Below are 43,540 nucleotides of genomic sequence, written 5' to 3' on the forward strand. Positions count from 1 at the left end.
TCCAGTGGTACCACGAAGCGCTGAACGCGTTCCTCAACACCTGCCCGACCGGCAATGCCTTGCAGCACCAGTTCGGCCCTCGCCTGCTGCCGCTGCTGGAAGAAGCCGACGACGGTGAGTGGCAAGCGCTGATCGACGAGGCCCGCACTGAGCGTGAGCGTCTGGAAGCTGAATTGCACACCGGCCGTGACCGCTTGCTGGAGCTCAACTCCGGTGGCGCTGGCGAAGGCGACGCGCTGGTCGAAGCCATTCTTGAACAGGACGACCAGTTCGCCCTGCCGATCTACATGGAAACCTTGTTCGACGCCTTTGGCATCGACAGCGAAGACCATTCGGAAAACGCGCTGATCCTCAAGCCGAGTGAAAAAATGCTCGACGCCAGCTTCCCGCTGGGCGACGACGAAGGCGTGACCATCACATACGACCGCAATCAGGCGTTGTCCCGCGAAGACATGCAGTTCATCACCTGGGAACACCCGATGGTCCAGGGTGGCATGGATCTGGTGCTGTCCGGCTCCATGGGCAACACCGCGGTGGCGCTGATCAAGAACAAGGCGCTCAAACCTGGCACGGTACTGCTGGAACTGCTCTACGTCAGCGAAGTGGTCGCCCCGCGCTCGTTGCAACTGGGCCGCTACCTGCCGCCCGCTGCACTGCGCTGCCTGCTCGATGCCAATGGCAACGACCTGTCGCCCCGGGTGTCGTTCGAGACCCTGAACGACCAACTCGAAAGCGTCCCGCGCGCCAGCGCCAACAAGTTCATCCAGGCCCAGCGCGATCAACTGACCCCGCGGATCAATGCCGGCGAAGACAAAATCTTCCCGCGTCATGCCGAGCGCGTGGCAGAGGCACAACGCCGCCTGGCCGCCGACACCGACGAAGAACTGGCACGCCTGACCGCGTTGCAAGCGGTCAACCCGACCGTGCGTGACAGCGAACTGGTTGCGTTGCGCAAACAACGCGAGCAAGGCCTGGCGATGCTCGACAAGGCGGCTCTGCGACTGGAAGCGATCCGGGTGTTGGTGGCGGGTTAAGTCCCCTGCTCCAACGCTGAAAAAAAAAGGCCCGCAATACTGCGTAAGCTGTTCACTTAAGAGAACGTTAGCATCCTGTGGCGAGGGAGCTTGCTCCCGCTGGGCTGCGCAGCAGCCCCCTTCAGGGCCGCTTCGCGCCCCAGCGGGAGCAAGCTCCCTCGCCACAAGTACAGTGGTCGTCCTTAAGTGAACAGCAATACTGCGGGCCTTCTTTTTTGGATCTTATGCCGTCGCCACAGCCCCCTCAGGCACAACCACCCCTCCCAATCCATCCTTCATCCGCTTGGCATCGCGCACAAAACACCGCGACGCCAACACCAGAAACACCATGGTGAAAAACAGCGCTACCGGAATCAGGTACATCGCGTCGTGCAGGCCGACGGCCTTGAACGCTTCGGTCATTTGCCCGGCGCCCGCGGCGAGCATCGCCGTGTGGGCGAAGTGGTCGGACAGTGCGCCGACAACCACCGGCCCCAACCCGCCGCCCAGCAGATACAACCCGGCAAAGAACAGCGCCATTGCCGTTGCCCGCAGACGCGGTTCGACCACGTCCTGAATCGCCGTGTACACGCAGGTATAGAAGTTGTAGGCAAACAACCAGCCCAGGCTGAATACCGCCACGAATACACCGATCTCGATCCGCCCCGAATGCAGCGCCCACGCCGTGCAGACCGTGGAGATGATCAGGCTGAACGCCGCAAACAGCAGGCGACCATTGGCGATTCGCTGATGAATCTTGTCGGCGACCCAGCCCCCCAGCGTCAGGCCGAACAAACCGGTCACGCCGACGATGACACCGGTCGCGACTGCGGCTTCCTGCAATGGCATCAGGAAGTAACGCTGCAGCATCGGCACCAGGAACGAGTTGCAGGCATAGGTGGCGAAGTTGAAGCACAGCCCGGCCATGACCAGCCAGAGGAAGGTGGGTACCGCCAGCACCCGACGGATTGGCCGATCAACCTTTTCCTGGGAAACCTGCACGGTTTCCGCGGCGCCGCGCTTGGGCTCCTTGATGAAAAACATGAAGACGGCGAGGATCAGTCCCGGTACGGCGGCAATGAAGAACGGTGCGCGCCAACTGTCGAAGGCCTTGACCATCGCACCGATGGTGAAGAACGCCAAGAGCAGGCCCAAGGGCAGGCCAAGCATGAAAATGCCCATGGCCCGTGCCCGACGGTGAGCCGGGAACAGATCGCCAATCAGCGAATTCGCCGCGGGCGCATAGCTGGCCTCGCCGATGCCGATGCCCATGCGCACGATCAGGAAACTCCAGAAACTTCCCACCATGCCGTTGACCGCCGTCAGCCCGCTCCAGGCTGCCAGCCCCCAACCCATCAGTTTTGCGCGCGAGCCGGTGTCGGCCATTCGCCCCAGAGGCAGGCCGGCAATGGCGTAGACGATTGTGAACGCGGTGCCGATGATCCCCAGTTGAAAGTCGCTGAGGTGCCATTCCATGCGGATCGGTTCGATGATGATGGCCGGAATGGTGCGATCGAAAAAGTTGAACAGGTTGGCCAGGAACAGCAGGAACAGAATGCGCCAGGCATTCGCCGCTTGGGTCGAGTTCTGCATGGGTCCGTCTCTTTTATTGTTATGGGGCTTCACTGCCAGTGCATCCGAGCCCGGAACCTGCAATCTAGTCAGGCGCCCCACCGCTGTCTGTAATTATTCGTAAAGCTGATACCCAGCCATCGTCTCCGGCGCGGCCTGTGCAACATTTTATTTCCAAACGATCTAGGGTTCATTCCAAAAGGATTGCAGGACAATGTGCCACTATCGCTTGCGTTCCGTATGTGACCTCTATACTCCATGACATTCGCTGGCGTTGATTGCGCCAGCCAGGAAGTAATCGATGGGGCATGCTATGGAGTGGCTTGGTCTGCATTTCATTACCGAGCTGCCAGAGAGTGGGCAGGTCATACTCAACTGCATACATGACCCTTTTCTGGTGCTTTTGGCTTATCTGGTTGCCTGTGCTGGCAGTTTTGCCACGCTGGACATGGCCGAGCGGGTGGCTCATGCAGAAAAGAAGGCGTCACAGCGACTCTGGCGCTGGGTCGGCGCCGGATGCCTCGCGGGCGGAATCTGGGCCATGCACTTCATCGGCATGCTGGCGTTCCAGGCACCGATAGATATCCACTACCAGTTGCCCATTACCCTCGCCTCTCTGCTGATCGCCCTGCTCGCTTCGTGGCTGGCGATGCACACCCTCAGCCTTGCGCAGTTGAGCTTCTGGCAATGTTTCAGGTCAGCCATCGGTGTCGGCCTGGGCATCGCCGCCATGCATTACGTGGGCATGTCTGCACTGAGTTCGCCGGCGCAGGCCTACTATCAACCGCTGTTGTTCGGCCTGTCGATCGTGATCGCTATCGGCGCCAGCATGGCGGCCCTGTTGCTGTCGAGTTACTTGCGCAACGAAACAGGGACGTTTCATCAACTGCTCAAGTACGGTGCCAGCCTGGTACTCGGGGCGGGGATCATCAGCATGCATTTCACCGGCATGGCTGCCTTCAATCTGGTGCTGCCCAGCGACAGCCTCCTGGCTCAGCCCGGAGAAAACAATCACTTTCAACTCGGCCTGACCGTAGCGATCATGACGCTGCTGATCATCGGTAGCAGTATCAGCGCGGCGCTGGCGGACAAAAAGTTGCAACACAAGGAACACGATTTGCAACGGGTCAACTCGTTGCTCAGCCAACTGGACCAGGCGCGCATGTCCCTGCAACAGGTGGCGCACTACGATCCATTGACCAACCTGATCAACCGTCGCGGTTTCAACCAGCTGTTCGCCGAGAAACTCAGCGAGAAAACCCACGAGGGCGGCAGGCTCGCGGTCCTGTTCCTCGATATCGACCACTTCAAGCGGATCAACGACAGCCTTGGCCACGATGCCGGCGATGAGTTGCTCAAGGTCATTGCCGGGCACATCAGAAGCTCCATACGCAGTCACGCCGATGTGGTTGCGCGCTTCGGTGGCGATGAGTTCTGCATCCTCATCGACCTGCATGATCGAGAAGAAGCGCGGCACATGGCCCAGCGCATCATGCAAAAAATGAAAGAGCCCATTGAACTTGCCGGACGGCGCATGGTGATGACCACCAGCATCGGCATCAGCGTGTTTCCGGAAGACGGCAAATCCTGCGAAGAGCTGTTGAAAAACGCCGACCTGGCGCTGTATCAGTCCAAGGGCAGCGGTCGCAACGGTCTGAATTTTTTCAGCGCCAACCTCAAGGCCCGCGCCACGCTGGAACTGCAACTGGAAGAAGAACTGCGTTACGCCCTGCGTGAAGACACCGGCCTGATGCTCTATTACCAACCGATCTACGACCTGAAAACCGGCCAGGTCAGCAAACTCGAAGCGTTGATTCGCTGGCAACACCCGACCCACGGCTTCCTCGCCCCGGACCGTTTCATCACCATTGCCGAAGCCAACGGCCTGATCACCGAACTGGACCATTGGGTATTGCGCAAGGCGTGTGAAGACCTGGGCGAGCTATCGCGGCAAGGCTGCGAGGTGCTGAGGATCGCCGTCAATTGTTCGCCCTTGAGCCTGGCCCGCGAAGAGTTGTCTGCTGAAATCGAACGGGCGCTGCGGGACGCCGGGGTCGCGCCGCAACGGCTGGAACTGGAAGTGACCGAGAACGCACTGATGGGCAACATCGCCGATACGCTGGTGCTGTTGCGGCAGATTCGCGCCCTCGGCGTGTCACTGTCGATCGATGATTTCGGCACCGGTTATTCGTCCCTGGCGTATCTCAAGCGCTTGCCGTTGAACACTCTGAAAATCGACCGTTCGTTCATCCAGGACATTCCCAACTCGACTCAGGACATGGAAATTGTCCAGGCGATCATCGCCATGGCCCACACCCTGCACCTGGAAGTGGTGACCGAGGGCGTGGAAACCTTCGAGCAGTACCAGTTTCTTGAAGGCGCCAGTTGCGATTACGTTCAGGGTTACCTGCTCAGCCGTCCGGTACCGCTCGCCGAATTGCTCCCGGTGCTGAATGAAATCAATCAGCGCAAACACTCCTACTCAGTCACGACACTGAGTCTGGTGCACGGTACATCTGCACTAATGTAGACGGGTCTTTTTCCAGATTCCCCTGGGCGCCGTGCAGGCGCATCAATTGCGCCGCCAGACCGCTGACCGGAGTTGCCGAGCCCTGTTCGCGGGAAAACTTCACCGCCGTGTCCAGGTCCTTGAGCAAGGTCCGCACGTGCCACTTCACCGGTTCGAAACGACTGTCGGCCATTTGAGGAGCCAGGATCTGCAGCGGCTTTGAATCGGCAAAGCCACCGGCCAGCGCTTCGGCGATCAAATTGGCATCGACACCCGAACGCTCTGCCAGGGCCACCACTTCGGCAATTACCAGCGCGTTGCAGGCAACGATCATCTGATTACAGGCCTTGGTCACTTGCCCGGCTCCGACCGCCCCCATGTGCGTCACGCGCTGGCCGAGGCTCAGCAAAACCGGTTTAACCCGCTCAAGCGCCGCCCCGTCGCCACCGACCATGATCGCCAGGCTGCCAGCCTGCGCCCCGACGACACCGCCAGACACAGGCGCATCGAGCCAGCCCATGCCGGTTTTGCTGACGAGCTCAGCTGCCATTTCACGCGTTGCCGTCGGTTCCAGGCTGGAAAAGTCCACCAGCAACTGGCCATTTTTCGCACCCTCGATCACTCCCGCGGTGCCGAATACCACCTCGCGCACCACCGCCGTGTCCGCCAGGCACAGCATCACCACGTCGGCGTGCTGACACAGTTCGGCCGGGGTCGCGACCTGACGTGCCCCGGCCTCGACCAGCGGCGCGCACTTGGCCGGATTGCGATTCCACACCGTCAGCGGGTAACCCGCCGCGAGCAATCGCTGGCACATCGGCAACCCCATCAAGCCAATTCCGGCAAAACCCAGCGAAGGTAGCATTGACATCATTTTGCCTCCTTTTGATTAAAGATCGCCAAATCTTGGCCGATTTATCATGACTTAGGAAAGGATTCCCCCGAGCGACGTTCAGGCCACGGCACTGACGCTTGGGCCAAATACGCGCTGATAAAAGACGCGAGATCTTATTCCGTGACGGTTTGACGACAGCCTGTCGCCCGACCAACCAGCCCAGGTACATGGCGAACAATGACTTCTAAAAATAACCCGGCCACCGCGATTTCCGACCTGACGCTGAGCCCGGCGGCGAACAGCCCCGCACCGTCGAAGCCATTGCCGCCATCGCGCCCGCTGGCGAGCCAGCAATACCTGTACTTCACCGAAACCAATACCGACCGTATCCTCGACAACCTCGACGGCCTGCGCGACATGGTGTTCCCGCGTCCGCCCCACCTGGAAGGCGACAACGAACAGTACAGCGATCAGGAATTCCCGTCGGTGTGCCTGATCGGCCTGGGCCGCTGCGGTTCGAACATTGCGCTGGATGTCGCGGAGCTGGTGTACAACGCCCGCAAGTTCTACCTCAACGAATTCAACAGCGAAGATCGCCTGTCGCCGGACAAACGTTTTGCCGAAAAGGGCTACAGTCCGGCCCAGTGGATCCGCAACAACCTGCGCCTGGGCCAGAACAAAAACACCAAGCCGGTATTTCTGGTCGAGCCACTGGTGATGCTCGGCGACCTGGACAAAGACATCGCCGGTCGCATCCGCTTCTCGCGCAAAGGCGAAAAAAGCGGCTTCCTGCGCGATTACAGCAAAATGAAAATCATGGACTTGTCGGAAGTCCATGCCGGTGGCGCCGGTAACGCGCCGATTCTCGGCCAGTACCTGGCCAAGATCATCCTGAACAAGGACACCCAGCGTTTCTCCAGCCCTGACTGGAAAATGATTCACTCGTACCTGATCGACAGCTGTGGCATCAAGGCCAACCAGTCGCGCCTGTATTTCTCGATCTTCAGTGCTGGCGGCGGTACCGGTTCGGGCATGGCCTCGGAATTCGGCCTGGCCCAGCAGCACTCGTACATGAACAAGACGTTCGACACCAAACCGATGGACGAGCACGACAGCAAGAGCGGCCACTCCTTCGTCTTCGAACCGATCTTCACCAGCGGCATCTGCGTACTGCCGAACATTTCCGATCATCGCAGCGAAATGTCCGAGGCGCTGCACATCAACGCCGGGCGCCTGCTGTGCAAATACCTGTCGGAAGAGTGGGACTTCTCCTACAACTTCGCCAACGAAGACAGCAGCGAAGCCAGCGTCATGGGCCGTATCCGCCCATGGAACGCAATGATGCTGATCTCCAACGACATCATGCGTTATGCCGAGGAAAACGATGACGGCAACATCCAGAACATTGATGTCAATGCGATGGAAAAGCACGCCAATCAATACATTTCGCAGCAGATCTTCAACATTCTGACAGCGCAGGCGGTTACGACTGACTACGATCAGAACTATTTCCGCCGCGCCGGCATCGACATCGGCGAAACCATCCGCCTGGACGCCAACGACCTGTTCATGAGCCTGGCCGGCCCCGTGGCGATTGCCTATGCCGAATCCGTGGTGCCGGAAACCCCGCCGCCAAGCAGCGACAAATTCAAGGTCTTCGAGAAAGAGCCGCAGCGCCTGAACATCGACGACCTGTTCTTCCGCTCGATCGACCTGCCGCACTTCAACAAAGTCACCCAGGCCATCGAAGGCATCAGTCTGTTGCCGATCGAGTCCAAGCGTTATCGCGCATCGCTGGAGCAGTACAAGAATTCGGGTTATGACGCGGCCGCGTTGCACGACCTGCACTTCTTCAAGAATTGCTCGTCGGTGGTGTCGATTGTTTCATTGCCCAAAGACTACAAGCTGTCCTACATGGACCTGAACCGGTTGAAGACCCACCTCAACAGCCTGTTCCCCAACACCACGCTCAAGCGTTACGCGCTGGTGATCGGCGCCTCGGCCAACCTGTCGCTGACCACCCTGATCGCCAAGAGCCCGTGCCTGTCGGACGACTTCCTCACACTGATCGTGGCGTTCATCAAGCGCTGCTTCGCGAAGAATCCGTACCGTTTCGACGAGACGCTGGATAACTCGATTCTCGACTTCATCATTCAGGAAGACTTCGACGAGGGGCGGATCGACGACCTGCTCAACGAATTTGAAAACCCGGCGAAGATCCTCGATACCAACTGGTACGCGATCAAACCGATGTACGAGAAGAAATACCGCGAGCTGATCAACGACAAGGACAAGTTCGTTTCGATCAACGATATCCGCCTGTCCCGGGATTGCGTGAAGAAGGCAATCAAGTACCTGCGCGAGATCTACCGTCATCGCATAGGCAAGACCAAGGTTATTTCGTTGAATAACCATACGGGTAAAACCGCCTACTAAGCGTCTCCAGATCGTTCCCATGCTCCGCGTGGGAATGCCTCATCGGACGCTCTGCGTCCGCTTGGGACGCGGAGCGTCCCTGGCTGCGTTCCCACGCAGAGCGTGGGAACGATCACAATTCACCACTTTCCAACATCCAGAAACAATTAAGCAGCCCTCAGGCTGCTCTCTCAACTGTTCCCGTTACGTTTACGTCACCGTGAGGCTGTGGCCTTTCTCTACGGCAACCTGCCATCACGCTACTCGGCTACACACTTTCGGGCGGTCACACCGCGCACCATAAAGGTGCGCACTATCAGGACTGCGCCCTTTCCTGAATCATAATCCACGGCGAAACCACCACCGCCCACAGCTGCGGATCACGTTCAAAAAGATCCAGCGCCCGCGTTTCAGACAGCTTGGCGAGCTGGTCTTCGGCCAGCCAGGCAGCCACTTTCTCGCCTTCATCACTCGCTACGGCCTCTGCCGCGGCGATCAGATCCAGGCTCGCGTCGACCCATAATAGGGCACCCTTGGCAAAGAACGGCTCCAGTTCCTTCCAGGTAATAGATGCGGTTTCACCAAGCAGTTTGGCATAGAGGGTGCTAGGTTCTTCAGTCATGGGTCCGGTCCGGAAAAGAAATCGACGCAATGATAACGTCGGTGGTCTGGCAGAAAAACCCAGATGCAATTTGTGTCACTGAACGAAAAGAGCAGGAAGGCCAAGGAATGCACGGAATCTGGCTATAAGCCTTTCAACGCCCCGCCGCAATTCTGTCTTTTTCTTTCAAAATGGCGACACCCCCAAGTTTTGCCCCCTGGCGCCAGCTTCCCAGGCTGACAATCGGCGCTCTACACTGTACCGGTACAGTTGCCGGAGGGCATTTCCGGGGGATGTCGTAGATATCTGACCCGGTTCTGCTGCCAACGGCGCCAGGACTATAAAAACTACAACAGTAAGAGTGGAGCACTATGACTAAGGCTACTAAGCAGATTTCCAAACTGTTTGCCGCTATGGTTCTGGCCGGGGTTGCCAGCCATTCGTTCGCAGCTGACACCATCAAGATCGGCATCGCCGGCCCCAAGACCGGCCCTGTAGCCCAATACGGCGACATGCAGTTCAGTGGCGCCAAAATGGCCATCGAACAGATCAACGCCAAAGGCGGCGTAGACGGCAAGAAACTCGAAGCCGTTGAATACGATGACGCCTGTGATCCAAAACAAGCCGTGGCCGTAGCGAACAAAGTCGTCAACGACGGCGTCAAGTTCGTGGTGGGTCACCTGTGCTCCAGCTCCACTCAACCGGCTTCGGACATCTACGAAGACGAAGGCGTGATCATGATCACCCCGGCTGCCACCAGCCCGGACATCACCGCCCGTGGTTACAAAATGGTCTTCCGTACCATCGGTCTGGACAGCGCCCAGGGCCCTGCCGCCGGTAACTACATCGCCGACTACGTCAAACCGAAGATCGTTGCTGTTTTGCACGACAAACAGCAATACGGTGAAGGCATCGCCACCGCCGTCAAAACCACTCTTGAGAAGAAAGGCGTGAAAGTCGCCGTGTTCGAAGGCGTCAACGCCGGCGACAAGGACTTCTCTTCGATGATCGCCAAGCTCAAGCAAGCCAACGTCGACTTCGTCTACTACGGCGGCTACCACCCGGAGCTGGGCCTGATCCTGCGTCAATCCCAGGAAAAAGGCCTGAAAGCCAAGTTCATGGGTCCGGAAGGCGTGGGTAACGACTCCATTTCGCAGATCGCCAAAGACGCTTCCGAAGGCCTGCTGGTGACCCTGCCGAAATCCTTCGACCAGGATCCGGCCAACGTTGCCCTGGCTGATGCGTTCAAAGCCAAGAAAGAAGACCCGAGCGGTCCATTCGTGTTCCCGGCCTACTCGGCTGTGACCGTGATTGCCGACGGTATCAAGGCTGCCAAGTCCGAAGACTCCGCCAAAGTGGCTGAAGCCATCCACAAAGGCACCTTCAAGACCCCTACCGGCGACCTGAGCTTCGACGAGAAAGGCGACCTGAAAGACTTCAAATTCGTGGTTTACGAGTGGCACTTCGGCAAACCAAAAACTGAAGCCAAGCCTCAGTAAGGCGCTGCCTGACTGACTGCCAACAAAGCCCACGGCGTGCCGTGGGCTTTGTTTTACGAATGTATCTGGGCCGCGCTGGCGTGATCCGCCAGTCTCCCCACCTGAAAATCTCAAAACCGTCATCAGCGGTTCGCTGGCAAACCCCGAATTCGAAGTGGATGCAGATCCACGGGGCTCGGGCGGGAAAATGACTCCACCAGTGAAATGCGTATCAGGTTTTTAGGAGCGCTGTAATGCCTGACATCTATCACTTCTTCCAACAGCTGGTTAATGGCCTGACCATTGGCAGCACGTATGCCCTGATCGCCATCGGCTATACGATGGTTTACGGCATCATTGGAATGATCAACTTCGCCCACGGCGAGGTGTACATGATCGGTTCCTACGTGGCGTTCATCGCCATCGCCGGGCTGGCCATGATGGGACTCGACAGTGTTCCGCTGTTGATGACCGCCGCTTTCATCGCCACCATCGTGGTGACCAGTGCCTACGGTTACAGCATCGAACGGATCGCCTACCGCCCCTTGCGCGGCAGCAACCGTCTGATCCCGCTGATCTCCGCCATCGGTATGTCGATCTTCCTGCAGAACACGGTTCTGCTGGCGCAAGACTCCAAGGACAAATCCATCCCCAACCTGATTCCGGGCAACTTTGCCTTCGGGCCAGGTGGCGCACATGAAGTGCTGATTTCCTACATGCAAATCGTGGTGTTCGTGGTGACCCTGGTCGCCATGCTCGGCCTGACCCTGTTCATCTCCCGCTCTCGCCTGGGCCGCGCCTGCCGCGCCTGCGCCGAAGACATCAAGATGGCCAACCTGCTGGGTATCAACACCAACAACATCATCGCCCTGACCTTCGTCATCGGTGCCGCGCTGGCGGCCATCGCCGCCGTGCTGCTGAGCATGCAATACGGCGTGATCAACCCGAACGCCGGTTTCCTGGTCGGCCTCAAGGCCTTTACCGCAGCGGTACTGGGCGGTATCGGCAGCATTCCGGGCGCCATGCTCGGCGGGCTCGTGTTGGGTGTGGCGGAAGCCTTTGGTGCCGATATCTTCGGCGACCAGTACAAGGACGTCGTGGCGTTCGGCCTGCTGGTTCTGGTGCTGTTGTTCCGGCCAACCGGCCTGCTGGGCCGTCCGGAGGTTGAGAAGGTATGACTAGGAATCTTAAACAGGCGCTGTTCAGCGCCTTGCTGGTGTGGGCCGTGGCCTATCCGGTACTCGGTCTGAAGCTGACCATCGTCGGCATCAACCTCGAAGTGCATGGCACCAGCACCGCTACCCTGATCACCATCGCCGTGTGTTCGGTGCTGATGTTCCTGCGTGTGCTGTTCGACCAGCAGATCAGTTCGGCCTGGCGTTCTTCGCCAAGCATGCCGCTGATTCCGGCCAAGGCCAGCAACTTCCTGACCCTGCCGACCACCCAGCGCTGGATCATCATTGCGTTGATCGCCGGTGCACTGGTCTGGCCGTTCTTCGGCTCCCGCGGTGCGGTGGATATCGCCACGCTGGTGTTGATCTACGTGATGCTCGGTCTCGGCCTGAACATCGTGGTCGGCCTGGCTGGCCTGCTCGACCTCGGATACGTCGGTTTCTATGCCGTCGGCGCCTACAGCTACGCGCTGCTGTCGCACTACTACGGTCTGAGTTTCTGGATCTGCCTGCCGATTGCCGGCCTGATGGCGGCCACCTTCGGCTTCCTGCTCGGTTTCCCGGTACTGCGCTTGCGCGGCGACTACCTGGCGATCGTGACTCTGGGCTTTGGTGAAATCATCCGTCTGTTCCTGCGTAACCTGACCGATATCACCGGCGGCCCGAACGGCATCAGCAACATCGAGAAGCCAACGTTCTTCGGCCTGACCTTCGAACGTAAAGCCGCGGAGGGTCTGCAAACCTTCCACGAGTACTTCGGTCTGGAATACAACTCGATCAATAAGGTGATTTTCCTCTACCTGGTCGCGCTGTTCCTGGCACTGGCTGCACTGTTCGTCATCAACCGCTTGCTGCGCATGCCTCTGGGCCGTGCCTGGGAAGCGTTGCGCGAAGACGAAATCGCCTGCCGTGCGCTCGGTCTGAACCCGACGGTGATCAAGCTTTCCGCGTTCACTCTCGGCGCAGCATTCGCCGGTTTTGCCGGCAGCTTCTTCGCTGCCCGTCAGGGCCTGGTAACGCCGGAATCCTTCACCTTCATCGAGTCGGCGATCATCCTCGCCATCGTGGTGCTCGGTGGCATGGGCTCGCAGCTGGGCGTCATCCTCGCTGCCGTGGTGATGATCCTGTTGCCGGAAATGATGCGTGAGTTCAGTGAATACCGCATGTTGATGTTCGGTGCCTTGATGGTACTGATGATGATCTGGCGCCCTCAGGGTCTGCTGCCCATGCAACGTCCTCACATGGAGCTGCGCAAATGAGCCGCGAGATCCTTAAAGTAGAAAACCTGAGCATGCGCTTCGGCGGCTTGCTGGCGGTCAATGGCGTGGCCTTGAGCGTGAAAGAGAAACAAGTGGTTGCCCTGATCGGCCCCAACGGCGCCGGCAAGACCACCGTGTTCAACTGCCTGACCGGCTTCTACAAGCCGAGCGGTGGCAGCATCCTGCTGGACGGCGAGCCGATCGAAGGCCTGCCGGGTCACAAGATCGCCCTCAAAGGCGTGGTGCGTACTTTCCAGAACGTGCGGTTGTTCAAGGACATGACCGCGGTCGAGAACCTCTTGATCGCCCAGCACCGTCACCTGAACACCAACTTCCTGTCGGGCCTGTTCAAGACCCCGTCGTTCCGCAAGAGCGAACGCGAGGCCATGGACTTCGCCGAGTACTGGCTGGAAAAGGTCAACCTGAAAGAGTTCGCCAACCGTCCGGCCGGCACCCTGGCCTACGGTCAGCAACGTCGCCTGGAAATCGCCCGCTGCATGATGACCCGCCCGCGGATCCTCATGCTCGACGAACCGGCCGCCGGCCTGAACCCAAAGGAAACCGAAGACCTGAAGGCGCTGATCAGCGTGTTGCGTGAAGAGCACAATGTCACCGTGCTGCTGATCGAACACGACATGAAACTGGTCATGAGCATTTCCGACCACATCGTCGTGATCAACCAGGGTACCCCTCTGGCCGACGGTACGCCGGAACAGATCCGCGACAATCCTGAAGTGATCAAAGCCTACCTGGGGGAAGCGTAAATGCTGCAGTTCGAAAACGTTTCCACCTTCTACGGCAAGATCCAGGCCCTGCACAGCGTCAACGTCGAAGTCCGCCAGGGCGAAATCGTGACCCTGATCGGCGCCAACGGTGCCGGCAAGTCCACGTTGCTGATGACCCTGTGCGGTTCACCGCGCGCCCACAGCGGCAGCATCCGCTACATGGGTGAAGAACTGGTCGGCCAGGACTCCTCGCAGATCATGCGCAAGAGCATTGCCGTGGTGCCGGAAGGTCGTCGGGTGTTTTCTCGTCTGACCGTCGAAGAGAACCTGTCCATGGGCGGGTTCTTCACCGCCAAGGGCGACTACCAGGAGCAAATGGACAAGGTCCTCGGACTTTTCCCACGCCTGAAAGAACGCTTCAGCCAGCGCGGCGGCACCATGTCCGGCGGCGAACAGCAAATGCTCGCCATCGGCCGTGCGCTGATGAGCAAGCCCAAGCTGCTGCTGCTCGACGAGCCATCGCTGGGCCTGGCCCCGATCATCATCCAGCAGATCTTCGACATCATCGAACAGCTGCGCAAGGACGGCGTGACGGTGTTTCTGGTCGAGCAAAACGCCAACCAGGCGCTGAAAATCGCTGACCGCGCCTACGTTCTCGAGAACGGCCGGGTAGTGATGCAAGGCACTGGTGAAGCGCTGCTGACTGACCCGAAAGTGCGCGAAGCGTACCTCGGCGGCTAACTTCAGCGGTAAACAGAAAACGGCCTTCGGGCCGTTTTTCTTATCCTGCCAAACTCCCTTTACCGATCGTTCCCACGCTCTGCGTGGGAATGCAGCCCGGGACGCTCCGCGTCCCAAGCGGACGCAGAGCGTCCGGCGAGGTATTCCCACGCAGAGCGTGGGAACGATCATCGACAGTCATCGACTAGCGAAGTCGATCCAGCGCTTCACCGCTGCGCTTGAACCAGCCAATCAAATAGTCCGCCAACACCTGCGTACGCTTTGGCAATCCGCCCTGATACGGATGCACCAGATACATCGGCATAATTCGTGTCTGATAATCACGCAAAAGCCAATGCAAACGGCCGTCAGCCAATTCCGCCGACAGCAAGTAGGACGGCAGGCGCGCAATGCCGGCGCCTGTGAGTACGGCTTTCTTCAACAGGCTGTAATGATTGCTGGCAAACGGCCCCGAAACCCGCACTCGCAACAGTTCGTGCTGTTGGTGATACAACCATTCTTCACGACCACTGTAATGGCTGTTGAGCAGGCAACGATGTTCGGCCAGTGCCTGGGGGGTCTGCGGTTCGCCGTATTGCTCCAGATAGGCCGGGCTGGCACAGGTCATTTCATGCCAGGCCAGCAGCGGACGTGCCACCAGCCGCTGGTCGATGGCCACGTCGGCGCGGATCGCCAGATCGAAGCCATCGCGAGACAAGTCACGGTAATTGTTGTTGAGCTCCAGTTCGATCTGCACTTCGGGGTATTTGGCCGAAAACTCCAACAGCAACCCATCAAAGAAGGTTTCCCCCAACGACACCGGCACCGTCATGCGCACCGGGCCGGCCATGTCGTCCTTCAACCGCGCCAGGGCCTGGCGTGCGCGCTCGACCTGGGTCACCAGTGCCTGCGCCTGCGGCAACAACGCCGCGCCGGCAGCTGTCAGGCTCAAGCGCCGCGTGGTGCGCTGCAACAAAACCACAGAGAACTGCGCCTCCAATTGACTGATGCGTTTGGACAATTGGCCCTTGCTGCAACCCAGTTGCTGCGCAGCCAAGGTAAAACTGCCCGCTTCTACCAATACCGCGAACGCCGCCAGATCATCCATCTCACTCATTGATTGTTTCCAATTGAAAACCAAAGGTTGCCTATTAGTGCGCTTATCCAGATAAAAAACCACTCTAGACTGAGCACTCATTCAATCCACTTGAGGATCAGTACCCATGAAAATTCTTTTGATCGGCGCAGGCGGCACCATTGGTTCGGCAGTCGACAAGGAGCTGTCCCAGCGCCACGAGATCGTGCGCATCGGCCGCAACAGCGGCGATTTTCAGGTGGATATCAGTGACGGTGCTTCGATTCGCAAACTGTTCGAGCAGACCGGAAAATTCGATGCGCTGATCTGCGCCGCCGGCAACGTGACCTTCGCACCACTGGCAGAAATGAGTGAGGAAAGTTTCGCCCTGGGCCTGAAAGACAAGTTGATGGGCCAGGTCAACCTGCTGCTGATCGGCCGCGAGTTCGCCAATGACGGCGCCTCGTTCACCTTCACCACGGGTGTGCTCAGCCACGATCCGATTCGCAGTGGTGCCTCGGCAGCGCTGGTCAACGGTGCGCTGGACAGCTTCGTCCGCGCCGCCGCTATCGAACTGCCACGTGGCCTGCGCGTGAACTCGATCAGTCCGAACGTGCTGGTCGAAGCCATGGGCAAATACGCCCCGTACTTCCGTGGCTTCAAACCGGTTCCGGCAGCGGATGTGGCATTGGCCTACGCCAAAAGCGTGGAAGGCCTGCAAACCGGCCAGACCTTTCACGTGGGCTGACCCGGTTCAAGCTCAATCGACCAATGTGGGCAAAAGGTCTTTGGCCACGGCTTTCGGGATGGAAACCCTGAACTGTGAGCCCAGGACCGTTTGCACTGTCGCGGTAGAGACCTTCCAGCCATTGATCGACAGCGTCAATTGTTGGCCCAGGGAAGCACGAGAAATGTTCTGCATTCTCTCGGTGGCTTCAGGACTGAGCGTGACATTCATTTCAAACGTCGATTGAAGTCTGTCGTCATCCTTCAACAGCACATCCATCCGGGTGAAATCGGTTGCCGAAGACAAATTGATCTCGGCAGCCTGACTGGCCGTGGCCGCCCCCATCATCACCGGCAACAACAACCCGATCTTCCAGCCCACTGCCTTCTTCACATCCGCCCCCTGCAAAAAAGTGACAGCTTACCGTTGGCATCCTGGTATTCGGCTTTGGATTTACCTCAAGTTGTTGCCGATAAATCGACCTCAGATTTGCCGCAGACAAATTCCAGTCTTGTGATGAACGGTCAGCCTGAGTAACGTGGCGGCACTTGTCAGGAGACCCCAAGATGCGTGCTGCCCGTTCCTTAGTTCTCGTTGCCCTGCTTCCTCTATTCGCCGCTTGCCAATTGTTCGATGGCCAGCGTGAGAGTGCTACCCACGTCGGCCAGACCCGCATGCAAGGCCAGTTGAGTGCAGCCGACGGCAAGCTGTTGTTCCAGCCGTGCGGTGAGCAGCGGCGTTATGTGGTCAACGACACGGGCGGCACCAGCGTATTGCAACAGGCCGCTACGCTGGCCGATGCCAAAGGCAAGCTGTTCGCCGATGTGCGGGGGCGGATCGTTGCGGGTGATGGCGATGGCCAGCTCGACCTGCAGCAGTTGTACCGCGTCGAGCGCTCGGGCAATGCATGCGAGGATGCCAATTTCAAATTGCTGATTCTGCGCGCCGCCGGTCACACCCCGGAGTGGAACGTGAAAGTCAGCGGCAAGGGCATGGTCATCGACCGCGCCGGCCAGCCGCCATTGGCAGTGCCTTACGTTGAAGAGCAATTGGGCGATGGCCGCTTCAACCTCAGCACCGAAGCCAATAACCAGCACATCGAATTGTGGGTCGCGCCGCAACGCTGCGTCGACAGCAGCACTGGCAGCATTCAACACATGAGCGCCGAACTGCGCGTCGATGGTCAGGTGCAGCGCGGTTGCGGGTATTTCGGCGGCTCGCGCGACGACTGATCGTTTAAGCCTCACGGGACCGGGCTTTTGGAGCTTATAATCGCCGGTTTCAAACGCCCTGGCGCAGTTGTGCGCCCCGCGAACCGGATCCCGCCATGTTACGAATCACCGAACTCAAGTTGCCGATCGACCATCCCGAAGAAGACCTGCGCCCTGCCATCGTGCAGCGCTTAGGCCTTGCCAGCGATGATTTGCTCGATTTCACCTTGTTCAAGCGCAGCTACGATGCGCGCAAAAAGTCCTCCGAATTGTGCTTCATCTACACCATCGACCTCAACGTTCGCGATGAGGCGGCGGTGCTGCACAAGTTCGCCGATGACCGTAACGTCAACGTGGCACCGGATGTCAGCTACAAAGAGGTTGGCCAGGCGCCGGCCGACCTGAGCGTGCGCCCGATCGTCGTCGGTTTCGGCCCGTGCGGGATTTTCGCCGGCCTGCTGCTTGCGCAAATGGGCTTCAAGCCGATCATTCTCGAACGCGGCACCGAAGTGCGCCAGCGCACCAAGGACACCTGGGGCCTGTGGCGCAAAAGCGTGCTCAACCCTGAGTCCAACGTGCAGTTCGGCGAAGGCGGCGCGGGGACGTTCTCCGACGGCAAGCTCTACAGCCAGATCAAGGACCCGAAATTCCTCGGTCGCAAAGTCCTGCACGAATTCGTCAAGGCCGGCGCGCCGGAAGAAATCCTTTACGTCAGCAAGCCGCACATCGGTACGTTCCGTCTGACCGGTGTCGTGGAAAACATGCGTGAGCAGATTCGTGCATTGGGCGGCGAAGTTCGATTCCAGCAGCGGGTTACCGACGTGCTGATCGAAGACGGCCAACTGGTCGGCGTAGAACTCGATGGCGGCGAACAGATTCATTCCAAACACGTGATCCTGGCCCTCGGCCACAGTGCCCGCGATACCTTCCGCATGCTCCACGATCGCGGCGTGTACATGGAAGCCAAACCGTTCTCGGTGGGTTTCCGTATTGAGCATCCGCAATCGCTGATCGACCGCGCGCGCCTGGGCAAGTACGCCGGCCACCCGAAGCTTGGCGCCGCCGACTACAAACTGGTGCACCACGCCAAGAATGGCCGTTCGGTCTACAGCTTCTGCATGTGCCCGGGCGGCACGGTGGTGGCGGCGACTTCCGAGCCGAACCGCGTGGTCACCAATGGCATGAGCCAGTACTCGCGCAACGAACGCAATGCCAACTCCGGGATCGTCGTCGGCATTACGCCGGAAGTCGATTACCCGGGCGGCCCGCTGGCCGGGATCGAGTTGCAGGAGCGTCTGGAATCCCACGCTTTTGTATTGGGCGGCAGCAATTACGAAGCGCCAGCGCAACTGGTCGGCGACTTTATTGCGGGCAAGCCGTCCACCGAACTGGGTAGCGTTGAACCGTCCTACAAACCGGGTGTTGCGTTGGGCGATCTGGCCCTGGCATTACCGGACTTCGCCATTGAGGCCATTCGCGAAGCACTGCCAGCGTTCGAGAAACAAATTCGCGGTTACTCGCTGCACGATGCCGTGTTGACCGGCATCGAGACCCGCACCTCGTCGCCGCTGCGTATTACCCGCAATGAGTCGATGCAGAGCCTGAACGTGAAAGGCCTGTTCCCGGCGGGCGAAGGCGCAGGTTATGCGGGCGGGATTCTGTCGGCCGGTGTGGACGGGATTCGCATTGCCGAGGCAGTGGCGCGGGATATCCTGGGCCTGGAGGCCTGATACGAAATCTTTGAAACAAACACTGTACCCGTGGCGAGGAAGCTTGTCGGATCGCCGCACCGTCCCGCCGGGCTGCGCAGCAGTCCTTTTTAGGGCCGCTTCGCGCCCCAGCGGGACGGTGCGGCGATCCGACAAGCTCCCTCGCCACGGGTACAGTGTTCTTCCCTTAAGTGAACAGCATTATCTGTAGGAGCGAGGCTAAATATTGGCGCGTAACACGCTCGCCGGCAGCGGTTCACCTCGCTCCGCACTGGCGGCAACCGCCGCCTTCAATCCGCTCAACTCATACCCTTGGTCCTTGAGCCATTTCTGATCGTAATAGGTGTCGGCATAACGCTCGCCACTGTCACACAGAATCGCCACCATCGACCCCGACTCCCCTGCCGCCTTCATATGCTGCGCAGCCATCAACGCGCCGATCAGGTTAGTGCCGCTCGACCCGCCGACATGCCGCCCCAACCGCTCGGCCAGGTAATGCATCGCCGCCAGCGACAGTGCATCCGGCACCTTGACCATTGCATCAATGACCTTGGGCAGGAACGATGCTTCTACCCGTGGCCGGCCAATACCTTCGATCCGCGAACCGTGGTCCAGGCGCAGGCTGGCATCGCCGGTCTGGTAGTAATCGAAAAATACCGAGCGCTCGGCATCGGCGCACAACACCCGGGTGCAATGCTGGCGATAGCGAACATAGCGGCCCAGGGTGGCAGTGGTTCCCCCGGTGCCAGGACTGGAAATCAGCCAGCTCGGTTCCGGGTGCTGCTCGAAGCGCATTTGTTGAAAAATCGATTCGGCAATGTTGTTGTTCGCCCGCCAGTCGGTCGCGCGCTCGGCGTAGGTGAACTGATCGAGGAAGTGCCCGTCGTGCTCGCGCGCCAGTCGCTCTGATTCGGCGTAGATCTGCGTCGGATCGTCAACCAGATGGCTTTGGCCACCATAGAAGGCGATCTGCGCGATCTTTTCCCTGGAAGTGGTCGCGGGCATTACTGCAATGAACGGCAAGCCCAGCATGCGCGCAAAGTACGCTTCGGAAATCGCCGTCGAACCGCTGGAGGCTTCGATGACCGGTGCCCCGGGCTTGAGCCAGCCGTTACACAGCGCATACAGGAACAGCGATCGCGCCAGCCGGTGCTTGAGGCTGCCGGTGGGATGACTGGATTCATCCTTGAAGTACAACTCGATGCCCGGAAAACCCGGCAGCGGCAAAGGGATCAGATGGGTATCGGCGCTGCGCTGAAAGTCGGCTTCAATGATCCGGATGGCTTCGCGGGCCCACTGTCGGTTGTCGCTCATGGTGGTTTTCTCGTTGTATCGGGCAGGAATTGGCCTTGCAACAGGGCTCAACCAGCAAGCTTAGGAAAAAACCTACATTCAGCACAGATACAGCTGCGCTCCAATACGTCGGGCAACTGCTAGGCTCAGTCCTCAGCACGGGAGTGCCTTGTAACGACATATAACAAAAAAGAATATAACTTTTGTTTTAACAACTAACGGGAATTGTTAGGGTGTAACACCTTTTGAATTCACAGATGGAGAGCAACCTTGCCTCTGCGTAGCACTTTCACGCGTTTCTTTCAGTTGGAAGCTGCCAGCGGTCTGTTATTGATCGCCGCTGCCGTTCTGGCTTTGATCATCAACAATTCGCCGCTGTCATGGCTTTACAACGGCCTGTTGGAAACCCCCGTGGTGGCCCAGATCGGCGCGCTGAAAATCGCCAAACCGTTGCTGCTGTGGATCAACGATGGCCTGATGGCGCTGTTCTTCCTGCTGATCGGCCTGGAAGTGAAGCGCGAAGTCCTCGACGGTCAACTGTCCAAGCCGTCACAGATCGTCCTGCCCGGCGCGGCAGCAATTGGCGGCATGGTCGTACCGGCGCTGATCTACTGGTTTCTCAACCGCGACAACCCGCCAGCCCTCAGCGGTTGGGCGATCCCGACCGCCACCGACATCGCCTTCGCCCTTGGCGTGCTGGCGCTGTTGGGCAAACGGGTTCCGGTGTCGCTGAAATTGTTCCTCATGACCCTGGCCATCATAGATGACCTCGGTGCAATCATCATCATTGCGATTTTCTACTCCGGCGCACTGTCGACCCTGTCGCTGGCACTGGCAGCGGCCTGCATCGCGGCGCTGATCGGCATGAACCGGCTCGGGGTGGTCAAGCTCGGGCCGTACATGATTATTGGTCTGATCCTCTGGGTCTGCGTACTCAAGAGCGGCGTGCACGCCACGCTGGCCGGTGTCACCCTGGCCTTCTGCATTCCGCTGCGCACAAAAAACGCCGAGCCTTCGCCACTGCTGACGCTCGAACACGCCCTGCACCCTTGGGTGGCCTACGGCATCCTGCCGTTGTTCGCCTTCGCCAATGCGGGGCTTTCCCTGAGCGGCGTTACCGCCGAAAACTTCACCCACGATGTGCCAATGGGCATCGCCATCGGCCTGCTGCTGGGCAAGACCGTCGGCGTGTTCGGCCTGACCTGGCTGGCGGTAAAAATCGGCATCGCCGCCCTGCCCCAAGGCGCCAATTGGGGCCAGGTGCTGGGTGTGGCGATTCTCTGCGGGATCGGTTTCACCATGAGCCTTTTCGTCGGTTCCCTGGCCTTCGAGCCGGGCGTCAGCGACTACGCCGGTATGGACCGCATGGGAATTTTGACCGGTTCGATTCTGGCGGCTCTGATCGGTTATGCGGTCACGGCAATGGCGAGTCGCAAGCGTGATCCTCAGAGCGCATAGCCCTGAGTGTTAAGGCACGTTCATAAAAAACCCCGACCAGTTACCTGATCGGGGTTTTCTTTTACCCGATTACGCTTAGTGCGTAACGCGGCTCGTGCCGTCAACTGTTGCGATTCGAACACGTTCACCCACGCGGAACACTTCGTTTTCCTGAACCTGTTGCACGTAGGCACGCATGCTGCCGTCGTCTTCGCGGACGGTGATTTCCACGCCTTGGGTGCGGGTCAGGCCTTCTTCGGCCGCCGAACCCACCAGGCCACCGGCAACTGCACCGATGACCGCTGCAACGATACTGCCGCGACCGCCACCGATGGCACTGCCACCAACACCGCCAACGGCTGCGCCGGCGAGGCCGCCGATCGGGGTTTTGGTGCCTTCGATTTTTACCGGGCGCAATGCTTCGATCGTACCCATGCGAACCGTCTGCACGCGACGCGCTTCGTCACGGGAGTAGGAGTCACCGGTCAGGCTCGATTGGCAACCAGTGAGCAACATCGCCATCGTGGAAAAGGAAGCAACCAGCAGAACAGACTTACGCATAGCATCAACTCCAAAGGACAGGTATTCATTAAACTCCGCAGCTTGGCGCCTGTCACGGCATCGCCCGGATAAAAATGATTTCATTCAGTTCCGGTACAGGGCCTGTGCGCGATTTTCATCACACAGTAGCGACCATTTCGGCAATCTGCGCCGCTGCCCGAGGATTTTCATGGATTACTTTATCATCGTCGTGACGACCGTTGCCGGTCTGTACTTCCACTATTGGCTGTACGTACGGATCAAACGCTGGATGGACCGCGACCTGGCACTGGCGTTAGCCGGGAATGACGAACGCAAAAAAGCGTTCATGCTCCAGCAACTGGCGAACGCTCAGGCGCAAAAGATCAAGCGTCGAGACTTGCCGCAATGGCTGGAGGCCGCTGCGGCGGGCTATCTCGAGCGGTAGACTGCTTAGGGTGCCAGGCGTTCAAGAATCCAGCCGGAGCCCTGCAAGCGATAGTTGAGACGGTCATGGAGACGGCTCGGACGGCCCTGCCAGAACTCGATGCGCTCCGGCAGCAGGCGATAACCACCCCAATGTTCAGGGCAGTGTGGCTGGCTATCGCTGAAACGCTGCTCGGTATCCTTCAGCAGTTTTTCCAGTTCAGCACGGTCGGCGATCACCCGGCTTTGCGGTGATGCCCACGCGCCAAGGCGGCTGCCCAAAGGTCGAACTTGGTAGTAGGCATCGGATTCTTGTGGCGTAACTTTCACCACCCGCCCTTCGATCCGAACCTGACGTTCCAGGGTCGGCCAGAAAAACGTCATGGCCCCGAACGGATTCGCCGCCAACTGTTGACCCTTGGCACTGTCGTAGTTGGTGAAGAAGGTGAAGCCCTTTTCGTCCAAACCCTTGAGCAGCAGGATGCGGCAATGCGGCCGACCGTCCGGGTCGACCGTGGCCAAGGTCATGGCGTTCGCTTCCACCGGTGCCTGTTCGGTTTTCACCGCGTCGGCGAACCACTGGTGGAACAGCGCAAACGGCTCGACCGGGGCTTGCGCCTCGGTCAGGCCATCACGGGTGTAATCGCGGCGCATATCAGCCAGGGCCTTGGTCATGGCGCATTCCTTTTGATTAACGAATCACTTCTTTGTGCTATCGGCCGCGGCGACTTTCTTGGTATCGGTAGCCGCTTTGGCCGGTGCAGTCTTTTTCGCCGGCGTTGCGGTTTTAGCCGGGGTCTTTTTGGCGGCCGCTTTCTTGGCCGGTGCTTTTTTCGTCGCAGGCACGGCGGCCTTCTTGGCGGCTGGGGCCGGGGTCACAGGCTTGGCCACCGGTTTGATGTCCTGCGCTGCCACCAGGGTGACCGGCGCCGGAGCCGGCATATTGTACTTGCTCAGCAAGGCAACCATGGTGTTTTGCGGGGTCACCAGCAATTCCACGCGACGGTTCAAGGCGCGTCCTTCAACGCTGTCGTTGGCGGCACGCGGGGCTTCGCCACCCATGCCGCGCAGCATCAGGCGATCACGTTGCAGACCACTGAGACGGAAAATCGCCGCAACAGCCTGGGCACGCTCCTGGCTCAACTTGACGTTGGCGGGCGCTGCACCCGAGGTGTCGCTGTGACCGAGTACCAACACGGCAGTCTTGGGATCGACTTCGAGAATTTTCGCGACCCGGGTGAACGGGCCGAGGGTCACCGGCAGCAACATGGCCGGGCGATCCGGGTTGAACGAGCCTTCGACAGGCGCCGTCACTACCAGCACGTTTTCACGGCGCTCGAGTTGCAGGTTGCTGTCCTTGATCGCGGTACGCAAACGCGGCTCGTACTCGTCGAGCCAGGCCTGGGTGACTTTCGGATCCGGCATTGGCACGACTTTGGCGGCGCTCTGCTCTTTGCCGCCGAACGGCCACCACCATTTGCCGCCTGCATCGGCATCGGCCTTGGCTACTGCGGCAGGTTTGGCTTCAGGCTTTGATTCCGGCTTGGCGGCAGACTTGCTCGCGTCGTCATCGGAACCGAACGGCCAGTACCAGGGGCTGGTGCTTTCAGTCTTGGCTACCGCCGCGCTGGCGGCAGGCTTCACGGGAGTTGGGGCAGGTTCTTTTGCGGCGACTTTGTCGGAAGATCCGAACGGCCACCAGCTGCCGCCATCCGCATCATTTTTAGGATTCTGTGCGCAACCGGTAATAGCGAAGCACAGTGCCAAAGCGAGGGTTGGTTTGGTTGACATTGGATATCCACAAAAATGAAGTCATAAAAAATCAGGCCGGATCGGCCCGCATAAACAGACGCTTTGAAACTGAAAAGGCTTTCGGGTTCCAGCTCCGGGAACCTTCAGCGGGTTTTACAGACAAGTGGCCAGTACCCGCACAAGCTTTTGTGCGCGCGGATCCATCAAGACGTACGGCCCCAGTGTATTTGTCACAAAACCGAAAGCCACATCGTGCTCCGGGTCAGCAAAACCAATGGAGCCACCTGCGCCCGGATGCCCGAACGCTCGTGGACCCAGACCGAATGTCGCGTTGGGCACATCCGGTTGATCGAGCATGCAACCCAGACCGAATCGGGTCCGGGTCAGTAGTGTCTTGTCCTCGCCGAGGCTGTGCTCGCGGGTCAACTCGTCGAGCATCTCGCCTTCGAGCAAGCTGCCGTCCAGCAAACCGGCGTAAAAACCGGCCAGGCTTCGGGCATTGCCGTGACCATTGGCTGCGGGTTGCTGCATGCGCCGCCATTCCGGTTTGTTGGTGCTGGTGAGGACCGACGGCGGGTTGGTGAACGCGCGCGTGGTCATGGCCGTGGGTTCGCGCATGGTCACTTGCAACAGGCGCTGGGCAGCGGCGTCGCCGACGTTGCCTTTGCCGCGAGCGATATGCGCCACGCGATGGAACTCTTCGTCCGCCAGACCGACGTGGAAATCCAGGCCCAATGGCTTGGCGACCCGCGCCACGATCGATTCACCTGGCCCACGACCATCGGCGCGTCGCAGCAATTCGCCGATCAGCCAGCCATAGGTGATTGCCGCATATCCGTGACCTTCACCCGGCGTCCACCACGGTGCTTCGGCGGCCAGGGCGCCGACCATGGTTGGCCAATCGTAAAGGGCTTCGGGCGCCAGCAACTCGCGCAATGCCGGCAAACCGGCCTGATGACAGAGCAGTTGGCGCAGGGTCACGGCTTCTTTGCCAGCCGCGGCAAATTCAGGCCAATAACGGGCAACGGGTGCGTCCAGTTGCAGCTTGCCTTCGGCGACCAGCTGCAACGCAGTGACGGCGGTGAAGGTTTTGGTGCAAGAAAACAGGTTGGCGATGGTGTCGCTGTGCCATGCCTCGGCGCCATCCTTGTCGGCGGTGCCGGACCAGAGGTCGAGCACGGTTTCGCCACCGATCTTGATGCACAACGCCGCGCCACGCTCCTGGGGATCGTCGAACAGTGCCGCGAATGCCTCACGCACTGCCTCGAACTTAAGCTCGTAATGACCCTGAATCTGCACCCGCAACTCCCCGGATAAACGCTCTACAAAGTGGCCCGCATTGTTCCAGCCCTTGACGGTTTTGGGAACAGGGTCGGGCCGGGCGGTCAATCACCCCTGGAAGTGATCGACAAATTGGCGTCGGCACTGATGCCTTCGCGGGCAAGCCTCGCTCCTGCGGTCATCGCGACCTTCACAAAACCTTTAGGCGCGAGGCTTGCCCGCGAAAAACGATAACGCGGTGCATCTGGACTCAATGCCCCTTGCCGGAATGCCCACCGGCGCCCTTCCCCGGGCCTTTGCCGGCGTTGGCCTCTCTTCCGCCCTCGGCATCATGACTGACCTTGTCCGCCTCGGCTGCGGCTTTCTCGGCCTCCTTGGCCAGCTGATCGACCGCCGCCAGATTGCTTTTGCGCACGCTATCGACAAAACCCTGGAATGGCAGATCAGTGATCCCTACCAGACCAAAATGGCCATTTTCGCCATCCAGCAGACGCCCGGTCACGGGTTGATCGAGGTATTGGAACCAGTGCACCCCAACGATAGACGGTTCGTTCAGAGCCTTTTTGAGGAAGTTCGCATAGGCCGGGCCGCGATCGTCTTCCTTCGCCAATTGCGTCACGCCGCCCCAGAATGGGCCGCGATCAGTCGAGCCGAAGTTGAATTCAGTGATTAACACCGGTTTGTCGAGGCTGCGCAGTTTGGTGAAGTCGTAACCGTCCTGCGGTTGCAAGGTGTACATGTTGAAGCTCAGGACGTCGCAATACTGGGCACAGGACTCAACGGCTTCCGGGGTGGTGATGGCAAATCGACCACCGAGCAACAGCTGGTTCGGCGCGTGCCACTTGAGCGAGTCGGAAATGGTCTTGAAGTAGGTATCGGCGAAGACTTTCTGGAAGTATTTGAAATCGGCCTCGATTTCCGGGTGCTCGGCGCTCGGCAGCGGTGGCACGAACCCAGGGTCTTCCATCAGCTCCCAGGCTGGCAGATCAATGCCCCAGGCTTTCGACAATCCGGCCTGATTGCGGTACTTGTCGCGCAGTTGCTTGAGAAACGCACGCTTGGCCGGCACGTCAGTGGTCATTTTCAAGGTGCCGTAAGCCAAGGCATATCGGGCTTTCGGGTCGTCGCCGGGACCGGCCCAGGCCAGTTCGTTGTCGGCGTAGTAACCGATCAGCCATGGATCGTCGCGATGATCACGGGTGGCAATCGCTACGGCGCGTTCGGTGGCCATGGCGAAGCGTGGATCGAACGGGTCAGGCATGCCGCCCCACCAGTCGCTACCGGTACTGATGCTGGCGTAATCACCGACGATCGACAGCGGTAAGGTGTATGGCACGCGGTCCGCGTTGGCCAGTGATGGCGCGCTCCAGTTGCCTACGGTGTTGAAGCCCCAGGCTTGCAGACGGTCGAGGGTATGGCCGGTCCAGCGTTTTTCGTCGAATGCCACTTTGCAGGGTTCGGCGGGTGCCAGCTCGGCTGTTTTAGCGGCGGTCGCGTCGACGGCATCAGTTTTGGCCGCTTCGGCAATACCGGATCCAGCACTTGAAGGCGCTACGGCTGGCTCGACGGCTTTTTCTGCCGTTGCTTCTACCGCGTCTGCCTTGGCGGCTGCCGCAACACCGGCCTTGGTGTCGCTGCCCAGCGCGCAAGGGTCGCCGTACAAACGCTGCAAGTTGGCGCCGTAAAAATCGTACCAGCGACCGGAGTTGTAGCCTCGTCCCTGGTCGACACCATTGCCGCCGCGGTTATCCCCTTCGCCGAAATGGCTGGCCAAAGGCTCCTCAGGCTTGGGCAGGGATTCGAACATCCACTCGCGACCGGCGACATACGTCTGGCTGACGTCCGCAGCGACCGAGTTGACTCCCAACGAATAAAACGGGTGCCCTTCAGGGGTCACCAGATACCAGCGACCATCACGCTTCTCGGTACGAAAAAAACCGCTGGCCTTGAACGCAGGGCCTTTGTTCCAGCCGCCGAACTTGTCCAGCGAAGCCTTCTCGCGCTCGGCCAACCAGGTTTTCAGCTGTTGTTGTTCCTTGGCCGCGGCGCTTTTCAGTTGTTCATCGCCAGCGACCTTCTCCGGCCATTTGGCCCGGGTCGATTGACCATAAGCGTCCACCAGGCCGCCATACACCGCTTGGGTAACGGACTCGCCATCCTGTACGCCAAAGCGCTCGAGCAAGATGCTCTGGGCGACTTGCGGTTGATCCATCGACACAGTGACCGACACCACCTGGCGGCGATCCAGCTCGCCGACGCTGCTGGCCAACAGGATGCGCTGACCGTCGACGGACATCGGCATTGGCGGGCCGGCTTTCATGCCCTGATTCAGCGGCGACGTCGGCTGCAGCGGCACCAGCAGGGTTTGCGCCGGACCGGCCGGCAAATCGACACGGCTGACCAGTGTCTTGCCATCGTTGCTCTGAATAGTCACGTACAGGGTCACGGCCCAGTTCATCGCACTCTGGATTCGCAGGCTCATCACGCCCGATTGCGACCAGTCCCAGGCGCCGGTTTGCGGGCTTAGGCGCAGGGTTGGCCTGGCCACCGGGTTGAATGTCACCCGGCGCAGCACTTCGCCCTCGGGGGTTTGCTCGGCGTTGGATTGCGGCAGGCTGGCGTCCTGAGTCGCCACCTGGACCACGTCGGCGGGGCGTACAAAGTTGAACAGCGTCTGTTGTCCGGCGGGAGCCGCCAGCAAGGGCGATGCGAACAACAGGGCAAAAACGGCAGGCAACGAACGGCGAATCATGAGAACGAAATTCTCCCTAAGACCTTCAATGGGCCAATGGAAAAGCGATGGCTGAAAGATAGACAACGCGGCGGGCAAAACTGCCCACCGGTGTTTCAGGAAATTTCACGCCGGAAAGGCGGCAACGCATTGAGGATCGCTTTGCCATAGCGCTGGGTCACCAGACGCCGGTCGAGCAAAGTGATGGTGCCGCGGTCTTCTTCGGTGCGCAGCAAGCGCCCGCAGGCCTGGACCAGTTTCAGCGAGGCATCCGGCACGGAGATTTCCATGAACGGATTGCCGCCACGGGCTTCGATCCATTCCGCCAGTGCCGCTTCGACAGGGTCATCCGGCACCGAGAACGGAATTTTGGCGATGACCACGTGCTCGCAATAGGCACCCGGCAGGTCGACCCCTTCGGCAAAGCTTGCCAGGCCGAACAACACGCTGGAATCACCGCCATCGACCCTCGCCTTGTGCTTGTTCAGGGTTTCCTGTTTCGACAGGTTGCCTTGAATGAACACCTGCTTGCGCCAGTCGCGATCGAGGCCGTCGAACACGTCCTGCATCTGCTTGCGCGAGGAGAACAGCACCAATGTACCGCGCGAACCTTCGACCAGGTCCGGCAGATCGCGGATGATCGCCGCGGTGTGCGCCGCCGCATCACGTGGGTCGGCGTTCAGGTTCGGCACTCGCAACACACCGGCATCGGCATGATGAAACGGGCTCGGTACCACGGCGGTGACCGCTTTTTTCGGCAGGCCGGCGCGCATGCGGAAGCGGTCGAAGGTGCCGAGGGCCGTCAGGGTCGCCGAAGTGACCAAGCAGCCATGGGCTACGTTCCACAGGTTGCGTCGGAGCATTTCCGCCGCGAGGATCGGGCTGGCGTTGACCTCGATGTCGAACAGCGAACCGCTTTCGGCCAGGGTCAGCCAGCGCGCCATCGGCGGACTGTCTTCCGGGTCTTCGGCGGTGAACGCGGTCCACAATTCCCAGTTGCCGGAAGCGCGGGACAACAGGCTGCCGAACAGCGGATACCACTCTTCGGCCTGGTTGCTGGCGATGCCGATGTTGACCTCGCCGTCCATACCTTCCTTGAGCAGTTCGGTGAGGCGCGTGAACAGGTCGGTCAGGCGGGCAAAGCCTTTCTTCAACTCGATGCCCATCTCACGCATGTGCTCGGGAATCACTCCGCCGACGAAGCGATGACGCGGGCGTTCGCGACCTTCGACATCTTCGCCGGGCTTGAAATCGGCGGCCTGTTCGCAGGCGGTGAACATGAATTGTTGCTGGGTCTTGATCTCCCGAGCCAGCTCCGGCACCTGCTCGATCAACTTGCCCAGATCCCCGGGCAACGGGTGTTGCGCCAGCAGTTTGGTCAGGTTCTTTGCCGTGGTTTCCAGCCAGTCGGCGGTGGAGCGCAGGCGCGTGTAGTGGGCGAAGTGGCCGATGGCCTTGTCTGGCAGGTGGTGGCCTTCGTCGAACACGTAGATGGTGTCGCGCGGGTCCGGCAGCACAGCGCCGCCGCCCAACGCCAGGTCAGCCAGCACCATGTCGTGGTTGGTGACGATCACGTCTACCTTGCCCATGCCTTCGCGGGCCTTGTAGAAGGCGCACTGGCCGAAGTTCGGGCAATGACGGTTGGTGCATTGGCTGTGATCGGTGGTCAAGCGTGCCCAATCGGCGTCTTCGAGCGCGGTGGACCAGCTGTCGCGGTCGCCGTCCCACTTATTGCCGGCGAGTTTCTCGATCATGCTGGTGAACAGCTTCTGGCTGGCCTCATCGACCTCGATCTTGAAACCTTCTTCTTCGAACAACTGCGCCGTGGCGGTTTGCGCGTGGCCTTCCTGGAGCAACATGTCGAGCTTGGACAGGCACATGTAGCGCCCGCGCCCCTTGGCCAGGGCGAAGCTGAAATTCAGCCCGCTGTTGCGCATCAGGTCGGGCAGATCCTTGTAGACGATCTGCTCCTGCAGGGCGACGGTGGCCGTGGCGATCACCAGGCGCTTGCCAGCGGCCTTGGCGGTGGGGATCGCCGCCAGGCTGTAGGCCACGGTCTTGCCAGTACCGGTGCCGGCTTCCACCGCGACAATCGCGGGGTCGCCACTGCGCCGGCCTTCGTCGTCGGTGTCGATATCACCGAGGACTTTGGCAACTTCGGCGATCATCAGGCGTTGGCCGTAGCGCGGCTTGAGGCTCTTGGCTTCGAGAAAACGCGAGTAGGCGCCCTGGATCGTGGTTTTGAGTTCAGTGCTGATCATGAATTGTCGGGCGCAAAAAACGCTGGATAAATTTTCAGTAGTTTGATTCGGCCGCTATCATACCCCGCTAATGAATCCCGCGCAGAACGGAGTACCCGAATGACACCTTTTAGCCTTGTTTATAGCCTGCATGTCCTCGCCGCACTGGTGTGGGTGGGCGGCATGTTTTTCGCCTGGATGGTCTTGCGTCCCGCGGCGATGACAGCGCTTGAGGGTCCTGCCCGCTTGAAGCTGTGGATTGAAGTGTTTCAAGGTTTTTTCCGCTGGGTCTGGGGGGCGGTCGTGCTGTTGCCAGTCAGTGGCGTGGTCATGCTGAATCTGAATTTCAGCGGTTTTGAACACGCGCCGCGCTATGTGCAGGTGATGATGGGGTTGTTTGTGGTGATGACGGCATTGTTCATCAGGATTCAGGCGTTGATGCTGCCGGAGTTGCGCGCGGCTGTGCTGGCGCAGGACTGGCCGGCGGGGGCTGCGGTACTGGGAAGGATCCGCCGCCTGGTGGGGATCAACTTGATTGTCGGGTTGGTCGTGGTAGTTGTTGCTGCCGCTCGACCATGATCGTTCCCACGCAGAGCGTGGGAACGATCAATGCTTACAACCGCTGCACGACCACCGAGCCTGCCGCCCCGGCAGGTCCCGGTTGCCCATCGGCACCTGGTTTGCCGCTCTTGCCGCCATCGGCTTTATAGATCAGGCAGCCCTTGGCCTTGCCTCCGGCGCCAGGTTTTCCACCGGGTCCGGCCAGGCCACCCGCACCGCCGGCCACTTGAACCTTGATCTGTTCTGCCGGGTAATCACGCGGCACCACCAGTTTGACCAATGCCCCCGGTGCGCCTGGCTGGCCGTCACTGCCATTGCTGCCATCGGCACCGCGTCCGGCCTGGCCCCAGGTACAGCCCGGGGCTTGCCCGTTGGCCCCGTCGAGACCGACAAACCCCGGAGCCCCCGCACCACCGCGCGCGTCGACGATCAGTTGCGGGGCATTGAGCGTCTTGATTTGCAGATTCAGGTTGCGCCCGGAGCGCGCGGCCTTCTGAAAAGTGCCCGGCGCGCCGCGAGCGGTGATCTGGCTGCCCTCGGACAATTGAGCACGGCTGACTTTCAATTCCAGCGCCTGCTCGCTGGGTACAATCGCGATCCGCGCATCACGTCCCAGATGCAGCTCGCCGACGGTGACTTCAGTCACGTTCGACGGAATCAGTAACGTGCCGTAATCGGCGACCTCCAGACGTTCCAGTTGCAAGGTGCTGGCGGTGTTGGGCAGACGCATCAGCGAGTTGGTTTCGACGCTCACCACCTGAGCGCAGGCCAGTGGACTGATGAGTACGGCGAGCAGACAGAATTTACGCATGGGAAGCCTTGGATGCGGAGGGAGCGGGAATGGTTTGCAGGTGGAAAACGCCGAAAATGACAATCTTCAGTCGATCACGCCAAGGGTGCGCGCGGCCTCTGAGGCTGCGGTAGCACAACAGCGCTTCCAGTAGATGAAGGATCGCCAGAATACCGCCGGCCAGATTGACCAGCAGATGCAGCGGATAGACAAATGGCGTGAACAGGTTGACCAGCACCACCAGCCAGAACAGCAGGGTCAACAGCTTCCCCAGCCCCCAAATCACCTTCATACGCCCCTCGATGGGAATTATTCTTTGAGCGCACAGTAACGGCTTCCACGCGGGATAAGCCAGAGGGCAAGCGAAAATTCTTGATGAAGATCGCCGAATGGCCGTCGAAACGCAGGAAATCTGCGTTCGACAGCTCTAACTCGCGGTTCAGCGATTGATGTGCAGTTCCACGCGACGATTTTTCGCGCGGCCTTCCTCGGTTTCGTTATCGGCCACCGGCTGGCTTTCGCCCTTGCCCTCGCTGGTGAGTTTGTTGGGTGCCACACCCTGGCTCAGCAGATATTCCGCCACGCTGCTGGCGCGGCGCTCCGAAAGGGCCTGGTTGTAGCTGTCCGAGCCAACGCTGTCGGTATGGCCGATCACCTTGATGCTCACCACATCGGCGTCCAGCAATTTGCTCATGATCGCATCGAGCTCGCTTTGCGCGGTCGGGGTCAGGTCGGATTGATTGAAACCGAAGAACACGTCGTTGCTCAACGTGATGACTTCAGGCGCAGCAGGTTCTGCAGGTTTCACGCTGGCCGGGTATTGCGGCAGCGGGCAACCATGATGTTCCACAGGCGTGTTGGCCGGTGTGTCGGGGCAGCGATCGCGGCGGTCGAACACACCGTCGTCGTCTTCGTCACCGTCCTGGGCGTAACAGATCAAACCACCGGTCAATATACCGAGCGCCGCTCCACCCGCCGCCCAACCGCCACTTTCGATAGCGCCCAGGCCTCCACCGACCAGTCCGCCAATGACGCTGCAGATCGGCCAGGTACGTTGATTGAGGGGGGCAGTGCCATCACTGTGAGTAGCGCAACCGGTCAACAGGCTGCCCAGCAGCAGAACCGGCAAGACGGTCCGTGTGAGATTGCTCATTTCCAAAGCTCCTGTGTCACCGGCCGATGCCGGTTACACAGGAGTAAAGACCCGCATCCGCGACTGCACAAGCCGGGGATCCGAGGGGCTTAGCGCTCGATTTTAATTTCCGTACGACGGTTTTGTGCACGACCGTCGGCAGTTTTGTTTTCGGCTACCGGCTGGCTCTCACCGGCACCGGTAACAGACACAAAGTTGCTGCGCGGCACGCCTTGCTGGATGAGGTACTCAACCACCGAATGAGCGCGTTTATCCGACAGTTTCTGGTTGTAGGAATCGCTGCCCACGCTGTCGGTATGACCGGTTACGGTCAATCGGGCAGTAGGGGCTTCCGCTTTCAAACGAGTGGCAATCTTGTCGAGTACCAGTTTGTCGGACGTCGTGAGCGTTGCTTTATCGAACTGGAAGTGGACATCACGAATGACAATGGTTTCTTCCTTGACCACTACAACTTCTTCAACCACTGGAGCAGGTGCTGGTGGTGGGCAACCATCGGCATCGACCTGAACGCCTCTAGGTGTGCCCGGGCACTTGTCGCGACTGTCCGGAACACCATCGCCGTCTTCGTCGCCGTCACCGTGAACCCAGCAATAAGCGGCCGCCGTACCACCGACAACCAGCGCGCCCCAACCTGCCCACGACGAGCTCTCGGTCGCGCCGAGACCCGCACCTACGACACCACCGACCGCCGCACAGGTCGGCCAGTCGGTTTTCTGCAAACCTGCGCAACCAGTCAACACACTGGTTAGCAGAACCAGGGGTAATGCTGTCCGAACTATGCTCATCTAGTTTTCTCCTGAAGGATCGGCTTAGAACCGATTCAGGGAGTAAAGACCGGAGTTTTAATCTCCGCCAGCAATAGGCCATTGCAGTTTTGTCCCCTGTTCACGGCAGATCATCTCTTTTCAGGGAAAGCCGCTCTAGGCTCGAACTTGCGGGCAGGCTAGTCTTGGCAGACCTGACTGAGGAACTTCGATGATTGCAGCTATTTCTTCGCGCACGCCACAACAGGCGTTGGCCGCTTTGCTGGATCGTTACGCCCCTGCACGCCTGCTGCTGATCGGCGCCAGCGAATTCCCGGCGCTTGAAGCCTTCAAGCTCGCCCACCCCGACAGCTGCGTGGCGCATGCTGCGCCGGGAGCATTGCCGGCCGAACTGGCGGCGCGCCGGTTTGACCTGGCGCTGGTGGTCGATTGCCTCGAACACTTGCCCAAGCGCGATGGCCTGAATTTGCTCGGCGGCATCCGCAATCTCAACGCCAGCCGCATCGCCGTCCTCGCCGACTTACCGGCCAGCGGCTGGCAGGAGACGGACTTTTTTTCCCTGGCCCTGCAAGCCAGCGAACGCTTTCAGCGCGACGAACAGGTGCTGACCCTCTTCACCTATGATCTGCTTGACTACAAACAAGTCCCGGACTGGCTCAATTCGCGCTTTTGGGCCAATCCGGAAAACTTCGGGAAATATTGGTGGTAACGCAATGAGTACATCCATTTGCCCTTGCGGTAGCGGCACCCTGCTCGACGCCTGCTGCGGTCCTTACCATGCCGGTCACCCGGCCCCTTGCGCCGAAGCCCTGATGCGCTCGCGCTATAGCGCCTATGTGCTGGGCCTGATCGACTATCTGGTGACGACCACCCTGCCCGCCCAGCAATCAGGACTCGACCGGCAATCGATCAGCGACTGGAGTGCCCAAAGCACCTGGCTGGGCCTTGAGGTGGAAAGCTCCGAAGTGCTCGGCGGCCAGCCGGAACATGCGTTCGTGACCTTTACCGCGCGCTGGCACGACGGCAGTGGCGAGCACAGTCATCGTGAACGCTCGTCATTCGTCCAGAACGCTGGACATTGGTACTTCATCGATCCCACCGTACCACTGGACATCGGTCGCAACGATCCATGCCCTTGCGCCAGCGGGCAGAAGTTCAAGAAATGCTGCTCGGGCTATTTCGGCGCGTGAGTTGACCGCAAAAAATCGCAGCCTTCGCCAGCTCCTGCACGGGATTGCCTGCACACTGCAGGAGTGGCCGAAGGCTGCGATCCTTTAACGACTAGACTGGGGTTCAAGGGAGAAGAACGACCATGATCACCCGGCGATTCGCACAATGTCTGCTCATGCTTGCCCTTTGTCTGGGGCTCGGCGGCTGTGCGTCCTGGTTCGCCAGCGATGAGCCAGACCCCGAAGTGCACCTGACCCGGGTGGAAGTGGTGCGCGCCAAACTGCTGGAGCAACGCTTCGTGTTGCACTTTCGCATTGATAACCGTAGCGAAAACGAGCTGACCGTACGCGGTATGGAATACCGCATTCATTTGGGCGACATCCTGCTGGTCGATGGCGAGCATGAACACTGGATCAGCATCGGCCCCAAGGCCAGCCGTTTTTACAAAGTGCCGATCCGCACCAACCTGTGGCCCAAGGTCAGAGACCTGGTCAAACAGTTGAAAAACTCCGAGCAAGGCATTCCCTATCGCCTCGAAGGTGAAATGGAAACCGGTTTATTCATCGCCCACTACGTGCACCTGGAGCGCAATGGCGTGATAATCCCCGCCGATCTAATTCCGGAGTAACCCCGATGACCCAGCAACCCCATGTCCACGGCCCTGACTGCAACCACGATCATGACCATCATGATCACGACCATGGTCATGTACACGGCCCGAATTGCGGCCACGCCCACCAGGAACCGGTGCGCAATGCCTTGAAAGACGTTGGCCGCAACGACCCTTGCCCATGCGGCAACGGCAAGAAATTCAAGAAGTGCCACGGAGCTTGAGGCTTCAGGTGAAAACCTGCCTCGTCTGGTAGGCCGGTTTCGCGAGCAGGCCCACTCTCACAGTGTTTCGAGACCTGTAGGAGCAAGGCTTGCCCGCGATTGCCGCGCCTCGGTACTTCATACTCTTTGCATCATCGTTCATCGCGGGCAAGCCTTGCTCCTACAGATGTTCACCCGCCTTCAAAATGTGTTCGGTACTGACCACGGTCGCGTACTCACCATGCAGATTCCCCAGCGACATACCGTGCACCTCTTCGGCTGAACGGGGGTTACCGAAAAAATCGGCCTTGTCGAAGGTAAAGCACGCATCCTCCACCACCCACGCCTCGAACCCCAGGTTGCCCGCCGTGCGCGCCGTGGACTCCACCGAGTTGTGGGTCGCCACGCCGACGATGATCAACTGTGCGATCCCCGCCTCGCGCAACAGTCTCTCCAGCACCGTTGAACAAAATGCGTCCGGCACCTGCTTCTGAATCAGTTGCTCACCCGGCAGTGGCTGAAATCGTTGCTGAATCTCCACGCCCGATTGCAGCGGCCAGAACACCGAGTCCTCTGATCGGGACAAGTGCTGGACGTGAATCACCGGCCGTTCGCTGCGCCGCCAATGCGCCAACAGTTCCAGCATGCGGTCCTCGGCCTGGGGATTGTTCCGGCGACCCAGCCTGGGGTGCAGAATGCCCTTCTGTTGATCGATGATGATCAATCCTGCATTTGCCTTTAATTCCATGTCGACACACCTCCCGGACCATTGGTCGCTGAACTTATCAGACAAATCCTGAAATAACCTTGTACCCCGCTTGCGCGCCCTCCTCCCGCTCACTAACGTAGCGGCTTTACTGACGCTACCCCCGCAGGAGCTTTGCCATGGCCTCGCCAGCCCTCACACATTTTCTACCCCGGTTCGGCGTTGCCGCAGCAGTCACGGGGGTTTTGAGCCTGACAGGGTGTCAGAGCTTCAATGCCCAGGACACCCTCCCGCCGACCTCCGGCGTGCAGCCACTCAAGGGGCTGGCGCAGAATGTCTCGGTGCGCCGCAACGCGATGGGCATGCCGTTGATCGAAAGCAGCACGTTCCACGACGCACTGTTCGCCCTCGGCTATGTGCACGCCAGCGACCGCATCACACAAATGGTCACCCTGCGCTTGCTGGCCCAGGGCCGTCTGGCGGAAATGCACGGCGCGGATTTGCTGGACGCCGACCGCTACATGCGCGCGGTCAACCTGAAGAAAAGCGCCGGGGAGTTGTACAAAGCGTCTTCGCTGCGGCTCAAACGCTTCTTTGAAGTCTATGCCCGCGGGGTCAACGCCTACCTGTTCCGCTATCGCGACAAACTGCCGGCGGATCTGGTCGCCAGCGGCTACAAGCCTGAGTACTGGAAACCGGAAGATTCAGCGCTGATTTTCTGTCTGCTGAACTTCAGCCAGTCGGCCAACCTGCCGGAAGAAATTTCTGCGCTGGTACTCGCGCAAACCGTCACCACCGACAAACTGCCGTGGTTGACGCCGTCCGCTCCCGACGAAAAGCTGCCCTTGGCTGAAAGCGAGAAGCTGCATGGCATCAAGCTTAACGGGCAGGTACCGGGGCTGACTGAAATCAGTAAGGCCACCCGCCAACTGTCTGAGTTGAATCTGCTGGGCGCCATTTCCTCGAACAATTGGGCGATAGCGCCGCAACGCAGCCGCAGCGGCAAAAGCCTGCTGGCCAGCGACAGCCATGGCCCGATGGGTGTGCCGTCGCTCTACAGCTACGTACAGATTCGCGCGCCGAAATATCAGGCCTCCGGTGTGACCATCGCCGGTTTGCCGATGGTGCTGGGCGGTTTCAACGGCAAAGTGGCGTGGAGCACGACCACCGTCATGGGTGACAACCAGGACCTGTTCCTGGAAAAAATCCGCCGCCAGGGCAACGGCCTTGCCTACGAAACCAATGGCAAGTGGCAGCCGGCGACCGCGCGCAACGAAACCTACTTCGTCAAAGGCCAGCGGCCGATTCGCGAAACCGTGTACGAAACCCGCCACGGCCCGCTACTCAACAGCGCCCAAGGCCTGGCGCAAGGCAACGGCTTCGGCCTGGCCCTGCAGACACCGAACTTCTCCGACGACAAATCCCTGGACGCGTTTTTTGACCTGTCCCGCGCGCAGAACGTCGAGAAGGCGTCCGATGCCAGCCGCGAAATTCGCGCCATTGCCTTGAACCTGGTGTTTGCCGATGCCAGCAACATAGGCTGGCAAGTCACCGGCCGTTACCCTAACCGCCGCGAAGGCGAAGGCCTGTTGCCCTCGCCGGGCTGGGAAGATCGCTACGATTGGGACGGCTACGCCGACCCGATGCTGCACCCTTACGACCAGGACCCGGCGCAAGGCTGGCTCGGCACGGCCAACCAGCGGGTCATTCCCCATGGCTACGGCATGCAACTGTCCAATTCCTGGTCGGCACCGGAGCGTGGCGAGCGTTTGGCAGAACTGGCCGGTGTGGGCAAACATGACACTCGCAGCCTGATTGCCATGCAGTATGACCAGACCACCACGTTCGCCGCCAAACTGAAGAAAATGTTCGAAGCGCCGGGCATGGCCCAGCCACTCAAACAAGCCATCGAAGCCCTGCCGGTGGCCGATCGCGGCAAGGCACGCGAAGCATTGACCCGCTTGATGGCATTCGACGGCAAACTGGCCCCGACGTCCGCCGATGCAGCGATCTACGAACTGTTTTTGCAGGAAAGCATGAAACAGATTTTCCTCGATGAGTTGGGACCGGACAGCAGCCCGGCCTGGAAAGCCTTCGTCGCCAACGGCAAGTTGTCCTACGCAGCACAGGCCGATCATTTGCTGGGCCGCGAAGACAGTCCATTCTGGGATGACGCGCGCAGCGCGCAGAAAGAAGATAAACCCGCGATTCTCGCCCGCAGTCTCGCCGCAGCAATCACGGCCGGCGACAGTCAGTTGGGCGGCGATCACAAAGCCTGGCAGTGGGGCAAACTGCACCGCTACGAATGGAAGAACGTCAGTGGCCAGACCGTGCGCGGCCCCGTGCCGGCCGGTGGCGATCACACCACGCTCAACACCGCCGCTTTCGCCTGGGGCCAGGACTTCAACACCACGCTGGCACCGGCCATGCGCTTTATCGTCGATTTCGGCCAGACCGAACCGTTGATGGGCCAGATCGCCAGCGGCCAATCCGGCAACCCGGCCAGCCCGAACTACCTCAACAGCATCGATCCGTGGCTCAAAGGGCAGTATCAGACCCTGCCGATGCAGTCGCAGAACTATGACAGGGTTTATGGCAGCAAGCGCTTGACCCTGACACCGGGCAAGTAACGCCCCCCCTGGAGGAGCGAGCCTGTCGAATCGTCGCACCGTCGCGATGGACGTCAATGATAACGCGGGGCACCTGATGCCCCGCGGCGTTCTTGGATTCATCGCCAGCAGGCTGGCGCCTACAGGGGATTTGTGCCAAATACTTGAACCGCGGCCACTTCAAAGCCTGTAGGAGCATGGCTTACCCGCGATGACGCCGGCACATTCAACATTATCGGTGACTGACATTCCGCTATCGCGAGCAAGCTGTGCTCCTACAAGGAATGAGCTGTACCTCGTGTAAAGCGCACCTATCAAACCCCGATAGAACTTCTCGCTGCGCGCCAGCCTCATAGCTAACAAGTCCCCCCACTTGGGTAGCATCGTGGATCTTGTTATCGCGCGTCCCGAAGGCTTGTACTGCCCCGCTGGCGATTTCTATATCGATCCCTGGCGACCGGTCGAGCGATCAGTCATTACCCACGCCCATGGCGACCATGCGCGCACCGGCAACCAGCATTACCTGGCAGCGGCGCCGGGTGAAGGCATTCTGCGAGCGCGGCTGGGGCAAGACATCAACCTGCAGACGCTGGCCTACGGCGAGCGCTTGTTGCATCACGGCGTCACCCTGAGTTTTCATCCGGCTGGGCATGTTCTGGGCTCGGCGCAGGTTCGCCTGCAATACCGCGGCGAAGTCTGGGTCGCTTCCGGCGATTACAAAATCGAGCCCGACGGCACTTGTGCACCGTTCGAACCGGTGCGCTGCCATACCTTTATCACCGAATCGACCTTCGGCCTGCCAATTTACCGCTGGCAACCCCAGGCGCAGGTCTTCGCCGAAATCAATCAATGGTGGCAGGCCAACGCGGCCCAGGACAAAACCAGCGTGCTGCTGTGCTACGCGTTCGGCAAAGCCCAGCGCATTCTCCACGGCATCGATGCCGGACTCGGCCCGATCCTTGTCCATGGCGCGGTCGAACCGCTGAACCGGGTTTACCGCGAAGCGGGTGTTCACCTGCCTGCGACGATCTATGCCGGCGATGTGCAAAAAAACGACCCGCTGATGCGCAAAGCCCTGGTCATTGCCCCTCCCTCCGCCGGTGGCAGCACCTGGATGCGCCGCTTCGGCGACTTCAGCGATGGCTTCGCCAGCGGCTGGATGCGCCTGCGCGGTACTCGCCGGCGCCGCGGTGTGGATCGCGGCTTCGTGCTCTCCGATCACGCGGACTGGCCTGGCCTGCTCTGGGCCATCGAACAGAGTGGTGCGCAACGGGTGATGGTCACCCACGGTTCGGTCGCCGTGCTGGTGCGTCACCTGCGCGAGCAAGGCCTCGACGCCCAGGCTTTCGATACCGAATACGGTGACGATGAAGAAGAACCTGTAGCCGTCGAGCACGAGCCCACCGAGGCGACGTCATGAGAGCGTTTGCCCAGTTGTATGCCGAGCTCGATGCGACGACTTCAAGCAATGCCAAACTGTTGGCGATGCAACGCTACTTTGCCCAGGCCGCCCCTGAAGATGCTGCATGGGCGGTGTATTTCCTGTCCGGAGGACGGCCCCGGCAATTGGTGCCGGCGCGGCTTCTGCATGATCTGGCGATTGAGCAATCGGGCCTGTCGACGTGGTTGTTCGAAGAGAGTTATCAGGCCGTGGGCGATCTGGCCGAAACCATCTCGCTGATCCTGCCTGAGGCTCCTCACGTGTCCAGCGATGGCCTGGCCGTGTGGGTCGAAAAAAAGCTGCTGCCTTTGCGCGGCGAATCCCCCGAGGTGCTCGCCCGGCAACTGCCCGAACTCTGGTCGCAACTGGACCGCACCAGCTTGATGCTCTGTATCAAGCTCATCACCGGCAGCTTTCGTGTTGGCGTCTCCAAACTGTTGGTCACCCGGGCGCTCGCCACCATGGCCCATCTCGACAGCAAACGCGTGGCGCAACGCCTGGTGGGCTATACCGACCTGTCCAATCGCCCGAGCGCCGCCAGTTACCTGAAACTGATCGCCGCCGAATCGGCCGATGAACATGCCCAGCGAGGCGGCCAGCCCTATCCGTTTTTTCTCGCCCACGCACTGTCCCAACCAGTCGAACAATTCGACGCATTGCTCGGCCCTGCCAGCCAATGGCAAGTGGAATGGAAGTGGGATGGCATCCGCGCCCAAGTGGTCAAGCGCGACGCAAAGTTGTGGGTCTGGTCACGGGGTGAAGAGTTGGTGACCGAGCGGTTTCCCGAGCTGGCCAACCTGAACCACGTCTTGCCCGACGGCACGGTGATCGACGGTGAAATCGTGGTCTGGAAAGCTGATCAACCCAACACCGCCGACGCCTTCGACCCGCAATCGCCGACCGCCCCCGCCGTGCAACCTTTCGCCCTGCTGCAACAGCGCATCGGGCGCAAAACCCTGAGCAAGAAAATGCTTGGCGACATTCCGGTGGTCATCCTCGCGTACGACTTGCTGGAATGGGCCGGCGAAGACTGGCGCAATCAACCGCAGGCGCAGCGGCGGGCGCAACTGGAGCAAGTCATTGCCCGTTGCAATCATCCGGCGCTGCTGGCGTCGCCACTGTTGACCGGCGAAGACTGGTTCGACCTCGCCCGCCAGCGCGAAGATTCTCGCCGGCTCGGCGTCGAAGGGATGATGCTCAAGGCTCAAGACGCGCTCTACGGCGTGGGCCGAACCAAGGATGTGGGCGTCTGGTGGAAATGGAAGGTAGACCCGTTCAGTGTCGACGCCGTGCTGATATATGCGCAACGCGGTCATGGCCGCCGGGCAAGTCTTTTCAGCGACTACACCTTCGCGGTCTGGGACGGCCCACCCGACGCCAGCGAGCGCACGTTGGTGCCCTTTGCCAAGGCCTACTCAGGGCTGACCGATGCAGAAATGCGCCAGGTCGACAGCATCGTGCGTAAAACCACCGTGGAAAAATTCGGCCCGGTGATCAGCGTCAAACCGAGCCTGGTGTTTGAGCTGGGCTTCGAAGGGATTGCGCTGTCCAAGCGGCACAAAAGCGGGATCGCCGTGCGGTTTCCGCGGATGCTGCGCTGGCGTCAGGACAAGTCCGTCGATGAGGCGGATCACTTGGGAACACTGCAGGATTTGCTCCAGTAATTCGCCTGCCGAAGAACCAAAAGAGTGCAGGTCTTCCACGCCGCCCGTTTTCGTGCACTAATCCCATCCCGGCGATTTCCTGAATGCCTGTTAAACGCTTGTTCGGCACTCTGGTTCGGAAATTGCTACTTTCATTAGGTCTTACGCTTACCAGTAACAATAATTCTGCGCCACAAGCGCTCATATTGGTTTTAGGGAATAAATAATGAAAAAAGCATTGCTGACCCTCTCTGCACTGGCGTTGTGCATGGCCGCTGGCTCCGCCATGGCAAAGGAATACAAGGAACTGCGTTTTGGTGTTGACCCTTCCTACGCACCGTTCGAGTCGAAAGCGGCTGACGGCAACCTGGTGGGCTTCGACATCGATCTGGGCAACGCAATCTGCGCCGAGCTGAAGGTCAAGTGCAAATGGGTCGAAAGCGATTTCGACGGGATGATTCCTGGCCTCAAGGCCAATAAATTCGACGGTGTGATCTCTTCGATGACCGTCACCCCGGCCCGTGAAAAAGTCATCGACTTCTCCAGCGAGCTGTTTTCCGGTCCAACCGCCTACGTGTTCAAGAAAGGCTCTGGCCTGACTGAAGACGTCGCTTCGCTCAAGGGCAAGACCGTCGGCTACGAGCAAGGCACCATCCAGGAAGCCTACGCCAAAGCCGTTCTGGACAAGGCTGGGGTAAAAACCCAGGCCTATCAGAACCAGGACCAGGTGTATTCCGACCTGACTTCCGGCCGTCTCGACGCCGCGATCCAGGACATGCTGCAAGCCGAACTGGGCTTCCTGAAGTCGCCAAAAGGCGAGGGCTACGAAGTCAGCAAGCCAGTCGACAGCGAACTGCTGCCTGCTAAAACGGCTATCGGTATTAAGAAAGGTAACACCGAGCTGAAAGCACTTTTGGACAAAGGTATCAAAGCGTTACACGATGATGGCACCTACGCCACCATTCAGAAGAAACACTTTGGCGATCTGAATCTGTACAGCGGCAAGTAATGCCCGGCGCCCATCTCGCGATGGGCGCTTTTTTCATCCGATCAGGTTGCTGATTTATGTTCGAAAACCTCCTGCAAAATCTGGGGCTCTCCGCCTTCAGCCTCCAGGGCTTCGGTCCGTTGCTGATGCAAGGCACCTGGATGACCATCAAATTATCGGCGATGTCGCTGCTGGTGGCCGT

General features: G+C 59.8%; 38 protein-coding genes and 2 pseudogenes. 23 read left to right on the forward strand and 17 right to left on the reverse strand.

Annotation, left to right across the window (positions count from 1 at the left end):
* Positions 1 to 1,034 (forward strand): annotated as a pseudogene (locus D8V06_RS03230) (RNA polymerase-binding ATPase); the annotation flags it as partial.
* A gap of 222 nt (positions 1,035 to 1,256) precedes the next feature.
* On the opposite strand, the gene D8V06_RS03235 reads toward D8V06_RS03230, so the two are convergent.
* Positions 1,257 to 2,606 (reverse strand): MFS transporter, encoded by a 1,350-nt coding sequence (locus D8V06_RS03235; RefSeq protein ID WP_130930428.1) that lies wholly within the window; start codon positions 2,604 to 2,606, stop codon positions 1,257 to 1,259.
* A gap of 292 nt (positions 2,607 to 2,898) precedes the next feature.
* Between D8V06_RS03235 and D8V06_RS03240 the strand changes: the two genes are divergently transcribed.
* A complete protein-coding gene (locus tag D8V06_RS03240; RefSeq protein WP_277751286.1) occupies positions 2,899 to 5,115 on the forward strand; it encodes a bifunctional diguanylate cyclase/phosphodiesterase in 2,217 nt (738 codons plus the stop codon).
* Here D8V06_RS03240 and D8V06_RS03245 read toward each other — a convergent pair.
* The gene (locus D8V06_RS03245; RefSeq protein WP_177434342.1) at positions 5,072 to 5,968 is read right to left on the reverse strand and encodes an NAD(P)-dependent oxidoreductase; all 897 of its coding nucleotides are present in this window, start codon (positions 5,966 to 5,968) and stop codon (positions 5,072 to 5,074) included. The two genes, D8V06_RS03240 and D8V06_RS03245, sit on opposite strands and share 44 nt — an antisense overlap.
* A gap of 198 nt (positions 5,969 to 6,166) precedes the next feature.
* Between D8V06_RS03245 and D8V06_RS03250 the strand changes: the two genes are divergently transcribed.
* The gene (locus tag D8V06_RS03250) at positions 6,167 to 8,365 is read left to right on the forward strand and encodes a hypothetical protein (RefSeq protein ID WP_130930431.1); all 2,199 of its coding nucleotides are present in this window, start codon (positions 6,167 to 6,169) and stop codon (positions 8,363 to 8,365) included.
* Between the two features lie 295 nt (positions 8,366 to 8,660).
* Here D8V06_RS03250 and D8V06_RS03255 read toward each other — a convergent pair whose 3' ends face one another.
* Positions 8,661 to 8,966: a DUF2288 domain-containing protein gene (locus tag D8V06_RS03255; RefSeq protein WP_056856111.1), complete on the reverse strand. Its 306-nt coding sequence runs from the start codon at positions 8,964 to 8,966 to the stop codon at positions 8,661 to 8,663.
* Between the two features lie 350 nt (positions 8,967 to 9,316).
* Between D8V06_RS03255 and D8V06_RS03260 the strand changes: the two genes are divergently transcribed.
* From D8V06_RS03260 to D8V06_RS03280, 5 genes are all read left to right on the forward strand, one after another.
* Positions 9,317 to 10,444, forward strand: a complete 1,128-nt coding sequence (locus tag D8V06_RS03260) for a branched-chain amino acid ABC transporter substrate-binding protein (protein WP_056856112.1) — start codon at positions 9,317 to 9,319, stop codon at positions 10,442 to 10,444.
* Between the two features lie 233 nt (positions 10,445 to 10,677).
* Positions 10,678 to 11,601, forward strand: coding sequence for a high-affinity branched-chain amino acid ABC transporter permease LivH (gene livH, locus D8V06_RS03265; protein ID WP_056856113.1), 924 nt, complete (start codon positions 10,678 to 10,680; stop codon positions 11,599 to 11,601).
* Positions 11,598 to 12,854 carry a high-affinity branched-chain amino acid ABC transporter permease LivM gene (locus D8V06_RS03270; RefSeq protein WP_056856114.1) on the forward strand — a complete coding sequence of 419 codons (1,257 nt, stop codon included), beginning with the start codon at positions 11,598 to 11,600 and terminating at the stop codon, positions 12,852 to 12,854. The genes livH and D8V06_RS03270 overlap by 4 nt, the downstream gene beginning before the upstream one ends.
* Positions 12,851 to 13,618 carry a high-affinity branched-chain amino acid ABC transporter ATP-binding protein LivG gene (gene livG / locus D8V06_RS03275; RefSeq protein WP_056856115.1) on the forward strand — a complete coding sequence of 256 codons (768 nt, stop codon included), beginning with the start codon at positions 12,851 to 12,853 and terminating at the stop codon, positions 13,616 to 13,618. The genes D8V06_RS03270 and livG overlap by 4 nt, the downstream gene beginning before the upstream one ends.
* Entirely contained in the window at positions 13,619 to 14,320 is a 702-nt protein-coding gene (locus D8V06_RS03280) for an ABC transporter ATP-binding protein (RefSeq protein ID WP_034146751.1), read from the forward strand.
* Positions 14,321 to 14,504: 184 nt separating this feature from the next.
* On the opposite strand, the gene D8V06_RS03285 is transcribed toward D8V06_RS03280, so the two are convergent.
* Complete coding sequence (locus D8V06_RS03285; protein WP_056856116.1) at positions 14,505 to 15,416, reverse strand: LysR family transcriptional regulator; 912 nt, start codon at positions 15,414 to 15,416, stop codon at positions 14,505 to 14,507.
* 106 nt (positions 15,417 to 15,522) lie between these two features.
* Here D8V06_RS03285 and D8V06_RS03290 point away from each other — a divergent pair, with 106 nt between their 5' ends.
* A complete protein-coding gene (locus D8V06_RS03290) occupies positions 15,523 to 16,122 on the forward strand; it encodes a short chain dehydrogenase (protein WP_130904364.1) in 600 nt (199 codons plus the stop codon).
* A 12-nt stretch (positions 16,123 to 16,134) separates the two neighbouring features.
* On the opposite strand, the gene D8V06_RS03295 is transcribed toward D8V06_RS03290, so the two are convergent.
* On the reverse strand, positions 16,135 to 16,494 hold the full coding sequence (locus D8V06_RS03295; RefSeq protein WP_130904365.1) for a hypothetical protein: 360 nt from the start codon (positions 16,492 to 16,494) through the stop codon (positions 16,135 to 16,137).
* A 173-nt stretch (positions 16,495 to 16,667) separates the two neighbouring features.
* On the opposite strand from D8V06_RS03295, the gene D8V06_RS03300 reads away from it, so the two are divergent.
* Both D8V06_RS03300 and D8V06_RS03305 read left to right on the forward strand, forming a co-directional pair.
* Positions 16,668 to 17,333, forward strand: coding sequence for a hypothetical protein (locus tag D8V06_RS03300; protein ID WP_130930432.1), 666 nt, complete (start codon positions 16,668 to 16,670; stop codon positions 17,331 to 17,333).
* 95 nt (positions 17,334 to 17,428) lie between these two features.
* Positions 17,429 to 19,042 (forward strand): NAD(P)/FAD-dependent oxidoreductase, encoded by a 1,614-nt coding sequence (locus D8V06_RS03305; RefSeq protein ID WP_130930433.1) that lies wholly within the window; start codon positions 17,429 to 17,431, stop codon positions 19,040 to 19,042.
* 198 nt (positions 19,043 to 19,240) lie between these two features.
* Here D8V06_RS03305 and D8V06_RS03310 read toward each other — a convergent pair whose 3' ends face one another.
* Positions 19,241 to 20,335 (reverse strand): PLP-dependent cysteine synthase family protein, encoded by a 1,095-nt coding sequence (locus D8V06_RS03310; protein WP_056856120.1) that lies wholly within the window; start codon positions 20,333 to 20,335, stop codon positions 19,241 to 19,243.
* A gap of 249 nt (positions 20,336 to 20,584) precedes the next feature.
* Here D8V06_RS03310 and nhaA point away from each other — a divergent pair, with 249 nt between their 5' ends.
* Positions 20,585 to 21,772, forward strand: a complete 1,188-nt coding sequence (gene nhaA / locus D8V06_RS03315; protein WP_056856121.1) for a Na+/H+ antiporter NhaA — start codon at positions 20,585 to 20,587, stop codon at positions 21,770 to 21,772.
* Between the two features lie 75 nt (positions 21,773 to 21,847).
* On the opposite strand, the gene D8V06_RS03320 is transcribed toward nhaA, so the two are convergent.
* Positions 21,848 to 22,312 carry a glycine zipper 2TM domain-containing protein gene (locus tag D8V06_RS03320; protein WP_056856122.1) on the reverse strand — a complete coding sequence of 155 codons (465 nt, stop codon included), beginning with the start codon at positions 22,310 to 22,312 and terminating at the stop codon, positions 21,848 to 21,850.
* A gap of 169 nt (positions 22,313 to 22,481) precedes the next feature.
* Here D8V06_RS03320 and D8V06_RS03325 point away from each other — a divergent pair, with 169 nt between their 5' ends.
* The gene (locus D8V06_RS03325; RefSeq protein ID WP_056856123.1) at positions 22,482 to 22,718 is read left to right on the forward strand and encodes a hypothetical protein; all 237 of its coding nucleotides are present in this window, start codon (positions 22,482 to 22,484) and stop codon (positions 22,716 to 22,718) included.
* A 5-nt stretch (positions 22,719 to 22,723) separates the two neighbouring features.
* Here D8V06_RS03325 and pdxH read toward each other — a convergent pair whose 3' ends face one another.
* The 5 genes from pdxH to dinG form a co-directional block, all read right to left on the reverse strand.
* Complete coding sequence (gene pdxH, locus D8V06_RS03330) at positions 22,724 to 23,371, reverse strand: pyridoxamine 5'-phosphate oxidase (protein WP_130906832.1); 648 nt, start codon at positions 23,369 to 23,371, stop codon at positions 22,724 to 22,726.
* A 24-nt stretch (positions 23,372 to 23,395) separates the two neighbouring features.
* Entirely contained in the window at positions 23,396 to 24,487 is a 1,092-nt protein-coding gene (locus tag D8V06_RS03335) for an OmpA family protein (RefSeq protein WP_130904369.1), read from the reverse strand.
* Positions 24,488 to 24,601: 114 nt separating this feature from the next.
* Positions 24,602 to 25,747, reverse strand: coding sequence for a serine hydrolase domain-containing protein (locus D8V06_RS03340; protein ID WP_056856126.1), 1,146 nt, complete (start codon positions 25,745 to 25,747; stop codon positions 24,602 to 24,604).
* Between the two features lie 232 nt (positions 25,748 to 25,979).
* A complete protein-coding gene (locus tag D8V06_RS03345; RefSeq protein WP_130906833.1) occupies positions 25,980 to 28,481 on the reverse strand; it encodes a beta-galactosidase in 2,502 nt (833 codons plus the stop codon).
* A 95-nt stretch (positions 28,482 to 28,576) separates the two neighbouring features.
* Entirely contained in the window at positions 28,577 to 30,721 is a 2,145-nt protein-coding gene (dinG, locus tag D8V06_RS03350) for an ATP-dependent DNA helicase DinG (protein WP_130930434.1), read from the reverse strand.
* A 99-nt stretch (positions 30,722 to 30,820) separates the two neighbouring features.
* Between dinG and D8V06_RS03355 the strand changes: the two genes are divergently transcribed.
* Positions 30,821 to 31,279: a CopD family protein gene (locus D8V06_RS03355; RefSeq protein ID WP_130906834.1), complete on the forward strand. Its 459-nt coding sequence runs from the start codon at positions 30,821 to 30,823 to the stop codon at positions 31,277 to 31,279.
* A 34-nt stretch (positions 31,280 to 31,313) separates the two neighbouring features.
* Here D8V06_RS03355 and D8V06_RS03360 read toward each other — a convergent pair whose 3' ends face one another.
* The 4 genes from D8V06_RS03360 to D8V06_RS03375 all read right to left on the reverse strand — a co-directional run bounded on the left by D8V06_RS03360 (position 31,314) and on the right by D8V06_RS03375 (position 33,989).
* Positions 31,314 to 32,072, reverse strand: coding sequence for a collagen-like protein (locus D8V06_RS03360; RefSeq protein ID WP_056856130.1), 759 nt, complete (start codon positions 32,070 to 32,072; stop codon positions 31,314 to 31,316).
* Positions 32,065 to 32,343 carry a DUF1145 domain-containing protein gene (locus D8V06_RS03365; protein WP_056856131.1) on the reverse strand — a complete coding sequence of 93 codons (279 nt, stop codon included), beginning with the start codon at positions 32,341 to 32,343 and terminating at the stop codon, positions 32,065 to 32,067. The genes D8V06_RS03360 and D8V06_RS03365 overlap by 8 nt, the downstream gene beginning before the upstream one ends.
* Positions 32,344 to 32,490: 147 nt before the next feature.
* Complete coding sequence (locus tag D8V06_RS03370; protein ID WP_130930435.1) at positions 32,491 to 33,204, reverse strand: OmpA family protein; 714 nt, start codon at positions 33,202 to 33,204, stop codon at positions 32,491 to 32,493.
* An 89-nt stretch (positions 33,205 to 33,293) separates the two neighbouring features.
* The gene (locus D8V06_RS03375) at positions 33,294 to 33,989 is read right to left on the reverse strand and encodes an OmpA family protein (protein WP_056856133.1); all 696 of its coding nucleotides are present in this window, start codon (positions 33,987 to 33,989) and stop codon (positions 33,294 to 33,296) included.
* Between the two features lie 190 nt (positions 33,990 to 34,179).
* Here D8V06_RS03375 and D8V06_RS03380 point away from each other — a divergent pair, with 190 nt between their 5' ends.
* From D8V06_RS03380 to D8V06_RS03395, 4 genes are all read left to right on the forward strand, one after another.
* A complete protein-coding gene (locus tag D8V06_RS03380) occupies positions 34,180 to 34,677 on the forward strand; it encodes a DUF6231 family protein (RefSeq protein ID WP_056856134.1) in 498 nt (165 codons plus the stop codon).
* A gap of 4 nt (positions 34,678 to 34,681) precedes the next feature.
* Positions 34,682 to 35,158 (forward strand): YchJ family protein, encoded by a 477-nt coding sequence (locus D8V06_RS03385; protein WP_130906835.1) that lies wholly within the window; start codon positions 34,682 to 34,684, stop codon positions 35,156 to 35,158.
* Between the two features lie 122 nt (positions 35,159 to 35,280).
* Positions 35,281 to 35,766 (forward strand): LEA type 2 family protein, encoded by a 486-nt coding sequence (locus D8V06_RS03390; protein ID WP_130904376.1) that lies wholly within the window; start codon positions 35,281 to 35,283, stop codon positions 35,764 to 35,766.
* 5 nt (positions 35,767 to 35,771) lie between these two features.
* Positions 35,772 to 35,972: an SEC-C metal-binding domain-containing protein gene (locus D8V06_RS03395; RefSeq protein ID WP_034146774.1), complete on the forward strand. Its 201-nt coding sequence runs from the start codon at positions 35,772 to 35,774 to the stop codon at positions 35,970 to 35,972.
* 160 nt (positions 35,973 to 36,132) lie between these two features.
* Here D8V06_RS03395 and D8V06_RS03400 read toward each other — a convergent pair whose 3' ends face one another.
* The gene (locus D8V06_RS03400) at positions 36,133 to 36,699 is read right to left on the reverse strand and encodes a cysteine hydrolase family protein (protein WP_130930436.1); all 567 of its coding nucleotides are present in this window, start codon (positions 36,697 to 36,699) and stop codon (positions 36,133 to 36,135) included.
* Positions 36,700 to 36,836: 137 nt separating this feature from the next.
* On the opposite strand from D8V06_RS03400, the gene D8V06_RS03405 reads away from it, so the two are divergent.
* From D8V06_RS03405 to D8V06_RS03425, 5 genes and pseudogenes are all read left to right on the forward strand, one after another.
* Complete coding sequence (locus tag D8V06_RS03405; RefSeq protein ID WP_130930437.1) at positions 36,837 to 39,287, forward strand: penicillin acylase family protein; 2,451 nt, start codon at positions 36,837 to 36,839, stop codon at positions 39,285 to 39,287.
* A gap of 364 nt (positions 39,288 to 39,651) precedes the next feature.
* Positions 39,652 to 40,686 carry a ligase-associated DNA damage response exonuclease gene (locus D8V06_RS03410; protein WP_130930438.1) on the forward strand — a complete coding sequence of 345 codons (1,035 nt, stop codon included), beginning with the start codon at positions 39,652 to 39,654 and terminating at the stop codon, positions 40,684 to 40,686.
* A complete protein-coding gene (locus D8V06_RS03415; RefSeq protein WP_130930439.1) occupies positions 40,683 to 42,371 on the forward strand; it encodes an ATP-dependent DNA ligase in 1,689 nt (562 codons plus the stop codon). Before D8V06_RS03410 ends, D8V06_RS03415 begins: the two co-directional genes overlap by 4 nt.
* Positions 42,372 to 42,576: 205 nt before the next feature.
* Positions 42,577 to 43,359 carry a transporter substrate-binding domain-containing protein gene (locus D8V06_RS03420; RefSeq protein WP_056856142.1) on the forward strand — a complete coding sequence of 261 codons (783 nt, stop codon included), beginning with the start codon at positions 42,577 to 42,579 and terminating at the stop codon, positions 43,357 to 43,359.
* 56 nt (positions 43,360 to 43,415) lie between these two features.
* A pseudogene (locus tag D8V06_RS03425) lies at positions 43,416 to 43,540 on the forward strand (amino acid ABC transporter permease); the annotation flags it as partial.

The sequence above is a fragment of the Pseudomonas sp. Sample_24 genome (assembly GCF_004307605.1).
In the GTDB taxonomy this organism is placed as follows: Bacteria; Pseudomonadota; Gammaproteobacteria; order Pseudomonadales; family Pseudomonadaceae; genus Aquipseudomonas.

Coding starts and splice junctions, on each gene's coding strand:
- D8V06_RS03385 (WP_130906835.1), top strand. CDS start 34,682: ATGAGTACATCCATTTGCCCTTGCGGTAGCGGCACCCTGCTCGACGCC.
- D8V06_RS03365 (WP_056856131.1), bottom strand. CDS start 32,343: ATGAAGGTGATTTGGGGGCTGGGGAAGCTGTTGACCCTGCTGTTCTGG.
- D8V06_RS03415 (WP_130930439.1), top strand. CDS start 40,683: ATGAGAGCGTTTGCCCAGTTGTATGCCGAGCTCGATGCGACGACTTCA.
- D8V06_RS03395 (WP_034146774.1), top strand. CDS start 35,772: ATGACCCAGCAACCCCATGTCCACGGCCCTGACTGCAACCACGATCAT.
- D8V06_RS03335 (WP_130904369.1), bottom strand. CDS start 24,487: ATGTCAACCAAACCAACCCTCGCTTTGGCACTGTGCTTCGCTATTACC.
- livH (WP_056856113.1), top strand. CDS start 10,678: ATGCCTGACATCTATCACTTCTTCCAACAGCTGGTTAATGGCCTGACC.
- D8V06_RS03255 (WP_056856111.1), bottom strand. CDS start 8,966: ATGACTGAAGAACCTAGCACCCTCTATGCCAAACTGCTTGGTGAAACC.
- D8V06_RS03240 (WP_277751286.1), top strand. CDS start 2,899: ATGGAGTGGCTTGGTCTGCATTTCATTACCGAGCTGCCAGAGAGTGGG.
- D8V06_RS03375 (WP_056856133.1), bottom strand. CDS start 33,989: ATGAGCATAGTTCGGACAGCATTACCCCTGGTTCTGCTAACCAGTGTG.
- D8V06_RS03380 (WP_056856134.1), top strand. CDS start 34,180: ATGATTGCAGCTATTTCTTCGCGCACGCCACAACAGGCGTTGGCCGCT.
- dinG (WP_130930434.1), bottom strand. CDS start 30,721: ATGATCAGCACTGAACTCAAAACCACGATCCAGGGCGCCTACTCGCGT.
- D8V06_RS03260 (WP_056856112.1), top strand. CDS start 9,317: ATGACTAAGGCTACTAAGCAGATTTCCAAACTGTTTGCCGCTATGGTT.
- D8V06_RS03420 (WP_056856142.1), top strand. CDS start 42,577: ATGAAAAAAGCATTGCTGACCCTCTCTGCACTGGCGTTGTGCATGGCC.
- pdxH (WP_130906832.1), bottom strand. CDS start 23,371: ATGACCAAGGCCCTGGCTGATATGCGCCGCGATTACACCCGTGATGGC.
- D8V06_RS03280 (WP_034146751.1), top strand. CDS start 13,619: ATGCTGCAGTTCGAAAACGTTTCCACCTTCTACGGCAAGATCCAGGCC.
- D8V06_RS03390 (WP_130904376.1), top strand. CDS start 35,281: ATGATCACCCGGCGATTCGCACAATGTCTGCTCATGCTTGCCCTTTGT.
- D8V06_RS03345 (WP_130906833.1), bottom strand. CDS start 28,481: ATGATTCGCCGTTCGTTGCCTGCCGTTTTTGCCCTGTTGTTCGCATCG.
- D8V06_RS03360 (WP_056856130.1), bottom strand. CDS start 32,072: ATGCGTAAATTCTGTCTGCTCGCCGTACTCATCAGTCCACTGGCCTGC.
- D8V06_RS03285 (WP_056856116.1), bottom strand. CDS start 15,416: ATGAGTGAGATGGATGATCTGGCGGCGTTCGCGGTATTGGTAGAAGCG.
- D8V06_RS03270 (WP_056856114.1), top strand. CDS start 11,598: ATGACTAGGAATCTTAAACAGGCGCTGTTCAGCGCCTTGCTGGTGTGG.
- D8V06_RS03400 (WP_130930436.1), bottom strand. CDS start 36,699: ATGGAATTAAAGGCAAATGCAGGATTGATCATCATCGATCAACAGAAG.
- D8V06_RS03320 (WP_056856122.1), bottom strand. CDS start 22,312: ATGCGTAAGTCTGTTCTGCTGGTTGCTTCCTTTTCCACGATGGCGATG.
- D8V06_RS03290 (WP_130904364.1), top strand. CDS start 15,523: ATGAAAATTCTTTTGATCGGCGCAGGCGGCACCATTGGTTCGGCAGTC.
- D8V06_RS03245 (WP_177434342.1), bottom strand. CDS start 5,968: ATGATGTCAATGCTACCTTCGCTGGGTTTTGCCGGAATTGGCTTGATG.
- D8V06_RS03300 (WP_130930432.1), top strand. CDS start 16,668: ATGCGTGCTGCCCGTTCCTTAGTTCTCGTTGCCCTGCTTCCTCTATTC.
- livG (WP_056856115.1), top strand. CDS start 12,851: ATGAGCCGCGAGATCCTTAAAGTAGAAAACCTGAGCATGCGCTTCGGC.
- D8V06_RS03325 (WP_056856123.1), top strand. CDS start 22,482: ATGGATTACTTTATCATCGTCGTGACGACCGTTGCCGGTCTGTACTTC.
- D8V06_RS03405 (WP_130930437.1), top strand. CDS start 36,837: ATGGCCTCGCCAGCCCTCACACATTTTCTACCCCGGTTCGGCGTTGCC.
- D8V06_RS03250 (WP_130930431.1), top strand. CDS start 6,167: ATGACTTCTAAAAATAACCCGGCCACCGCGATTTCCGACCTGACGCTG.
- D8V06_RS03310 (WP_056856120.1), bottom strand. CDS start 20,335: ATGAGCGACAACCGACAGTGGGCCCGCGAAGCCATCCGGATCATTGAA.
- D8V06_RS03355 (WP_130906834.1), top strand. CDS start 30,821: ATGACACCTTTTAGCCTTGTTTATAGCCTGCATGTCCTCGCCGCACTG.
- D8V06_RS03235 (WP_130930428.1), bottom strand. CDS start 2,606: ATGCAGAACTCGACCCAAGCGGCGAATGCCTGGCGCATTCTGTTCCTG.
- D8V06_RS03370 (WP_130930435.1), bottom strand. CDS start 33,204: ATGAGCAATCTCACACGGACCGTCTTGCCGGTTCTGCTGCTGGGCAGC.
- D8V06_RS03305 (WP_130930433.1), top strand. CDS start 17,429: ATGTTACGAATCACCGAACTCAAGTTGCCGATCGACCATCCCGAAGAA.